This is a genomic window from Mesorhizobium sp. B2-4-12 (assembly GCF_006441575.1).
Classification (GTDB): domain Bacteria; phylum Pseudomonadota; class Alphaproteobacteria; order Rhizobiales; family Rhizobiaceae; genus Mesorhizobium.
Window position 1 is genome coordinate 1 of sequence record NZ_VFVC01000041.1, and the last position, 55,816, is coordinate 55,816.

The following is a 55,816-nucleotide window of genomic DNA, read 5'->3' on the forward strand; positions in this document are numbered from 1 at the left end:
CCCTTCAAGCCCCATCTGCCGCCCGGCCAATACGTCCCTTGACACCCCTCCGAAGCAGATGTGTGCGCACGCTAGCCCCTTGTGGGGAGGGTCGATCCGCGAAGCGGAGCGGGATGGGGGTCGGCGCTGCCCCACCCCGTCTCACGAGTTTTGCTTCGCAAAATCGTTCGCCGACCCTCCCCACAAGGGGGAGGGCAAGGCGCTCAATGCCTGAAATGCCGCACGCCCGTAAACACCATGGCGATGCCGTGTTCGTCGGCGGCGGCGATGACGTCATCATCGCGCATCGAGCCGCCGGGCTGGATGACGGCGGTGGCGCCGGCTTCGATCGCCGACAGCAAGCCGTCGGCGAAGGGGAAGAACGCGTCCGAAGCGACGACCGAGCCCCTGGTCAGCGGCTCCGAAAGACCAGCCGTTTCCGCCGCGTCGAGCGCCTTGCGGGCGGCGATGCGTGAAGAATCGACCCGGCTCATCTGGCCGGCGCCGATGCCGACGGTCGCGCCGTCCCTGGCATAGACAATGGCGTTCGACTTGACGTGCTTGGCGACGCGGAAGGCGAATTTGAGGTCGGCCATTTCGGCCGGGGTCGGCGCGCGCCTAGTCACCACCTTCAGCTCGAGGTCGTCGACCACGGCATTGTCGCGGCCCTGGACGAGCAGTCCGCCGGCTACGGATTTGACCATCGTGCCCGCCGTCCGCGGATCCGGCAGGCCGCCGGTGACCAGCAGGCGCAGGTTCTTCTTCGCCGCGACGATCGCCGCCGCCTCGTCGGTCGCATCGGGCGCTATGATCACCTCGGTGAAGGTTTTCACGATCTCCTCGGCGGCTTCGGCATTGAGGGTGCGATTCATGGCGACGATGCCGCCAAAGGCGGAGACCGGATCGCAGGCCAGCGCCTTGGCATAGGCTGCCCTCAGCGACGCGCTCTCCGCGACACCGCAGGGGTTGGCATGCTTGATGATCGCCACCGCGGCGGACCGTGCCGGGTCGAATTCGCCGGCCAGTTCGAAGGCCGCGTCGGTGTCGTTGATGTTGTTGTAGGAGAGCTGCTTGCCCTGCAGCTGGCGCGCCGTGGCGACGCCCGGCCGCTTGTCGCCATTGAGATAGAAGCCGGCGACCTGGTGCGGGTTCTCGCCGTAGCGCATCACCTCGGCCAGCCTGCCGCCGAAGGCGCGCCATGTCGGATGCTCGATGACCAGCGCCTCGGCGAACCAGCCGGAGATCGCCGCGTCATAGCTGGCGGTGCGGGCAAAGGCCTTGGCCGCCAGCTTCTTGCGGAAATCCAGCGACAGCGAGCCGATGTTCATCTCCAGCGCGTTCAGCACCGAGGCATAATCGCTGGGATCAGTGACGATAGCGACATAGGCGTGGTTCTTGGCCGAGGCGCGGATCATCGCCGGGCCGCCAATGTCGACGTTCTCGACGATCGCGGCATAGTCGGCACCCGAGCGGCGGACCTCCTCGAACGGATAGAGATTGGAGACGACGAGGTCGATCGGCTCGATGCCGTATTTGCGCATCGCCGCGGCATGTTCGGGATCGTCGCGCACGCCGAGCAGCGCGCCGTGCACGGAAGGATGCAGCGTCTTGACACGGCCGTCCATGATCTCGGGAAAGCCGGTGAGTTCGGAGACGTCGCGCACCGTCATGCCGGCCTCGGCGATCGCCTTGGCGGTGCCGCCGGTCGAGACCAGCTCGACACCGGCCGCCGCCAATGCCCTGGCGAAATCGATCAGGCCGGTCTTGTCGAAAACGGAGAGCAAAGCGCGCCGGACGGGAACGAGGTCCGGCGCGGGGATGTTCTTGGCGGCGATGGCCATGGGCGCGGCCTTTCACGGCTGGAGGGGCAAGCCCGCGCCGTAGCATATGACATCAGGAAATCAAGCGCCAAGCTCAGTGGCGGCCAGCCCGGTCAGTTGTTTTCGGCGTAGCCGGCGATGCGGGTGCGCGTCAGCTGCCAGTGGATCTCGGACACATCCGAGGCCTTGAAGGCGAGCACGATCTGCCGGCTTCGGCGCGGCCCGCCAAGGCCGGCGAAATAGATCGATTCCTCGACTTCGGGCACCACCTCGCTTGACGTGAACACCCAAGTGTCGGCCTGGTCGGCGGCCAGCACCAGGCGGTCGTGCTCGTCCTGCAGCAGGTTGATGTCGGGATGGACATGGAAGCGCACGGTGATGAAGTCACGGCCATTGTTGCGGATCGCGGCATTGCCGGGCCGCTGGAACCGATCCCTGCCAGACAGCACATCGCCGTTCGACGACAGCTTCAGCTCGCGCTCATGCAGGAAGCCGAAACGCTGGACATAGCCGTCATGGCGGGCGATGAAGCCATGAACGCCCTTCTGGTCGGTGCGCTTGCATTGCACAAGCTGCGGGCCGCCAATCAGCGGCGAACCGAGCAGGTCGTTCACCCGCAGCGAATGGCTGAAGCGAGCCGACGAGGTGTCGTTGATGGTGGCGGTGGAGTGCGCGGCGGTGGCGCGCGCCAAAGGCCGGAACTCGGCGGCGCCATAGGTATCGATGCCGGCATTGACGATGAAGTGCTGGCGGCCGGACGACAATTCGAAGGCAAGACAGCCGGCGTGTGCCGCGTTGGACACGTCGACCGGCGGCGGCAGGCCAGTGTCGGCAATGACGGTGGTGCCGCCCATCGACAGGCGCTCATAGCCCGAATGCGGTGCATGCAGCAGCGGCGCGCCGGCGGTGTCGTCGTGACGAAGGATGGTGGCGATGCGGTCGTGGATGGTGGCGCCCATGCCGTTGAAGCGGGCGAGGCTGCCATCCTGATGGCGGAAGAAGCGCAGCGCCGGCAGCATGCGGTCGATGGCACCGATCAGCGCCTGCGGCGGCGCTTCCGCCTGGTTGGCGTAGGTCTGGCGCAGCGGCAAGAGATCGGCGAGGATTTCCAGCACCGTCATCGGATTGCGTGAGATATGGCCGCCATCGGCGAGAATCTGACGGTTGAGTTCCTCGGCCAGGTTGCGGGTGGCGCCGCGCAGCGCCGAGGCCGGCGCCGGCAGCGAGAGTGCCGCGAAGGCCAATGCGATGCGGGCACGCAGCCGATCCTTGCCGTCGGGCATTTCGCGCGCCATCGACCTGAGATAGCGGATCTGCATGGCCAGCGATTTCAGGAAGGCGCGATAGAAGGGAAACTCGGCACCCTGCAGCACGACGGAAGAATGTTGCAGCCAGGCGATGATGCGCTTGGCCGCCGTCCCGGGCTCCCAGGCAACGCCGGCAATATGGCTGCCATGCATGGCGATCCAGTCGGAAACCAGGGCGCGGGCATTGGCGGCGGCAAGCTCGGTGCCGGCGGCCCGCATGTGGCGCAGCCAGCGAAAGCCATGCAAAGTCTTCTGCCAGCCGTGGTTGGGCACGTTGATCTGGAACGGCGACTTGCCGCCGGTCTCGACCAGATGCCCGGACAAGGGATAGCGGCCGTAATATATCTCGAGCGCGATCTGCGGGTCGGCGAGGCGCAGGTCCGGTGGCGCGATCAGAACACGTTCCGGCGTGCGGCCGGAATAGCGCCAGCGATAGACCGGCCCGGCGCGCAGGCGTCGACGCGTCTTGCGCCAGAACTCCTTCGCGACCAGCGTCCACAGACGCGTCGTGTTGCCGGCAGCAAGTGCCAAAAGCCCTCCTGGTCGTCCTCAACCCCAAGCACGAGTTTACATGATTGAACGAGACGTGCGAAGGCGAATTCCCGGGAACGGCTGCGGTTCACCCGGTTTTACCCAGGCTCTCCCTAAAAAGTCAGCAAAATGCATTAGCCGGCTCTACGCATGCGCGCGGCGAAGAAACCATCCAGGCCCGAGCGCTCCGGCGCGCCGAGGTCGAGATCGGCGGGCGTTGTGCGCAACGTGCCTTGCGCCGTCAGGAACGAATCGATGCCGGCGATCTCGCCCTGCCGCAGCGGATCGTCGACGACCGTCGGCGTCTCTCTGAGGAAAGCGCGATAGAGCTCTTCGCCTTCGAGCGGGTCGAGCGAACAGTTGGAAAAGACGATCCTGCCGCCCGGTTTCACCAAGGTGACGGCGCGGGCGAGCAGCCTGCGCTGCAGGTCGGCGAGCTTTTCGACGTCGGCCGTGGTTTTGGTCCAGGGCACGTCGGGATGCCGGCGTACCGTACCGGTCGAGGAGCATGGCGCGTCGAGCAGCACGGCGTCGAACAATTCCCTTGGCTCGTAGTTGAGCAGGTCAGCCTGGACAAGTTCCGCGGTGAGCCCGAGACGATCGAGATTCTGCGCCAGCCGCGCCAGCCGGTTCTTCGAGGTGTCGACAGCGGTGACCCTGGCGCCGGCCAGGATCAACTGCGCGGTCTTGCCGCCGGGCGCGGCGCAGAGGTCGGCGACGCTGAGGCCGGTGACATCACCGAACAGCCGCGCGGGCAGGCTGGCGGCGGCATCCTGAACCCACCATGCGCCTGCTTCAAAGCCGGGCAGTTCGGTGACGGATGCGCTGAGTTTTTCCACCCGCACCGTGCCGGTCGGCAGGACGATACCGCCGAGCTTTTCGGCCCAGGGTTCGGGCTCGGCCTTGACCGTGAAATCGACGGGCGCCTCGTAGCGGTGGGCCGCGAGGATCTGCCTGGCCTTGTCCACGCCATAGGCGGCCTTCAGACGGTCGGAAAACCATTTCGGTGCTTCGTCGGTGGCGGCGAGAGCGGCCGGCAATTCGGTTTCCTTGGCGCGCGCCAGGGTACGCAGAACGCCATTCACCAGGCCGGAAAAGCGCTGTGTGCGCGGATCGGACTTGGCGTGCGTCACCGCGAGGTCGACGGCTGCGCTGTCTGGAATATCGAGGAACAGGATCTGCGCCGCCGCTACATTCAAGATGTGCGACAGCGCGGTGGCGTTTGGCGGCAGCGGCTTCTCCAGGCGGCGCGCCAGCAGTCCGGCAATGGTCATACGATAGCGCAGCGCCGTGACAAGGATAGCGCGCACCAGGCCCCGGTCACGCAAATCGAGCGCCTTGTATTGCGGGTGGCCGTTCTCGTGATCGGTCAGCCCGTCTAGCGGCGTCCTGGCGTCGATGACGGCGGCAAGCAGCCGCGCCGCCGCCTTGCGCGCGGCGAGGCCGGCAACGAATTCGCCGCCGGCATTGTGTTCCTGATCGCCTGAAACGGTGCGTCGAGGTCTGCCCGCCACGCTCACGACCACCGGCCCTTGGGCCCGGTCGGATTGCGACCCCATGGATTGGGTTTCCCCGGGCTTGGCTCCGTAGCCGGTTCTGGGGTGGCCCGCTTGCCCCACGGTCCGGCTTGCTGCTGCTCGTCGGCCTGCGCCGGCGCCTGGCGCTGTGTGGCCTGGGATGCGCCGTCGCCCATTTCGCGCGCCATCGCCTGCAAGGCAGCGATGCGGTTCTCGGTGCTCGGATGGGTGGAGAACAGACTGTCCATGCGCTCGCCATGCAGGGGGTTGATGATGAAGAGATGCGCCATCGCCGGGTTGCGCTCGGCATCGGAGTTGGGAATGCGTTCGGCCCCGCGGGCAATCTTGTCAAGCGCTGAGGCCAGCCACAGCGGGTGTCCACAGATTTCGGCGCCGCGCCGGTCGGCTTCGTATTCGCGGGTGCGGCTGACCGCCATCTGCACGATCATGGCGGCGAAGGGCGCCACGATCATCGCTGCAAGGACGCCGACAAAGCCGAACGGGTTGTTGTTGTCGCGATTGCCGCCGAGGAAAAAGGCGAAATTGCCCAGCATCGAGATTGCACCGGCAAACGTCGCTACGATGGTCATGGTCAGCGTGTCACGATGCTGCACATGGGCGAGTTCGTGCGCCATCACGGCGGCGACCTCTTCATGCGTCAGCCGCTGCAGCAGGCCGGTCGAGGCGGCGACCGCCGCATTCTGTGGGTTGCGGCCGGTGGCAAACGCATTCGGCTGCGGGCTGTCGATCAGATAGGTCCTAGGCATCGGTAAGCCGGCTTGCTTGGCCAAGGCCTGGACAATGGCGTAATATTCCGGCGCGTTCTTCTCGTCGACCTCGACGGCATGGTTCATCGACAGCACCATCTTGTCGGCATTCCAATAGCTGAACAGATTGGTGCCGGCGGCGATCAGCAAAGCGATCATCATGCCGCCCGAACCGCCGATCAGGAAGCCGACGCCCATGAACAGGGCCGTCATGGCGGCCAGAAGCATCGCGGTGCGCAAAGTGTTCATCGTCTGCTCCTGTCAGGCTGGTGATGAAAGGGGGTCGATAGTCCTAGGCTCATCGCTATATGATGGGAAACGCCTGCCCCTGTTTCAATCCGCTTGGAAATATCCATGAACGACGAGACCAGTAAAACGCCCGCCGCCGGCTCGGATGACGGCGCGCTGCCAAAGGAGTTGACGCCCGCCGCCCGCCGCGCGCTGGCCGAAGCCGAGGCGCGGCGTCAGGATTATCGCAAGAAGGAAGCCGCCATGCCGAAGGAGATCGGCGGCCGCGGCGGCAAGGAACCTGGCCGCTACGGCGACTGGGAGGTCAAGGGCCTGACCAGCGACTTCTAGAAACCGGCCTAGGCGGCGCTGCGCTGCGCCTCAAGTGCGATCCAGCCGCGTTCGTCGATGGTGATGCCGATCGTGTCGTAGCCTGCGATCGACGCGTGCCGCGTTGCCATGGGATGCCGGTGCGTGGCGTTGATCACCATGACCGCGGCATCCGCAGCCTCGGCCGCCGCGATGCCGGCCGGAGCATCCTCGAACACAAGGCAGTCGCGCGCATCGACGCCGAGCCGTTCGGCACCCAGCAGGAAGCAGTCCGGCGCCGGCTTGCCACGCGAAACATTTTCCGCGGCGACGAGGATGGCGGGAACCGGAATGCCGGCGGCCTTCATCCGCAGCAGCGCCAGTTCGCGCGGCGCGGAGGTCACGATCGCCCAGCTTTCGCTCGGCAGCGAATTGAGGAACGCCACTGCGCCGGCGATCGGGACAATGCCGTCCAGATCGGCGGCCTCGGCCTTCAGCAGCAGATCCGCCTCATGCGCCGGATCAATGCCTGGGAGGGCAAGGCCGGTGATGGTCTCGATCGCCCGCACGCCATGGATCGTCGGCAGGAAGGCGGTGACGTCGAGGCCCTGTCGGCGCGCCCAATCGCTCCACACCCGCTCCGCCGACGCAATGGAATTGATGAGTGTGCCGTCCATGTCGAAGAGGAAGGCGGCGAATTTTCTGCCAGCAAACATGATTTTCCTTGAAATCCGGGGGGCGTCGAGGGAGGGCGCAACCGTAACGTCCAGGCGCGGACATGGAAAGGCGCACAGGCATATTTCGCGGCAATGCGGGGAACCACCGCCACCGTCCGACGTTGCAATCCCACATCCCCACCATGCGACCCAAGGGACGACGCCCATGCTGATCCGCCTCGGCTACGAGATCGCCATTGAATGCGCCGAGGCCACTCCCGTGATTTCATTGCTCGAGATCCACAAGGACAGGCAGGCCGACATCAAGCGGCAAACGCGCGTGCTGACCTCGCCCTCGGTGCCGACCAGGCTCTACCAGGATTTGCACGGCAATAACTGCCGCCGCTTCACCGCGCCTGCCGGTACTTTTCGCATCCTCTATGACGCCGTGATCGAGGACAACGGCGAGACGGACGAGGTCAACACGCTGGCCAGGGAAATGCCGGTGGCCGAATTGCCCGACGAGGTGCTCGGTTATCTCCTCGGCAGCCGCTACTGCGAGACCGATCATTTGAGCGATCTCGCCTGGCAACGGTTTGGCCATCTTCCATCCGGCTGGGCGCGGGTGCAGGCGATCGTCGACTATGTCCACAACCGTCTGTCGTTCGGCTATGGCTACGCGCGGTCGACCCGCACGGCGGCGCAGGCGCATGAGGAACGGGTCGGGGTGTGCCGCGACTTCGCCCATCTGGCGATCACGCTATGCCGCTGCATGAACATTCCGGCGCGCTATGTGAACGGCTATCTCGGCGATATCGGCGTGCCAGCCGATCCGGCGCCGATGGACTTCTCGGCCTGGATGGAAGTGTTCCTCGACGGCAAGTGGTACACGTTCGATCCGCGCCACAATCGGCCCAGGATCGGCCGCGTCGTCATCGCGCGCGGGCGCGACGCCACGGACGTGCCTCTGTTGCACAGCTTCGGCCCGCACCGGCTGACCCTGTTCAAGGTCTGGACCTATGAACAGGAAGGCAGGCTGTTCAATCCGCCCAATCACCGCATCGACAGGACGGTCAGCGCGCAGATGCTGGCCTAAGGGCCGTCGATATTCAGGTGATGCCGGCCTGCAAACGGCAGCTTCCTGCGCCTCCGGTGCTCACGTACTTAAGCACGCTCCGCTCCGGCGCGCTGACCAGATAGGACCAGGCGCGTCATCGAGACAGATGCCTGCGACAGGGCTCTTGCCATTAGAGTGTGCTGAACCGGGCAGCTTGCAACAGGCCCCAAAAGGAAAAGGCCGCCGCTTCGTGCGAAGCCGGCGGCCTTCCGTGTTTCCGTCCGTGGCGCGGCCTGTGGCGGCAACCCCTTCGGGTCACCCGCCGCGCATCTCGCGCCTTAACGGGAAGACTGCTTCCCGAAAGTGCAATCCGCTGAGGCCACGTTCTGGAAAACGAAATCACTCGACATCGGATCACCTCCTTTCGATTTGTTGAACACGCCCTAATGATGGGGTGCGTCGCAGCAAATGGCAAGGTGCCGCAACGGAATGGCCGAACCCCACCCGGGAAATCGTCTGGCGCGATGTTTTTGCGCAACAGATAGGGATTGCAGTCCGCGGACCGATTGGACGACAGTGCAATTCGGGATCAGGGCGATATTCGATGCATGGGAGGTGGAGATGGACGCTGCCGACAGAGCCGCACGGATCGTGCGAAGTGTCGTCGAGACGCTGAAGCCTGGTTTCGCGGTCAGGCTGTGGACCGGTGAGCGGATCGGCCCGGCGACGGGGCCCGTGCTTGCCATCAACGACCAGGATATCGTCTGGCAGATGGTCCGACGCCCCAGCTTTTCGACGCTGGTGGAGATGTGGATATCCAAGGCGGTCGACGTCGAGGATGGGTCGCTGTTCGACTTCTACTCCCTGCCTTCGCAAGGCAAGTTGAAGACAAGGCTCAGATCACTGCCGAAGCTGGCGATTCTGCGGGACCTGCCGGCCGTGCTGTTTTCGCGAAAGCAGATGACGGCGCGGACCGATTTGTCCGGCCGCAACCCTTATGTCAGCGGGTCGAACAAGGAGGCGATACAGCATCATTACGATATATCGAATGCTTTCTACCGGCTCTTCCTCGACGAGCGCATGGTCTACAGCTGCGGCTACTTCACGGATTTTGCCAACAGCATAGACCAGGCGCAGATCGACAAGCTCGATCATATCTGCCGCAAGCTGAGGCTAAAGCCGGGCGAAAGCCTGCTCGACATCGGTTGCGGCTGGGGGGCGATGCTGATCCACGCCGCAAAGCATTACGGCGTCATCGGCCATGGCGTGTCGCTGTCCGAAGAGCAGACGAAGCTGGCGCGCGAGCGCATCCGGGCCGAGGGGCTTGAGGACCGCATCACCATCGAGATCAAATCCTATGCCGAGCTTTCCGGCACCTTCGACAAGATATCGTCGATCGGCATGTTCGAGCATCTGGGACTCGCCAATCATGCCGCCTATTTCTCGACCGTCCACCGCTTGTTGAAGCCGGGCGGTATCTACCTGCACCACGCCATCACGCGGCGCAGCAAGGGCGATCCGAAGAAGACCCTGCGCAAAGGGCCGGAATACAAGGCGCTGATCAAGTACATCTTTCCGGGCGGCGAGCTCGACACGATCGGCATGACGCTCGGCAATCTCGAAGCGCATAGCTTCCTCGTCTACGACGTCGAAAATCTGCGTGAGCACTATGCCCGCACCTGCAGGCTGTGGGCCGAGCGCTTGCATGCGCGGTTCGACGAGGCCATTGCCGAGGTGGGCGAGGCCAGGGCAAGGCTTTGGCTGCTCTATCTCACCGGATGCTCCATCACCTTCGAGCGTGCCTCGGCGCAGATTTTCCAGACCGTCGCCACCAAGCGTGTACGCGGACCGAGCGGCCTGCCGCCGACGCGGGCGGATCTGTACCGATAACCTCCGACACGCTCGATCCCGATGCGGCTCAGGCGACGTCGAGATCTCGACAGAGTGCGGGCGCCGCCTGGGCGCTCGCCGCCGTCTCACTCGGCGATACCGAGCAAGGCGAGATAGGCCGCCGACGCCGGGATCTTGGACTTGTCCTTGATCTCGATGATGAGACGCGGATTGCCTTCGAGTTTGGCCAGCGCGGCGAAGACCGAACGCCACTGGATCGTGCCCTCACCGAGGCTCCAGTGACGATCGGCGTAGCCGTCGGCGTCCTGCAGATGGACATGCTGCAGGCGGTTGCCGGCGGCGTGCACATAGTAGTCGACCGGCGGAGCACCTGTCGAACCATGGGCATAATAGGCGTGGCCGGTGTCGATCGACACGGCGACGGCAGGGGACTTGAAGCTTTCGGCCAACGCCACGCGGATATGCGGGTCCCTGTCCTCGATGTTTTCGAGAACCATGGTGCAGCCGATGTCCTCGGCCCGCCTGACGGCTTCGCTCAGCGTCAGGTGGCAGTGCTCGACGATCTTTTCGCGCTCGCCGGGATTGTTGTCGAGATTGTTGTAGGACCATGTCGTGTAGGGGCTGTGGACGACCATCTGCGTCGCGCCGATTTGGGCGCAGACATCAAGACCTTGCATCAGACGTTTGCTGACCACGGCGCGAATATCGGGATCCTGCGAGGCGATGACGAAGCCCCAGAAAGGCCCGTGAATCCCGAGCCGTCCCTGGTGGCCGTCGAGGAGCTTTTTGGCGCGGGCGGCGAGCGGTGCCCAGTCGCCGTTGAGAACATCGGCGTTGGTGAAGCTCTGCAATTCCAGGTCGCGCTGCTTTTCGAGAAGCCAGGCGCGATGGATTTCGAGGTCGTCCAGGGTCATGGCGGCGCCAAGGATGGGCAGGGAAGTCATCGGTACTCCGATCGGTGGGATTTGAAATTGGCGAAAGCGACAAGGTGGGGTCGCGCCGGGCCCTGTATGGCGCCGTTTTCTGTCACGCGTATTACAGGCTGCGCGACGAGATTTTCGACGGCGCAACGCCTGCGGAGACCATGCCGCCAGCTAGACGAACCGCATCGTCGCGCCGATCTCGACGCTGGCCGGCTGGTCGACCGTGCAGTAGACGCCCAGATTGTGGGCGTTGTGGCGGACCAGGTTGCGCAGGATGCCGGGATCGTTGTCGAAGCCATCCTGGGCAATGATGGTGAAGCCGCAACGGCGGCAGGGCTCGGAGATGGTCAAGAGCAGATCGCCGATCGCAAGCTTGCGGCCGATCCACTCCGTCTCCGGAAATGAGCCTTCGACCGCCGCCATGTCGACGATGACGTTGGGGCGGAAGCGGCGCGCATCTGGCGTTCCCTCCGGATGCAGCGCCTTCAGGCGCGCCAGCGAAGCCGTGGTCAAAAGATGGATGGGCGCCTTGTTGTAGCGCGCTTGCGTGAGCGGACCGGCGTAGGCGGGCGGCGCGTTCTGCGGGCCGAACGGCCGGATCGAGGCCGCGAAGCCGAGATAGGCCGAAACGGCAGCATCGCTTTCCGTGCCCGGTGCCGCCAGCCAGTCGCCGCCGGGAATGGCGATCTCGAGCTTGCGGTCACCGGTCAGCCGGGCGCGGATGCGCGGCACCTTGTGCCATTTCGCCTCGCGGTCGGGCCGGGCGATCTCATTGTCGGCGGCATCGACCAGACCGAACATGCGGTCGCCGTCGATGCTGTCGGTGCCGACCGCGATCGCTTGCAGGCGTTCGCCGGCGAGCGAGCTCGCCGGATAGCGCCAGAGTTCGGCAACCCTGCCGATCGCGGCCATGGCTCGTCTCAGCCTTTCCTGTTCTGCCGGTTGGCGACGAGATCGTCGACGACGGCCGGATCGGCGAGCGTCGAGGTGTCGCCAAGGGCGGCAAAATCGTCCTCGGCGATCTTGCGCAGGATGCGGCGCATGATCTTACCCGAGCGTGTCTTGGGCAGGCCCGGCGCGAACTGGATCTTGTCGGGCGAGGCGATGGCGCCGATCTCCTTGCGGACATGGGCGATGAGATCCTTGCGCAACTCTTCGGTAGGCTCAATGCCCTTCATCAAGGTGACGTAGCTGTAGATGCCCTGGCCCTTGATGTCGTGCGGGTAGCCGACGACGGCGGCCTCCGAGACCTTCTCATGGCTGACCAGCGCCGATTCGACCTCGGCCGTGCCCATGCGGTGACCGGAGACGTTGATGACGTCGTCGACGCGGCCGGTGATCCAGTAATAGCCGTCGGCGTCGCGGCGACAGCCGTCACCGGTGAAGTATTTTCCCTTGTAGGTGGAAAAATAGGTCTGCACGAAGCGGTCGTGGTCGCCATAGACGGTGCGCATCTGGCCGGGCCAGGAATCGGTGATGCAGAGGTTGCCGTCGGCGGCTCCTTCCAGCACCTTGCCTTCGCCGTCGACCAGCTGCGGCTTGACGCCGAAGAAGGGCCGGGTCGCCGAGCCTGCCTTGAGGTCGGTGGCGCCGGGCAGCGGCGTGATCAGGATGCCGCCGGTCTCGGTCTGCCACCATGTATCGACGATCGGCACCTTGCCGTTGCCGACGACGTTGAAATACCACTCCCAGGCTTCCGGATTGATCGGCTCGCCGACCGAGCCAAGCACGCGCAGCGACTTGCGTGAGGTCTTCTTCACCGGATCGTCGCCGGCGCCCATCAACGCACGTAGCGCCGTCGGCGCGGTGTAGAAGATGTTGACCTTGTGCTTGTCGATGACCTCCCAGAAGCGGGACTGCGAGGGATAGTTGGGCACGCCCTCGAACATCAACGTGGTGGCGCCATTGGCGAGCGGTCCATAGACGATGTAGCTGTGGCCGGTGACCCAGCCGACATCGGCGGTGCACCAGTAGATGTCGCCGTCATGGTAATCGAAGACATATTGGTGCGTCATCGAGGCATACACGAGATAGCCGGCGGTGGTGTGCAGCACGCCCTTCGGCTTGCCGGTCGAGCCGGAGGTGTAGAGGATGAACAGCGGGTCCTCCGCCTTCATCTTTTCCGGCTTGCAGTCGGGCTTAACCGTCGCGATCTCGTCGTGGTACCAGCGGTCGCGGCCCGGCGCCCAGCCGATCTTGCCGCCGGTGCGGCGCACGACGATTACGTTGTTCACTGTCACATCGTGCTTGGCAGCGATGTCGATCGCCTTGTCGGTGTTCTCCTTCAACGGGATCGGCTTGCCGCCGCGCAGGCCCTCGTCGGCGGTGATGACGAAGGTCGATTCGCAGTCGACGATGCGGCCGGCCAGCGCGTCCGGCGAAAAGCCGCCGAAGACGATCGAATGGATGGCGCCCAGCCGGGTGCAGGCCAGCATCGCATAGGCCGCTTCCGGGATCATCGGCATGTAGATGGTGACGCGGTCGCCCTTCTTGACGCCGTGCTTCTTCATCACGTTGGCGAGCCGGCACACATGCTCGTAAAGCTCGTTGTAGGTGATCTTCTTGTCGTCGTAAGGGTTGTCGCCTTCCCAGATGATGGCGGTCTGATTGCCGCGCTTCTTCAGGTGGCGGTCGATGCAATTGTAGGAGACGTTGATCAACCCGTCCTCGAACCACTTGATCGAGACCTTGCCGTCGAAGGAGGTGTTCTTGACCTTGGTGAAGGGCTTGAACCAATCGATGCGCTTGCCGTGCTTGCCCCAGAACTTGTCCGGGTTCTTGACGCTGTCGGCATACCATTTGAGGTAGGTGTCGTTGTCGATCAGCGCGTTCTTCTTCCACGCCGGCTGCACGCGATGGATCTTTGCCTCGGACATGTCTTCGCTTTCCTCCCGAAACCAAACCGCTGGCTTGGCGGCCAGCGGGATCGCGGCGAAGCGGCCGCGAATTCGCGCGCATTATTAACAGTTCCGCGAAGACGGCAACATTAGACGTTGGATTCGCGTGGCGCGATGCCGCAGCGGCTGCGCAAAACGCTGTCAGCACTCCCGGAGCATCGCTGCTAAGCACATGCTTTCGTGGAGGAAAAGGCCGTCATGGTCTACGAAAATCAATAGACAGTTAAGCAACCACGCGCACAATTCAGCGTTGGGAGGAAGGAGAATCAACCTGAGGACCGCAATGCGCGACCATGGCGAAATGGACCTGATGCTCAAGGGCTACGGCCTGACCACGGCCAAGATTCTCTATCACTTCCCCGACCATCCGCATCTGTTGCAGAGCTTCATCTGGCAGGACTACGATATCGCTCCGCAGTTTCCGGTACTGATCAAGTTCATCGAGTTCTGGAAGGCGAGGCTCGACGGGCCGCTGCATTCGGTGGTCTACACGCACCAGAAGCTGATCGCGCCGAACGAGTGGCGCAAGGTGGATGGCGAGTTCGTGCTGCATTGAACGAGGTAATCTCCCCTCTTGAGGGGGAGATGCCCGGCAGGCCAGAGGGGGGTGCTGTCCCGCCAACATGCCATGAAGCCGCCCGCAGTTGGCGGTTCTGGTCATCGTCGCGTTTCTTCACACCCCCCTCTGGCCTGCCGGCCATCTCCCCCGCAAGGGGGGAGATTGGCAGTTCAGGCGCCGGCTTCACACCGCCGGCGGGTTGAGCCGGGCAAATCCTTCCTGACGCCGGTAAGGGAAATACGGATAGGGTGTGGTGACCTCGCTGGCCGCATCAAGCTTCTTCATCTGCTCCGGCGTCAGCGTCCAGCCGATGGCACCGAGGTTTTGGCGCAATTGCTCCTCGTTGCGGGCGCCGATGATGACGGATGACACGGTCGGGCGCTGCAGCAGCCAATTGATGGCGATCTGCGGCACGGTCTTGCCGGTCTCCGCGGCAACGGCATCGAGCGCGTCGACCACTTTATACAGATGTTCATCCTCGACAGGCGGGCCGAAGCTCGCCGTATCGTGCAGCCGGCTCTTTTCCGGCAGAGGTTGGCCACGGCGGATCTTGCCGGTCAGGCGGCCCCAGCCGAGCGGGCTCCACACCAGCGCACCGACGTCCTGGTCGAGTCCAAGCGGCATCAGCTCCCATTCATAGTCGCGGCCAAGCAGCGAATAATAGACCTGATGCGCGACGTAGCGCGGGTAGCCGTGCCTGTCGGCGAGCCCAAGCGACTTCATCACTTGCCAGCCGGAGAAATTGGAGACGCCGACATAGCGCAGTTTGCCGGCGCGCACGAGGTCGTCGAGCGTCGACAGCACCTCCTCGATCGGCGTGCCTGCATCGAAAGCGTGCAGTTGCAACAGGTCGATGTAGTCGGTGCCGAGGCGCTTCAGCGCGGCGTCGACCGATCTGACCAGCCGCGAGCGCGAGGAGCCATAATCGGCCGGGCCGTCGCCCGTCGGCAGCGAGGTCTTGGTTGAGATCAGCACCGCATCGCGGCGGCCCTTGATGGCTTCGCCGAGCACTTGCTCCGACGCGCCGTTCGAATAGACGTCGGCGCTGTCGAACAGGTTGACACCGGCGTCCAAGCAGATGTCGATAAGCCGCCGCGCTTCCCTGGCATCGCTGTTGCCCCAGGCGCCGAACAGTGGCCCGGAGCCGCCAAAAGTTCCCGCGCCGAACGAAAGCGCCGGCACCTTCAGGCCCGATGCGCCGAGACGTCGATAGTCCATTTTCTTGCTCCTTATGCTGTAGGGAGAGACGTCGAAAGCGAAATTAGGGTTGCCGGCTCACGGCCGGGCGGAAGCCGGCTCGCCGAGCGCCGGCGCGCGGTCGAGGCGCAGCGCCAATGCGGCCACGGCGAGGGCGCCAAGCGGCAGCAGCGCGGCCACCCAGGTGAGGGCACCGAGGCCAAGGCCGTGGGCGATGACCGCGCCGCCCAGCCAGGCGCCCAAGGCATTGCCGAGATTGAAGGCTGCGATGTTGAAGGAGGAGGCGAGGCTCTGGCCGGCGCCTTGCGCCTTCTCCAGCACCCACATTTGCAGCGGCGCCACGGTGGCGAAGGCGGCCGCACCCAGCAGGCCGACATAGATCACGGCCATGACCTGGCTGTGAATGGCGAAGCTCATTGTCGCCAGCACCAGCGCCAGCACCACAAGGCTGCCCAGGACCGCGGGCACGAGCCAACGGTCGGCGACCTTGCCCCCGGCGAGGTTGCCGGCGATGAGGCCGCCGCCGAAGACGAGCAGGATCGGCGACACCGCCGCTTCCTTGAAGCCGCTGATCTCGGTGAGCAGAGGGGCGATGTAGGTGAAGACGGCGAAGACACCGGCATAGCCGAGCACCGTGGTCGCGAGGCCGAGCAGCACGGGCGCGCGGCGCAGCACGGCGAGGTCGGCACTAAGCCCGCTCTTTTCAGGTGCCGCCTGGCTGCGCGGCACCAGAACCAAGATGACGGCGAAGGCGGCGAGGCCGACCGCGGTCACCGCCCAGAAGGTCGCACGCCAGCCAAAGGCCTGGCCGAGCCAGGTGCCGACGGGCACGCCGAGAATATTGGCGATGGTCAGGCCGGTGAACATCAGCGCGATCGCCGAGGCCTTCTTGTTGGGCGCGACGAGCCCGGTGGCGACCACCGAGCCGACGCCGAAGAAGGTGCCATGGGCAAAGGCGGTGATGATACGGGCGCCCATCAGCGTCCAGTAATCGGGCGCCAGCGCGCAGGCGAGATTGCCAAGCGTGAAGATGGCCATTAGCGCCAGGAGCACCGTCTTGCGGGGCCAGTTGCCGGTGGCGATGGTCAGCAAGGGCGCGCCGATGACGACGCCCAGCGCGTAGCCCGAAATGAGCTGGCCGGCGGCCGAGATCGAGACGCCAAGGTCTTTGCTGACGTCGATAAGCAGGCCCATGATGACGAATTCCGTGACGCCGATGCCGAAGGCACCGGCGGCGAGGGCGTAAAGAGCAAGAGGCATGGTGGTTTCCACTTCCAAGACGACGAGCGCCCTGTCCAATCCGCGCCCCTACCGGGAAGATCGTATCGGCCCGCACTGTGAACCAGACTTGCCCAAGGCATATTTTCTGTGAAATAGATTCACAGATGGCGAGACCCGATATCAACCGCTCCGGCGAGATCGAAGTATTTGTGCGCGTCGTCGAGGCCGGCAGCTTCTCGGCGGCCGCCCGCGCATTGCGCATGACGCCATCGGCGGTCAGTAAGCTGATCGCGCGGCTGGAGGCCCGGCTAGGGGCCAGACTGGTCAGCCGCTCGACGCGCAAGCTGCTGCTGACGCCGGAAGGAGCGGCCTTCCACGAAAGCGGGCAGCGCATCCTGGCCGACATGGCGGCGGCCGAGCGCGAAGCGGCGGCCGGTGCCGCGCCGCGCGGGCGGCTGCGCGTCAACACCTACGTGCCCTTCGGGGTGCACCGGCTGATCCCGCTGCTGCCGCGCTTCCTCGAACGCTATTCCGAGATCTCGGTCGATCTGGTGCTGACCGACAGCGTCATCGACCTGATGGCAGAGCGCGCCGACGTCGCCATCCGGGCCGGCCCGCTCGGCGAATCACGGCTGGTGGCGCGCAAGCTTGGGCAGAGCCCGGGGGTCGTCGTTGCGGCCCCATCCTATCTCGATGCGCACGGTACGCCGCTGACGCCGGTCGATCTCGACAGCCACAACCGCATGGGCTTCGGCTTCGTCAGGCATATCGATGGCTGGCCATTCCTCGACGCGGCCGGCAACGCAGTCATGATCCCGATCACCGGCAACACGCTGGTCAGCGACGGCGAGGCGATGCGGCTGATGACGCTGGCCGGGGCGGGCATCTCCAGGCTGGCACGCTGGCATGTGGCGGCCGATATCGCCGCCGGCCGGCTGGTGCCGCTGCTGGAGGATTTCAATCCCGGAGACCAGGAGGCCACCCACGCCGTCTATGTCGGTCAGGGCCGGCACCTGCCGGCACGGGTGCGGGCTTTTCTCGATTTTCTCGGAGAGAGCGTCAGGTTGACCTGAGGCGATCTCGGAAGCTGATCGGCTCCCGAGACGTCTGCCCCAACTGCTTCATGCTTTCGGCGTGAACGGCGCCGGACGGCGGCCGACGCCCTGGCGCTCGATCATCCAGCCGGGATATTCGGCGGGCAGCGCGCTGACTTCGTCAAGACGGGCGAGATCGTCGGCGTCAAGCTTCACCTCGGTCGCGGCAAGGTTTTGTTCGAGCTGGTCCATGCGGCTGGCGCCGATGATGACGCTCATCACGAACGGCTTGGCCAGGACATAACCGAGCGCCACCGTGGCGACGCTGACGGCATGCTTCCCAGCGATCTCGCGCATGGCGGCGACAGCCGCCCAGGCGCGGTCCTCGTTGACCGGTGGGAAATTGAACGAGGCGCGGCGACCCTCGCCATTGCCGGGCGCGCCGGGCCCGTATTTGCCGGAGAGCAGGCCACCGGCCAACGGCGACCATACCATCAGACCGAGCTTCTCCTCATTGATCAGCGGCACGATCTCGCGCTCGAGATCGCGGCCGGCGATCGAGTAGTAGGACTGGATGGTCTCGAAGCGGGCAAAGCCCTTGCGGTCGGCGATGCCCAGCGCCTTGGCGATGCGCCACGCTGCCCAGTTGGAGACGCCGACATAGCGAACCTTGCCGCTGGAGACGAGATCGTCCAGTGCCCGCAGCGTCTCGTCGATCGGCGTCACCGCGTCGGTGCCGTGCAACTGGTAGAGATCGATATGGTCGACCTGCAGCCGTTCGAGGCTGGCGTCGACCGAGTCCATGATGTGGCCGCGCGAGGAGCCGCGCTGGTTCGGGCCGTCGCCCATGGGGCCATGCACCTTGGTGGCGATGACCACGTTCTGCCTGGCGACGCCGAGATCGCGGAGGGACTGGCCGAACAATTTTTCGGACTCGCCGAAGGAATAGACGTCGGCCGTGTCGAAGAAGTTGACGCCGGCGGCGAGCGAGCGGCCGACGATCTCGTTGACGCCCTTTTGGTCGAGACTGGCGATCAGGCCCCATTGGGCATTCTGGCCGGCGGCGCCGAAGGTCATGGTGCCGAGGCAGAGTTCGGAGACGAATAGCCCGGTATTTCCAAGCTGATTGTAACGCATGGTGAAGGCTCCAGAGGAATCGAGGTGACACGGCTCAAATAGGAACGGTACGTTTCGTTTCCAGCGCTGGTGCAACGAACCTGCTGGTCTGGCCTAACTGCTATCTACTGCCGAAGATCGCCGAACCCACGCGGACGCTGGTGGCGCCGAAGGCGATCGCCGTCTCGTAGTCGCCTGACATGCCCATCGACAGTTTGGTAACGCCGGCTTCCTTACCGAGCTTTTCCAGCAAGGCAAAATGCGGGCCCGGGTTCTCGTCGGCCGGCGGGATGCACATCAGGCCTTCGATGGCGAGGCCGTGCACATCGCGGCAGCGGGTCACAAAGGCAACCGCCTCGCGCGGTTCGATACCGGCCTTCTGCGGCTCGGAGCCGGTGTTGACCTGGACATAGAGCCTTGGCGCGCGGCCTTGCCTGGCGATCTCCTTGGCAAGTTCGGCGGCGATCTTTTCGCGGTCGACCGTCTCGATGACGTCGAACAGGGCCACGGCTTCCTTGGCCTTATTCGACTGCAGCGGGCCGATCAGGTGCAGCTCGATATCCGGGAAAGCCTGCTTCAGATCAGGCCATTTGCCTTGCGCCTCCTGCACGCGGTTCTCACCGAAGACGCGCTGGCCGGCCTCGATAACGGGGCTTATATCGGCGGCGTCGAAGGTCTTGGAAACGGCCACCAGCGTCACCGCGCCGGCTTGGCGGCCGGCCTCCTGCTCGGCTGCGGCGATCTTCGCCTTGACCGCGAAAAACTGCTGAACGGTGTCGCCCATATGCAAATCCCGCTGTTTTGATCCGCGTTTTTGTCAGCCGCGATGCCCATATGGTTGACGGGTTTGCCAAACCATGGTGAACACCCGGACCACATTCCATGAACCGCCGGGCTTCGGCGGTCCGCATGCTTTTAAGTGAAAAACGTCCCATGGCAACCGAACGATACAATCCGCGCGCGTCAGAACCCAAATGGCAGAAGGCCTGGGCCGAAAAGAAGCTGTTCGAAGCGCACAATGACGATCCGCGCCCGAAATATTATGTGCTGGAGATGTTCCCCTATCCGTCAGGGCGTATCCATATCGGTCATACCCGCAACTATACGATGGGCGACGTGGTGGCGCGCTACAAGCGGGCCAAGGGTTTCAACGTGCTGCATCCGATGGGCTGGGACGCCTTCGGGATGCCGGCCGAGAACGCGGCGATGCAGAACAAGGTCCACCCAAAGGAATGGACCTACCAGAACATCGCCACCATGCGCGAGCAGCTCAAGGTCATGGGCCTGTCGCTGGACTGGGCGCGCGAGTTCGCCACCTGCGATGTCGACTATTACCACCGCCAGCAGATGCTGTTCCTCGACTTCGTCGAGAAGGGGCTGGTGACGCGCAAATCCTCCAAGGTCAACTGGGACCCGGAGGACATGACCGTGCTCGCCAACGAGCAGGTCATCGACGGGCGCGGCTGGCGTTCGGGCGCGCTGGTCGAGCAGCGCGAGCTGACGCAGTGGTTCTTCAAGATCACCGACTACGCACAGGATCTGCTGGATTCGCTCGACGGCCTCGACGAATGGCCCGAAAAAGTGAAGCTGATGCAGCAGAACTGGATCGGCCGTTCGGAAGGCCTGCTGATCCGCTGGCCGCTGGCCTCGGACGCTGCGGGCGAGCATGAGCTGGAAGTCTACACGACAAGGCCCGACACCATCTTCGGCGCCTCCTTCATGGCGATCGCCGCCGATCATCCGCTGGCCAGGAAGGCCGCCGAGACCAATCCGGCGCTGGCCAAGTTCATCGAGGAAGTGCGCCATATGGGCACTTCGGTGGCGGCGCTGGAGACGGCCGAGAAGAAGGGCTTCGACACCGGCATCCGCGTCGTTCATCCGTTCGACGACAGTTGGACGCTGCCCGTCTATGTCGCCAATTTCGTGCTGATGGAATATGGCACCGGCGCCATTTTCGGCTGCCCCGCGCATGATCAGCGCGATCTCGACTTCGCCAACAAATACGGGCTGCCGGTGGTGCCGGTGGTAATGCCTGACGGCGAGAACCCGTCCGCGTTCCAGGTTATCGATGTTGCCTATGTCGATGACGGCGCGATGATCAATTCACGCTTCCTCGATGGGATGAAGCCGAGCCAGGCCTTCGATGAGGTGGCGAAGCTCTTGGAGCATAAGACGATCGGCAACCGGCCGATGGCCGAGCGCAAGGTGAATTTCCGCCTGCGCGACTGGGGCATTTCGCGCCAGCGCTACTGGGGCTGCCCGATCCCGATGATCCATTGCGAGCATTGCGGCGTGGTGCCGGTGCCGAAGGCCGACCTGCCGGTCAAGCTGCCCGACGATGTCGATTTCGACCGGCCGGGCAATCCGCTCGACCGGCATCCGACATGGCGGCATGTGAAGTGCCCGCAATGCGGTGGGGATGCACGCCGCGAGACCGACACGATGGACACCTTCGTCGATTCATCCTGGTATTTCGCCCGTTTCACCGCGCCCTGGGCGCATGAGCCGACCGACCCCAGGGCGGCCAATGAATGGCTGCCGGTCGATCAATATATTGGCGGCATCGAGCACGCGATCCTGCATCTGCTCTATTCGCGCTTCTTCACGCGTGCCATGCGCGAGACCGGCCATGTCGACCTGGCCGAGCCGTTCAAGGGCCTGTTCACGCAAGGCATGGTGGTGCACGAAACCTATCGTGTCGGCACGGCATCGAATGGCCGCTGGCTGGCGCCGACCGAGGTGTGGCTGGAGGATGTCGACGGCAAACGCCGCGCCGTCGACATCGCCACCGGCGAGGCGGTGACCATCGGCCCGCTCGAAAAAATGTCGAAGTCGAAGAAGAACACGGTGAGCCCGGAAGACATCACCGACGGCTACGGCGCCGACACGGCGCGCTGGTTCATGCTGTCCGATTCGCCGCCCGAGCGCGATGTCGAGTGGACCGACGACGGCGCGGCCGGCGCGCATCGCTTCATGCAGCGCATCTGGCGCCTGGTGTCGACGGCGGCCGAGACGCTGGCAGGGGTCAAGCCTACCGCGGCTGCCGCCGGCGAGGCGGGAGCGGTCTCCAAGGCCACGCACAAGATCCTGAAGGCGGTCGGCGAGGACATCGAGAAGCTCGCCTTCAATCGTGCCATCGCCCGCATCTATGAGCTGGCCAATGCGCTGACCGCGCCGCTCAACGACGCGGCGGACGGCAAGGCCGATCCGTCGCTCAAGAGCGCCTGCCGCGAGGCCGTGGAGATCCTGGTGCATCTGATCGCGCCCGTCATGCCGCATCTGGCCGAGGAGTGCTGGGAGACGCTCGGCGGCACCGAACTGGTTGCCGAACGGCCGTGGCCGGTCTTCGATCCGGCGCTGGTCGTCGACAATGAAGTGACCTATCCGGTGCAGGTCAACGGCAAGAAGCGGGGGGATTTGACAATTGCCCGCGACGCGGACCAAGGTGCGGTCGAAAAAGCGGTATTGGCTCTCGACTTCGTGCAGAAAGCACTTGAGGGTAAGGCTCCGCGCAAGGTGATCATCGTGCCGCAGAGGATCGTCAATGTCGTTGCCTGATCGGGAGAAGACAGAGCTGAGCCGCTTGCTGCGCCGCGTCGCGCTGGCCGGTCTTGTCGGTTCGCTCGCGCTGGTTTCGGCCTGCACTGTGCGGCCGCTCTATTCCAGCGCGCCGCTGTCGACTGGCTCGACCGCCAATGCTGAAATGGCGTCGATCGCCATCAAGCCGGTCAGGACGCGTTATGCCCAGCAGGTGCGCAACAATCTGATCTTCGGATTCGGGCGCGGCGCCGGCGAACCGGCCTCGCCGCTTTATTCGCTCGATCTCGGCGTGACCGAAGCCGTCGAATCCTCGGCTCTCGTGCAGGTCGGAACCGATGAGGACGAGCCGACCGCCGGTTCGGTGACGCTCACCGCCGGCTATACGCTGACCGATGCGAGAACCGGCGCCGTGATCGCTGTCGGCAAGCGGGCGATTACCTCGTCCTTCGACAAGCCGCGCCAGGAATTTGCCTCCTACCGGGCGCAGATCGATGCCGAGAATCGCGCCGCGCGCGAACTGGCCGAAGCCCTGCAATTGTCGATCGCCCAGGATCTGGCCAGGCACGGCAAGGCAGCTGGCTAGAGCTCTCTGTCTTTACGCAATTCCGGACGGAAAGCCGTTACGCACTTTTCCTGGAATTGCTCTGGCGCCAGTCTTCGTTTTCGGAAAAATACCGTCTCAATCCTGGTGCTCGGACCGCTCGCGACGGCCAAGAGCCGAACCCTTCCGTTCACCTTTTTTTGCCGGCGCGTATGTGCGAGTGGGTGATCGTGGATGGCGATCATTCGCTCGAATCCGGATCGTTCGACATCGTCGCGAAAGATACGTTTCGGACGCTCCAACGGCGCTGACGGGAAGCAACTGTTAACCACTCGCTCCCTATTGCTCAGCAGACGTTTCAGAGTGAGTCTTGAGCATGGAATCCAAGCGTTTTCCTCGGGTCAATTTATCGAAGTCCGCTTCGCCCGATGATCCCGAGGGTGAGCGTTTCAACGGCATGAGCGACAAGGGGAACGGCCAGCGTTCCGGCGCGGCCAGGGTCGGTTCTCCGCCGCCGCCTGTTGATCTCGGCGGCAACGAAAGCCCGGCATGGCAGGAGTATTTCTTCCTGGCCCCCAATGTGCGCTTTACGCGCACGCCGGACTATGAGGCCAGTCCACGCCATCCGCGGCTCGACCAGGCTGCCACCGTGCAAAACGAACGGCTGGGGCAACCGGCGCCGCCAACCATGGCGCGATCCGCCTCGGCGCTCCAGGCAGCCTCATCCTTGTCATCGCCGATGAAAAACCGGAGCCCCGCTCCAGACGCTGCCCGGGCGCCCGCCGGCAACAGAGCCTTGATCCATGAAAGGCAGCCTGCCCCGCCCGTGGCATCCGTTTCACCAGGGCGTGCCGGCGATAGGGCGCGGGTTGTCGCACCGACGGGTCCGAGGACGGCCGCAATGGCACGTGCATCCGCACCAGCAGCTTCTGCTCCGGGAACGACGGCGGCATCGGTCAAGACAACAGGGCGCGCGACTGTCCGCTGGCCCTATCTGTCGGATCACGTCTTCTTCGAGCTCATGGCGCCTTACATGATCGAAGGCCCGGTGCCGGCGCCGCAGGCCGTCCCGGCTTCGCGCCCGCTAGCGCCGGCTGTCGCCGGCCGGGTGGGCATTCGCCGCGCGCCGACGGCCGATCCCACCGCCTTATTCCGCGTCATCGAATGCCTGCCGGGCCTGCAAGCTCCACCCGCCTTGCCGGATGTCCGTCCGGCCAATTCGAACGAAGCCGCGGTTCAGCCGGTGGCGAACAGCGCCCCGCAGGAGGTTCAAGCGGCGGGTGCAATTCCGGTCGCTGCCAGCAGGGCCGTTCCGGCGCAGGTCGGGCAAGGGGCGGAGGAGGCCGTCTCGGCTCCAGCCATGCGCGGCTCTTCGCCGCTGCCCATGGTCGGCAAGATTGTGCCGGCCACCACTGGCGAAGCATACGAACTTCCCTCGGAAGAGCTGCTGCAGCAGCCACCGGAAGGGCAGGGCTTCTACATGTCGCAGGAGCGGCTCGAGCAGAATGCCGATCTTCTGGAAAGCGTGCTCGAGGATTTCGGCGTGCGCGGCGAGATCATCCATGTCCGCCCCGGTCCGGTCGTCACCCTCTACGAGTTCGAGCCAGCGCCGGGCGTCAAATCCTCCCGCGTCATCGGTCTCGCCGATGATATCGCCCGTTCCATGTCGGCTGTTTCGGCGCGCGTCGCCGTCGTGCCCGGCCGCAACGTCATCGGCATCGAGCTTCCGAACGAGACGCGCGAAACCGTCTATTTCCGCGAGCTGATAGGATCGCAGGGCTTCCGCAAGACCAGCTGCAAGCTGGCGCTATGCCTGGGCAAGACCATCGGCGGCGAGCCGGTCATCGCCGAGCTGGCAAAGATGCCGCATTTGCTGGTCGCCGGCACCACCGGCTCGGGCAAATCGGTCGCCATCAACACCATGATCCTGTCACTGCTCTACCGGCTGAAGCCGGAAGAATGCCGGTTGATCATGGTCGATCCCAAGATGCTGGAGCTCTCCGTCTATGACGGCATCCCGCATCTTCTGACGCCCGTCGTCACCGATCCCAAGAAGGCCGTCACCGCGCTCAAATGGGCGGTGCGCGAGATGGAGGACCGCTATCGCAAGATGGCGCGGCTCGGCGTGCGCAACATCGATGGCTACAATGAGCGCGCCGCCGCTGCCCGCGACAAGGGCGAGACGGTCGTCATGACGATCCAGACGGGTTTCGAGAAGGGCACCGGAGAGCCGCTTTTCGAGCAGCAGGAAATCGACCTCGCACCGATGCCCTATATCGTCGTCATCGTCGACGAGATGGCCGACCTCATGATGGTCGCCGGCAAGGAGATCGAAGGCGCCATCCAGCGCCTGGCGCAGATGGCGCGTGCGGCCGGTATTCACCTGATCATGGCGACGCAGCGCCCGTCCGTCGATGTCATCACCGGCACCATCAAGGCCAACTTCCCGACCCGCATTTCCTTCCAGGTGACATCCAAGATCGACAGCCGCACGATCCTGGGCGAGCAGGGCGCCGAGCAGCTGCTCGGCCAGGGCGACATGCTGCACATGATGGGCGGTGGGCGTATTTCGCGCGTGCATGGCCCCTTTGTTTCCGACGCGGAAGTCGAACATGTCGTGACGCATCTGAAGGCGCAGGGCCGCCCCGAATATCTGGAAACCGTGACAGCCGACGAGGATGAAGAGGAAGACGAAGTCGACCAGGGAGCGGTCGTCGACAAGGGATCCGTTGCCGCCGAGGACGGCGATTCCAGCTATGACGAGGCGGTCAAGGTGGTGTTGCGCGACAAGAAGTGCTCGACGTCCTACATCCAGCGTCGGCTTGGCATCGGTTACAACCGCGCCGCTTCCTTGGTCGAGCGCATGGAGAAGGAAGGATTGGTCGGCGCGCCCAATCATGTCGGCAAGCGCGAGATCATCATGGGGCGGCGTCCGCCGGTGGCCGCGCCTGACGATGACGGCGCGGAGTGATCGGCAGGCTCGCCTTGATCCGCGGTTCATGAAAAAGGCCGGTTGCCCGGCCTTTTTCATGAAATCGAATGGCTTTGGAGCAGTTCACCGTTTCCCGGAAACGGGTAGCCGCTCTCACTCTTTGTTTTGACGCAATTTCCAAGGGAAAGCGCTATGCGCTTTTCCCGGGAAAACCGTTTCACACTTTCTGGAATTGCTCAGCCGATCTTCTGGCCGGTCTTGGCCCAGTCGGCGAGGAAGGCGGCGAGGCCCTTGTCGGTCAGCGGATGGTTGACCAGCGCCTTCAGCGTCGCCGGCGGAGCGGTGATGACGTCGGCGCCGATGAGCGCGGCCTGCTTGACGTGGTTCACCGTGCGCACCGATGCGGTCAGGATCTCGGTCTGGAAATCGTAATTGTCGTAGATCTGCCGGATCTCCTGGATCAGTTCCATGCCGTCCGAGCCGGTGTCATCGATGCGGCCGACGAAGGGCGAGATGAACGAGGCGCCGGCCTTGGCGGCGAGCAGTGCCTGATTGGCCGAGAAGCACAGCGTGACGTTGACCATGCGGTTCATCTCGGTGCGGATCGTCTTGCAGGCCTTAAGGCCGTCGAGCGTCAACGGCACCTTGATGGCGATATTGGGTGCGATCTTGGCCAGGACCTCGGCCTCGGCCATCATGTCCTTGTACACGGTCGCCACGACCTCGGCTGAAACCGGACCTTCGACGATGTCGCAGATCTGCTTGGTGACTTCGACGATCTTGCCACCCGATTTCAGGATCAGCGAGGGGTTGGTGGTGACGCCATCAAGCAGCCCCAGATCGTTCAGCTCACGGATTTCCTTGATGTCGGCTGTGTCGGCAAAAAATTTCATGGCGGGTCTCCTGACGATTTCGTCGTGCTTGGGAAGGCACGTTCAGCGTTGCTCTTTGATCTAGACCAAAGTCGGGGCAAGGTCACGCCTCATGAGTGAAGATTCGCCCTTTGTCGCGGCCGCACCGGTGCTGGTGCCGATGCCGGCCGAACGCCCCTACACCTATGCCGTACCGGCCGGCATGCGTGTCGTGCCGGGCTCGATCGTGCGCGTGCCGCTTGGGCCGCGCCAGGTCGCCGGCATCGTCTGGGACGGTGCGGTCGAGAAGGTCGATGCGAAAAAGCTGCGCCCGATCGAACAGGTCTTCGACTGCCCGCCGATCGACCGTGCCATGCGCCGTTTCGTCGACTGGGTGGCGCAATACACGCTGTCGGCGCCCGGCATGGTGGCGCGCATGCTGCTCAGGGCGCCGGAGGCTTTCGATCCCGAACCCTGGATCGAGGGGCTGCAGCGAACCACGGCCGTTCCCGACCGGATGACGGATGCGCGGTCGCGCGTGCTGGAGACGGCGGAGGGCGGCCTTGCCTGGACGCGTTCCGGCCTCGCCCATGCCGCCGGCGTGTCCTCGACGGTGATCGAGGGGCTCAAGGCGCAAGGCGTGTTCGAGACGGTGATGATCCCGCCGCGCCCGGTCGTGGCCGCGCCTGATCCGAACTATGCCGTGCCGGAGCTGATGCCGGACCAGAATGATGCCGCCTCGATGCTGCGCACCAATGTCGCGGCCGGTGCTTTCAATGTGGCGCTGCTCGACGGCGTCACCGGTTCGGGCAAGACGGAGGTTTATTTCGAGGCGGTGGCGGCGGCCCTCGACCAGGGCAAACAGGTGCTGATCCTGCTGCCGGAAATCGCGCTGACCCACGCGTTTCTGGAGCGCTTCCAGCGCCGCTTCGGCGCCAAGCCGGCCGAATGGCATTCGGACCTGCCCCCCAGGATGCGCGAAAAAGTCTGGCGGCAGGTGGCGGAAGGCCGCGTGCGCGTCGTTGCCGGCGCGCGCTCGGCGCTGTTCCTGCCGTTCAAGGAGCTTGGCCTGATCGTCGTCGACGAGGAGCACGACCCCGCCTACAAGCAGGAAGACCGCGTCTTCTACAATGCGCGCGACATGGCCGTCGTGCGCGGCCATATTGGCGGCTTTCCCGTGGTGCTGGCATCGGCGACGCCGTCGGTCGAAAGCCGGGTCAATGCCAGCCAAGGCCGGTACGCCAGGGCCGTCCTTTCCGCCCGCTTCGCCGAGGCGGCACTTCCCGATCTCAAATCGGTCGACATGCGGCGCGCGCCGCCGGCGCGTGGCGGCTTCCTGTCGCCGGTGCTGATCGACCATATGCGCCGGACGCTGGAGAAGAAGGAACAGTCGCTGCTGTTCCTCAACCGGCGCGGCTATGCGCCGCTGACGCTGTGCCGGGTCTGCGGCCACCGCTTCGGCTGTCCGGTCTGCTCGGCCTGGCTGGTCGAGCATCGCTTTCGCGGCCAGCTGGTCTGCCACCATTGCGGGCATAATGAGCGCCGCCCCGAGGCATGTCCTGAATGCGGCACGCTCGATCATCTTGTCGCCTGCGGGCCGGGCGTCGAGCGCATCGCCGAGGAGGTCGTCACGCATTTCCCCGACGCGCGCACCGTCGTCCTGTCGTCGGATCTGATGGGCGGCGTGCGGCGGCTGCGGTTGGAACTGGAGGCGATCGCCGATGGCGAAGCCGATATCGTCATCGGCACGCAACTGGTTGCCAAGGGGCACAACTTCCCCAACATGACGTTGGTCGGCGTCGTCGATGCGGATCTCGGTCTCGCCAATGGCGATCCGCGCGCCGCCGAGCGCACCTTCCAGCTGCTCAGCCAGGTAACCGGCCGTGCCGGCCGCACCGGCAAGAAGAGCCTCGGCCTGCTGCAGACCTTCCAGCCCGATCATCCTGTGATGCGGGCGATCGTGTCCGGCGATGCGGAAGCCTTTTACGAGCGCGAGATCGCCGAGCGCGAGCGGGCGGCCTTGCCACCCTTCGGACGGCTCGCCGGCGTCATCGTCAGCGCGGTGACGCGGGCGGAAGCTGAGGGTCACGCCCGTGGCCTGCGCCGCGCGGCGCCTGAAGCGTCGGACCTGTTCGTGCTCGGGCCGGCCGAAGCGCCGTTGTCCCTGCTCGGCGGCCGCCATCGCTTCCGCCTGCTGATCCAGGGCGAACGCCGCGCCGACATGCAGGGGTTCATCCGGACGATGCTGGCCAATGGACCGAAACAGCGCGGCTCGGTCCGGGTGCAGGTCGATATCGATCCGCAGAGCTTTTTGTGAGAATGGATCAGTCGGGGCCTGGCGGATCTTGCAGTATATTCCAGCACCCAACATCAAGCGCTTCAAAGTGCCTGACGTTTGCCGTAAGCACGGTAAGCTCATTGGCTGCCGCCGTAGCAGCGATCAGTATGTCCGCCAAGCCCGGGTTCTTGCCTTTCGCAGAGACCGCTTCCTCCATTCGGCCCGCTCTTCGCGCTATGTCGGCATTGATCCCCAGAATTTGAACCGCGAATTCTTCGATGGTGTCGTTGACCCAGGCAGCGAGGTTCTCCGCGCGCTTTGATGCCCCGGCACGATCGAGCTTGCGTATGCCTTTCTCGATTTCGGTGATAGCAATAACCGGTATGAAGAGCGTTTGCTGTTCACCTTGCGATACGATCCAATTGGCGACGTCTTTCGCAAGTGGCAGCCGGCCAGGCGCGAACGCCGATAAGATGGACGTGTCGAGAAGATAGCCGCTCAAAGATCGATATCCCGCGACGGGGACTCATTCCTTTCCAACTCGATCCCTCCTGGGTAGGTCAGAAGAAACTCCCCGAAATTTCGACGCTTGGCTGGATAAAGCTTTTGCAAGTCCTTGACCGAAACGACAGCCGCTGCTGGCTTACCGTGCTTTGTGATAATGGTGGGCTCGCCGCTCTCCGCGGCCTCGACGAGCGCCGAGAACCCTGCCTTGGCTTCCCGAACCTGCATTGTTTTCACGGTAAATCTCCTTGTGGTCTCTTGTGGTCATAATATAGGAATTGCACGGTAAAGGAACAGCCCGTCATGAAAACCCTTGGCCTGCTCGGCGGCATGAGCTGGGAATCGACCGCCATATATTACCGCCAGCTCAACGAGATCGTGCGCGAGCGCCTTGGCGGGCTGCATTCGGCGAGATTGCTGCTCTGGTCGTTCGATTTCGCCGAGATCGCGGAGCGGCAGCACCATGGCGATTGGGATGGCGCCGGCGTGCTCCTTGTCGAAGCGGCGCGCAAGCTGGAGGCGGGCGGCGCCGAGGGCCTGCTTCTGTGCACCAACACCATGCACAAACTGGCAGACCAGGTGCAGGCGTCGGTATCGATCCCGCTGATCCACATCGCCGATGCCACCGCGGTCGCGATCAAGCGCGCCGGCTTGCAGCGGCCGGCATTGCTGGCGACACGCTTCACCATGGAGAAGGATTTCTACAAGCGCCGGCTCATCGACAAATATGGCTTGCAGCCGGTGGTGCCCGACGCGGCCGGTCGCGACATGGTGCATCGTGTCATCTATGACGAGCTCTGCCAGGGCATCGTCACCGACGTTTCGAAGGCGGCCTATATCGCCGAGGTCGAGCGTCTGCGTCGGGAAAAGGCCGTCGACAGCCTCATCATGGGCTGCACCGAGATCACCATGCTGATTGGCCAGCGGGATTTCGACATTCCTGTCTTCGACACGACGCGCATCCATGCCGAGGCGGCAGTGCAATTCGCGCTCGGTTGATGCGCTTGGCCTAAAGTGCTTGGAGCCATCTGGCGCGGCGCTTTACCTCAGCTAGAATGCCAAAAATTTCAAAGCAGGCGTTTCGAGGGACAAGATGGATTTTGCGTTTCCATGGCCGACGAGCCAGGGCGAGTGGCTGGCCTGGTCGAGCGCCGTCGTCACAGTGCTGCTGGGCTTGCTGTTTTTCCTGGCGCCGGGCGTTGCCTTCCGCATCCTGCGCCTGCAGGCGAGGCCGGAGAAGGCAGCGGCAATCGCCGAGGGGCGCGGCAGGATGTCGGGCTTTTATCTCGGCGTCGGCCTGTGCTGCGTCCTGCTCGCGCAGCCATTGGTTTACATGGCACTCGGCTTCTCCTGGCTGTTCACCGCCTTTGGCCGGCTGCTGTCGATGATGTCGGATGGCGCCAACACACCTTTCAATTGGGTTTCCATTGTGGTGGAATTGGCCCTGGCGGCATTGCCGCTCGCCTTTGCCTTCGGCTTTGTGCCCTGAATCCAGGGGTATCGCGGTGTCAAAGGTGCCGATCTTTCGCCGGATGCGACAATAGTGCCTGAAAACCATGCGGAACGACGCATTGCGGTCTTAAAATGCCTGTGCTAGACGGCAATCGACTTTCGACCGGGGATAGCGGAAGCCGCGCCTCCGTGCTTGAAAAAATGCAGTAAGGTCAAAGATTTAGCCAGAGTTTTTGCTCGCGCCAACAATCTGCGGCCTGTCAGACAAGAGAAAGACGGTCCGTGGCTCAATTGTCATCGCCAATCTCAGATGTCGCAGAACGCTATGCCGGTTCGCTGTTCGAACTCGCATCGCAGGCAAATTCCGTCGCCAAGGTCGAAGCCGACCTCAACAGTTTCGAGGCGATGCTCGCCGGCAGTGCCGACCTCACCCGGCTGATCAACAGCCCGGTGTTTTCCAGTGAAGAACAGGCCAAGGCCATCGCGGCGATCGCCGACAAGGCGGAGATTACCGGGCTGACCGGCAATTTCCTGCGCGTCGTCGCCAAGAACCGCCGCCTGTTCGCGGTGCCGGGCATGATCAAGGCGTTCCGCCAGATCGCCGCCGAGCATCGTGGCGAGGCCGCCACCGAGGTGACGTCGGCTCACGAGCTGAACGCTGCCCAGGAAACCGAACTCAAGGCGGCGTTGAAAAGCGTTGCCGGCAAGGACGTGGCCATCTCCGTCACTGTCGATCCGTCGCTGCTCGGCGGGCTGGTGGTCAAGATGGGCTCGCGCCAGATCGATACGTCGCTCAAAACCAAACTCAATTCGCTCAAGCTTGCACTGAAAGAGGTCGGCTGATGGACATCCGCGCCGCGGAAATTTCCGCAATTCTGAAAGACCAGATCAAGAATTTCGGCAAGGAGGCCGAGGTCTCCGAAGTTGGACAGGTGCTGTCCGTCGGTGACGGTATCGCCCGCGTCTACGGCCTCGACAATGTCCAGGCCGGCGAGATGGTCGAATTCCCCGGCGGCATCCGCGGCATGGCGCTCAACCTCGAAGCCGACAATGTCGGCGTCGTCATCTTCGGCGCTGACCGCGACATCAAGGAAGGCGACACCGTCAAGCGCACCGGCGCCATTGTCGACGCGCCTGTCGGCCCCGGCCTGCTCGGCCGCGTCGTTGACGCGCTTGGCAACCCGATCGACGGCAAGGGCCCGATCAAGGCGACCGAGCGCAGGCGTGTCGACGTCAAGGCGCCCGGCATCATCCCGCGCAAGTCGGTGAACGAGCCGATGTCGACCGGCCTCAAGGCCATCGACGCGCTGATCCCGGTCGGTCGCGGCCAGCGCGAGCTGGTCATCGGCGACCGCCAGACCGGCAAGACCGCGATCATCCTCGACACGATGCTCAACCAGAAGTCGGTGCACGACAACGGCCCCGATAAGGAAAAGCTCTACTGCGTCTACGTCGCCGTCGGCCAGAAGCGCTCGACCGTCGCGCAGTTCGTCAAGGTGCTGGAAGAGCGCGGCGCGCTTGAATATTCGATCATCGTCGCCGCCACCGCTTCCGATCCGGCGCCGATGCAGTTCCTGGCGCCGTTCACGGCCTGCACCATGGGCGAATTTTTCCGCGACAACGGCATGCATGCGCTGATCAGCTATGACGATCTGTCGAAGCAGGCCGTCGCCTACCGCCAGATGTCGCTGCTGCTGCGCCGCCCGCCGGGCCGCGAAGCCTATCCGGGCGACGTCTTCTACCTGCACTCGCGCCTGCTCGAGCGCGCCGCCAAGCTCAATGACGATCTCGGCGGTGGCTCGCTGACGGCCCTGCCGGTCATCGAGACGCAGGCCAACGACGTGTCGGCCTACATCCCGACCAACGTGATCTCGATCACCGACGGCCAGATCTTCCTCGAAACCAACCTGTTCTTCCAGGGCATCCGTCCGGCCGTCAACGTCGGCCTGTCGGTGTCGCGCGTCGGCTCCTCGGCGCAGATCAAGGCGATGAAGCAGGTCGCCGGCTCGATCAAGGGCGAGCTCGCGCAGTACCGCGAAATGGCGGCCTTCGCGCAGTTCGGCTCGGATCTCGACGCCGCCACGCAGCGCCTGCTCAACCGCGGATCGCGCCTGACCGAGCTCCTGAAGCAGCCGCAGTTCTCGCCGCTGAAGACGGAAGAACAGGTCGCGGTGATCTTCGCTGGCGTCAACGGCTATCTCGACAAGCTGCCGGTCAACCAGGTCGGCAAGTTCGAGCATGGCCTGCTCAGCCACATGCGCTCGGCCGGCAAGGACGTTCTCGACGCCATCCGCAACGAAAAGGCGCTGTCGGACGATCTGCGCGCCAAGCTCAAGGCCGAAATCGACGCTTTCGCCAAGACCTTCGCCTGAGCGAAGCGCCAATCCGGATGAGACAAGACGGGATCAGGTTTGAAGCATGCCTTCATTAAAAGACCTTCGTAACCGTATCGCCTCGGTCAAGGCGACGCAGAAGATCACCAAGGCGATGCAGATGGTCGCCGCGGCGAAGCTGCGCCGCGCGCAAGAGGCCGCGGAAGCGGCGCGCCCCTATTCGGAGCGCATGGGTTCCGTGCTGGCCAACATCACCCAGGCGGTCGGCGGCGGTGGCGATGCTCCGGCGCTGATGACCGGCACCGGCAAGGATGATGTGCATCTGCTCATCGTCTGCACGGCCGAGCGCGGCCTTTGCGGCGGCTTCAATTCGCAGATCGCCCGTCATGCCCGCGACCACATCCGCCGGCTGCTGGCCGACGGCAAGCAGGTCAAGATCATCTGCGTCGGCAAGAAGGGTTTCGACATACTGCGCCGCGACTATGCGTCGATGATTCTCGAGCGTGTCGATCTGCGCGAGGTCAAGACGCTCGGCTTCGTCAATGCCGACGCGATAGCCCGCAAGGTCATCAATCTCTTCAACGAGGGCGCCTTCGACGTCTGCACCCTGTTCTACTCGCAGTTCAAGTCGGTGATCAGCCAGGTTCCGACCGCGCAGCAGATCATTCCGGCCGCCGCCGTATCTTCGGCGCAGGCCGAGGCGACGGATGGCGCCAGTGCCGTCTATGAATATGAGCCGGAGCCGGGCGAAATCCTGTCCGACCTCATCCCGCGCAACATCGCGGTGCAGATCTTCCGCGCGCTGCTCGAAAACGCGGCCGGCGAAATGGGCGCCAAGATGAGCGCCATGGACAATGCGACGCGCAACGCCGGCGAGATGATCAACAAACTGTCGATCACCTACAACCGCCAGCGGCAGGCGCAGATCACCAAGGAACTGATTGAAATCATTTCGGGCGCCGAGGCGCTCTAGGCGCGGTTCGCGGGTCATCGGCCCGCGATTGGACCGCGTGAAAAACAAAGGACGAAAAAGGGTAAAGACGATGGCGAAAGCAGCGACCCCCAAGACGGCGGCCCCGAAGGCCGCGGTTCCCGCCAAGGCGGCAAAGGTTCCGGCAGCAGCGAAGGCGGCTCCTGCCGGCACGGCGGCAGCACCGGCCATGGCAGGGACGGCCGGGACTTCGGCAGTGGCGACCAAGGCCACGGGCGTAGTCGGCAAGGTCCGCCAGGTCATCGGCGCCGTCGTCGACGTTCAGTTCGGCGAGCATCTGCCGCCGATCCTGAACGCGCTGGAGACGACCAATGTCGGCAACCGGCTCGTGCTCGAAGTTGCCCAGCATCTTGGCGAGAACACCGTGCGCTGCATCGCCATGGACTCCACCGAAGGCCTGGTGCGCGGCCAGGAAGTGCGTGACACCGGCGGCCCGATCGCGGTTCCGGTCGGCCCCGGCATGCTCGGCCGCATCATCAACGTCATCGGCGAGCCGGTCGACGAAGCCGGCCCGGTCGACGCGGTCGAACTGCGTTCGATCCATCAGCCGGCTCCGGCCTATATCGACCAGTCGACGGAAGCGCAGATCCTGATCACCGGCATCAAGGTGCTCGACCTGCTCGCGCCTTACGCCAAGGGCGGCAAGATCGGCCTGTTCGGCGGCGCCGGCGTCGGCAAGACCGTGCTGATCCAGGAACTGATCAACAACATCGCCAAGGCCCATGGCGGCTATTCGGTGTTCGCCGGCGTCGGCGAGCGCACCCGCGAAGGCAACGACCTCTATCACGAGTTCATCGAGTCCGGCGTCAACAAGAAGGGCGGCGGCGAAGGCTCCAAGGCCGCACTGGTGTACGGCCAGATGAACGAGCCGCCGGGCGCGCGCGCCCGCGTCGGCCTGACCGGCCTGACGGTTGCCGAGTATTTCCGCGACCAGGGCCAGGACGTGCTGTTCTTCGTCGACAACATCTTCCGCTTCACGCAGGCGGGTTCGGAAGTGTCCGCGCTTCTGGGCCGTATCCCGTCGGCCGTGGGCTATCAGCCGACGCTCGCCACCGACATGGGCGCGCTGCAGGAACGCATCACCACCACCACCAAGGGCTCGATCACATCAGTGCAGGCGATCTACGTGCCGGCCGACGACTTGACCGATCCGGCGCCGGCGACCTCGTTCGCGCACCTTGACGCGACGACGACGCTCAACCGCGCCATCGCCGAAAAGGGCATCTACCCGGCGGTCGATCCGCTCGACTCGACCTCGCGCATGCTCGATCCGCTGGTCGTCGGCGACGAGCACTATGGCGTTGCCCGCCAGGTGCAGTCGATCCTCCAGCGCTACAAGTCGCTGCAGGACATCATCGCCATCCTGGGCATGGACGAGCTTTCCGAAGAGGACAAGCAGACGGTGGCGCGCGCCCGCAAGATCGAGCGCTTCCTGTCGCAGCCCTTCTTCGTCGCCGAAGTGTTCACCGGCGCGCCGGGCAAGCTGGTCGATCTCGCCGACACCATCAAGGGCTTCAAGGGTCTCTGCAACGGCGACTACGACCATCTTCCGGAAGCCGCCTTCTACATGGTCGGTGGCATCGAGGAAGCGGTCGAGAAGGCACAGCGCCTGGCGGCTGAAGCGGCGTAATCAAAGCAATAGGGAGTAGTCGGTAGTCGATAGTGAATAGCAGCTGGGCTAGGGGGGCAGTTGCCCTCTTCCCTACTTCCTACTCACCAGTCCCTACTCACTAAATTGACATGGCTGAAGCTTTCAAGTTCGAACTGGTCTCACCGGAGCGCCTGCTGGTTTCCGCCGAGGTCGAGTCGGTCGTCATTCCGGGCGCCGAGGGCGAGATGACCGTGATGGCGCATCACGCGCCGGTCATGACCACGATCAAGCCGGGTGTCGTCACGGTGAAGGCCACGTCCGGCGGCGAAGAGCGGTATGTCGTGTTCGGCGGCTTCGCCGACATCGTCCCGGCCGGCTGCACGCTGCTGGCGGAATCGGCGGTCGCGGTGAAGGATGTCGACCGCGCCGATCTCGCGCGCCGCATCCAGGAAGCCAAGGAAGATGCCGTGGACGCCAAGGACGACCAGGCGCGCAGCAAGGCGGAACAGTTCCTTAGCCAGCTCACCACGCTGGAAGGCGCCATTCTGCCGGCCTGAGGCGACTTTCGACAGGATTGAAGGAAAGCGGGGCTTGCCCCGCTTTTTTGTTTGATGGACAGTTCGGCTGCCTTGGCAAGGGGGGATAGCCGATGACGGAGAAAGCACCGCAGCGACAGACAGTTTCGCGATCCAGATGGTCGACCGCTCTGGTGTCGGCCTTTGGCGGTCCGTTCGGTGGATTTCTCTGGATCGGCGCCGGCCGACCAGCGGTCATAAGCCTGGTGATTGTCAGCGCGATTAGTTTCGCTGTTATCTACTTGGGATTTCCGGTGCTGCCGGGCGCCGATCTTACGTGGCTCGGCAACCTGTCGGGTATCGGCGCGATGGTCTTGTGGGTAGCGCTTGTTGTGCCGTTCGCGCACCGCTTCAAACCAACCAAGTGGTATTCGCACGGGCTTTCTGTCCTGTTGTTGGTTTGTTTGACGTCGTTCGCGGCGGCGATGGTAATCCGATCGTTCCTATTCCAGCCCTTTTCGATCCCTTCCGGCAGCATGACGCCAACCCTGCAGGGTGGCGATTATCTGTTCGTCTCGAAATTCGCGTACGGCTATAGCCGGTACAGCGTCCCGTTCGGGTTATTGCCGATCGAGGGCCGCATGTTCGGCGCGGAGCCCAAGCGAGGCGATGTCGTGGTCTTCAAATTTCCACCGGACCCGGAAGTCGACTACATCCAGAGGATCGTCGGTCTTCCCGGCGAAAAGATCCAGATGGTCAATGGCGTGCTTCACATCAATGACGTCACGGTCGGCCTCGAGGACGCCGGCACTTTCCCGTATGAGGATGCCGCGCAGCCAGTCAAGCTTCAGCGGGAGACCTTGCCGGGAGGGGTCAGCCATCTTGTTCTCGACCTGGGGAACTCAATCGGGGACGATACGCGTCCCTTCACCGTGCCTGAAGGCCACTATTTCGTGCTTGGCGATAACCGGGACAATGCCTCCGACAGCCGGTTCAGCGTCGGCTTCGTTCCCTATGAGAACCTGGTTGGCAGGGCGGTGCGACTATACTGGAATTCCAAGGGCGCCGACTATTCGTCCAGGCAGATTGTAAACGGGTCCGCGGGCAAATAGGCGCAAGCGCGCCGCATGTTGGAGAATTCGAGCTTAGTCTGCGTCAATGCTCCGTCTTGCGCCGTCTATGCCCAGCGCGGCGAAGGCCAGAGTCGTGCCGTCCCGTCGCAGGTGGACCAGATGCACGGCCACGAGCTCAATCAAAGTCTGGCGTTCGGCGTGAATCTCGGCGAATCCGGCGAGGTCGAAGACCGCTGTCACGGTTTCATTGGCCGGCAGTTGCTGGTTCAAAAGCGCCGTCAGGGCTGCGTCAAGCGGATCGGTGAAATGGCCTTCCGGCAAGGTCTTGCCGCGCGCCGCGCAAGCTGCAATCCAGGCGGCCACCACCAGCGTAAGGTGGATGAATTCGGTGCCGGCTTCCAGGCACTCCAAGGCTGATGCAATAATGCGCTGCGGCAGCTTCTGGCTGCCGTCATTGGCGATCTGCGCCGTGCGGTGGGCGAGTGCGGTGTTGGAGAAGCGCTCGGCGAGTTCCGCCGTATAGGCGGATGTGTCGAGCCCGGCGTCCGCCGGCAATGTCGGGATGGCCTCGGCCCACAGCGCATCGACAAAGCTTCTTATCGCCGGATCGGCAAAGGCGCGGTCGACGGTGGCGTGACCACTGAGCAGGCCGAGATAGGCGATGGCCGAATGCGCACCGTTGAGCAGCCTCAGCTTCATGTCCTCGAAGGGCCTGACATCATCGACCATGGTGACGCCGAATTTTTCCCAGGCAGGGCGGCCCGCCGGAAACTTGTCTTCGACCACCCATTGGCGGAAGGGCTCGGTCATCACGGGCCAGGTATCCTCGACACCGAGTTCGCCTGATATCCTTGCCCGGTCGGCATTGGTGGTCGCCGGCACGATGCGGTCGACCATGCTCGACGGAAACGCGACCTGGTCGGCGATGTGGCTGAAGAGGCCGGCATCGCCGGCTGAGCCGAGCGCGGCTTCGCGCAACATTGCGAATTCGGTCAGCAGCCGGTGCAGCGTGGCGCCGTTGGCCGGCAGGTTGTCGCAGCAGAGCACGGTGAAGGGCGGTGTGCCTGCAGCCAGCCTGCGGGTGAGCGCTTCGGCCAGAAAACCATGCGCGGTTTTGGGCGTTTGTGGGTTGGCGAGATCGTGGACGATGTCGGGATGCGCCGCGTCCAGTCCGCCGCCGGCCGCCCGCAGATAGGCCTTCTCGGTGATGGTCAGCGTCACGATGCGGGTGCGCGGATCGGTCAGCGCCGCCAGCACCGAGGTAGCGTTTTCCGGGGCCACCAGCATCGAACCGATGGAGCCGATGACATGCAGTTTCTCGCCGCCGCTGTCGCGCACCGCCAAGGTGTACAACCCGTCTTGCGGCGCCAGCGCGTCGCGCGTATCGGCGCTGCGTAGCGAAACACCCGTTATACCCCAGCCCGTCTCGCCGGCCGCCAGGCATTCGTCGATATAGGCGGCCTGGTGGGCGCGGTGAAACGCGCCGACGCCGAGATGCACGATGCCCGGTTCAACCGTGCTGCGATCATAGCGGGGGGCGGCGACCTCGGCGGGCAATGCGTGAGCCGTGCGGTTGGAAAGGCGATCCGTCATCGGTCGGGGTGCTCGTCTGCTGGAAAACGGCTTGGTGATCTTCGGGCGCGTCGTAAGCGGCGTAACACCGGCGGCGCTTACCGACAATGCTCAGCTTGGCCCAAAAGTCATCATACAACAATCCAATTTTTGTATGTTGACATTATTTCCGGCCAACCCTACCGATAGAGGACCGGGAGGATGGCCGTGGCACTGACCAATGCGGATTTGCTGTTTCCGGCCGAGGCCCATCCGCGTTCGATCGCCCGGGGCCTTTATGCCGGGATCAAGGACCTGCCGATCGTCAGCCCGCACGGCCACACCGATCCGCGCTGGTATGCGCTCAACGAGCCATTCCCGGATCCGGCGCAATTGCTCATCGTGCCCGACCATTACATTTTCCGCATGCTGTTCAGCCAGGGCGTGCGGCTGGAGGATCTCGGCGTGCCGACCGTGGACGGCGCGCCGGTCGAGACCGACGGCAGGACGATCTGGCGGCGCTTCGCCGAGCACTATCATCTGTTCCGGGGCACGCCGACGCGGCTGTGGTTCGACCATGTGCTGGAGCATCTGTTCGGTATCGACGAGCCGCTGAGTGCCGCGACGGCCGACCGTCACTACGACATGATCGCGACCCTGCTTCAGTGGGAGAATTTCCGCCCCCGCGCCCTGTTCGAGCGCTTCAACATCGAGGTCATCGCGACGACCGAAGGTGCGCTGGACGATCTCAAATGGCACAGGATGATCCGCGACAGTGGCTGGGATGGCCGCGTCGTCACCGCCTACCGGCCGGACGCGGTTGTCGATCCCGATTTCGAAGGATTCCCGGCCAATCTCGATCGGCTCGGCGAAATCACCGGCCGCGACACCGGCACATGGGCCGGCTATCTCGACGCGCATCGCCAGCGCCGCGCCTTCTTCAAGGAGTTTGGCGCAACCTCGTCCGATCACGGCCATCCGACCGCCGAGACGGCCAACCTTTCCGATGCGGCGGCGCAAGAGCTGTTCAACCGCATCCGCGGCGGCTCGGATGACGAACGCGAGCGGAAACTGTTCCGCGCCCAGATGCTGACCGAGATGGCCAAGATGAGCCGGGACGACGGGCTGGTGCTGCAAATCCACCCCGGCTCTTGGCGCAACCATTCGCCTGGCATCTTCCACAAGTTCGGCCGCGACAAGGGCTTCGATATCCCGACGCGGACCGATTATGTGACGGCGCTGAAACCACTGCTCGATTGCGTCGGGCTGGAACGCGACCTGACCGTCATCGTCTTCACGCTGGACGAAAGCAGCTATGCGCGCGAACTGGCGCCGCTTGCCGGCGTCTATCCGGCACTGAAGCTCGGGCCAGCCTGGTGGTTCCATGACAGTCCGGAAGGTATGCGCCGTTTCCGCGAGATGACGACGGAAACAGCGGGCTTCTACAACACCGTCGGTTTCAACGACGACACCCGTGCCTTTCCCTCGATCCCGGCTCGTCATGACGTGGCCCGGCGGGTCGACTGTGCGTTCCTCGCGCGCCTCGTCGCCGCGCACCGGCTGCGCGAGGACGAGGCGCATGAACTGGCCAGAGAGCTTGCCTACACGCTTGCCAAGAAGGCGTACCGGCTGTGAGCCGGGCGTTTTGATTTCAAAGGGAGGAAGTCATGTTGTTTTTATCGAAAGTGACGGCGGCCACATTCGCCTTCGGCTCGCTGCTGATCGGCATTGCCAACGCTGAAACCGTACTGCGATCGTCGGATACCCATCCGGACGGCTATCCGACGGTCGAGGCGGTGAAATACATGGGTGACCTGATCAAACAGCGCAGCAATGGCCGCTATTCGATCGAGGTCTATCATTCCGCGCAGCTTGGCGAGGAAAAGGACACGATCGAACAGACCCAGGCCGGCGTCATCGATCTCGACCGCGTCTCGATGGGTCCATTCAACGGCATCGTACCGGAAACCGCGGTGCCGTCGCTGCCCTACATGTTCCGCTCGGTCGAGCATATGCGCCATGTCATGGACGGTCCGATCGGCGATCAGATCCTGAAGGCCTTCGAGGCGCATGACCTCATCGGCCTGGCCTTCTACGATTCGGGCGCGCGTTCCTTCTACAACACCAAGAAGGACATCACCTCGATGGTCGACATGCAGGGCATGAAGTTCCGCGTCATCCAGTCGGACGTGTTCGTCGACATGGTCAATGCGCTCGGCGCCAATGCCACGCCAATGGCCTATGGCGAGGTGTATTCGGCACTGCAGACAGGCGTTATCGACGGTGCCGAGAACAACTGGCCGAGCTTCGAATCCGCCAAGCATTACGAAGTTGCCAAGCACTATACGATGGACGAACACCAGATCGTCCCGGAAGTGCTGGTGATGTCCAAGGCCAGCTGGGGCAAGCTGTCGCCGGAAGACCAGGCGATCGTGCGGCAAGCAGCCAAGGACAGCGTCGTCAAGATGCGCGAACTCTGGGACGCGCAGGAGAAGAAGTCGCGCGGCATAGTCGAGGCCGCCGGCGTGAAGGTTAGCGACATCGACAAGCAGCCGCTGATCGATGCGATGAAGCCTGTCTACGACAAGTATTTGTCGACGCCCGAGCTGAAAGACCTGGCCGCTCGGATACAGGCCGAGAAATGACGATGACGGGCAGCACGCCGGGCAGCGCGGAGACCCCCGCGCTGCCTTCCGGCCGGTCGGGCCAGACTGGGTTCTGGCTGCGGGCGGAGCGCCTTCTTTCCGGGCTTGCCCGGCTGGCCCTATGGGTCAGCGGAGCGGGATTGACGCTGATGACGATTATCATCTTCTGGCAGGTGTTCTCGCGCTACGTGCTCAACCGGTCGCCAAGCTGGACCGAATCCTTCTCGGTGCTTTTGATGGGATGGTTCATCTTCCTGGGCGCCGCGGTCGGTGTGCGCGAACGCACGCATCTTGGTTTCGATGTGCTGCTCTATGTGTTGCCCGCCTCGGCGAAGGCGGTGCTGCGCAGTATTTCCGACCTTGTCGTTCTGGCCTTCGGCGCCGGCATGATCATCTACGGCATACAACTGGCAAGGCTGACCTGGAATACCGTGATGCCCTCGCTCGCCCTGCCGGGCGGGGTCAGCTTCCTGCCGGTTATTCTGGGCGGTGCGCTGGTTTGCCTGTTTTCGCTGGAGCGCCTGGCCGGGCGTTTTGCCGGATTGCCGGTCGACGCCGACATTTATGCGACCGGCGAGGAGCCCTGAACCATGGCGCTGATCGTCCTGTTCGGAACCTTTGTGTTCCTGCTCGTTATCGGCACGCCGATCGCCTTCTGCCTCGGCGTTGCCAGCTTCGCGACGATCCTCATACTGGGCCTGCCGCCGGTGGTGGTGTTCCAGCGGCTCAATTCCGGGGTCAGCGTGTTCTCGCTGATGGCCATTCCCTTCTTCATCTTCGCCGGCGATCTGATGGTGCGCGGCGGGATCGCGGCGCGCCTGGTGGCGCTGGCCGGATCGCTGGTCGGCCATCTGCGCGGCGGCCTGGGCCAGGTGAACATCGCCGCCTCGACCATGTTCGGCGGCATTTCCGGATCGGCGGTGGCGGACGCCTCGGCGGTCGGCGGGCTGATGATCCCGCAGATGAAGGCGTGCGGCTACGGCGTCGACTATGCCGTCAACATCACCTCGGTCGGCGCCATCATCGCCTTGCTGATCCCGCCGTCGCACAACATGATCATCTATTCGATCTCGGCTGGCGGCCGCATCTCGATCGCCGACCTGTTCACGGCGGGCGTCATACCAGGCCTGCTCTTGGCGCTTTCGCTGATGATCACGGCCTATTGGGTCGCCAGCCGGCGCGGCTATCCCACCGAGCCCTTCGCCGGCTTCGGTCGCGCGATGCAACTTCTTGTCGCCGCTATTCCTGGCCTCGTGCTGATCGGCATCATCTTCGGCGGCGTCAGGTCGGGCGTCTTCACGGCGACGGAAAGCTCGTGCATCGCCATCGTCTACGCCTTCCTGGTGACGCTTGTCATCTACCGTTCGATGAGCTGGGGCGACTTCGTCGCCGCGACCACGGCGGCGGTGCGCACGACGGCGATGGTGCTGATGATCATCGGCTGCGCCGCCGCCTTTGGCTGGCTGCTCGCCTATCTCAGGGTTCCCGCCGCGCTGGTCGCCTTTCTACAGTCGGTATCCGACAACAAGCTGGTCATCCTGCTGTTGATCAACATCGTCCTGCTCATCCTCGGCACATTCATGGACATGTCGCCGCTGATCATCATCACCACGCCGATCTTCCTGCCCGTGGTCATGGCCTATGGCGTCGATCCCGTGCATTTCGGCGTCATCCTGATCCTCAATCTCGGCATCGGCCTGTGCACGCCGCCGGTGGGCGCCGTGCTCTTCGTCAGCTGCGCCATCGGCCGCATTCCGATCTGGACGGCGATGCGCTCGATCTGGCCGTTCTATGGCGCGGCCTTCGCCGTGTTGATGCTTGTCACCTACATACCGGAAATCTCATTGTGGCTGCCGAGCCTGTTCCACTAGAGCGGGCCAGCGACGGATAGAATCGCTGGCCCGCTCCAACTTTTTGTCTTTACGCAATTCCGGACGGAAGACGGCTACGCACTTTTCCTGGAATTGCTTTAGGAGGTTCACCACGTGTCCGAAACAGTTGCCGACCTCCGGGTCGAGAGAAAACCCAAACTCTCGGAGACCGTCGTGGCGGCGATCCGCAAGCAGTTGCAGGCGGGCGAGATCCTACCCGGCCACAAACTGCCGACCGAAGGCCAGCTGACCGAAACCTTCGGCGTCAGCCGCACCGTCATCCGCGAGGCCTTGGCCAAGCTTGCCGCCGACGGCCTGGTCGAGCCTCGCCAGGGGGCGGGCGTCTTCGTCATCGAGCACATCTCGACGATGTTCGGCGCGCTGGCCGCCGACATGGGCACCAAGGATTCCATCGCGCTCAACGTGTTGGAGGTACGCCTGGCGATCGAGATCGAATCCGCCGGGCTCGCCGCCATCCGCCGCAATGCCGCGCAGGAAGCGGCGATCCAGGAAGCCTTCTTCGAGTTCGAACGGCTGCTGCTCAACAGCGAGCCGACCGGGCCGGCCGATCTCGCCTTCCACCGCGCCATCGCCAGCGCCACCAACAATCCGTTCTATGTCGAAATGCTCGACGTGCTCGGCCGGCGCGCCATACCGTGCGACGTGACCTCGCCCTGGTCGACGGAACTGGTGCAATCCGACAGCTACCAACGCGGGCTGCAGGGGGAGCATCTGGTGATCCTCAACGCGATCACGTCCGGCGATGCAGAAGCCGCGCGCGAGGCGATGCGCGCGCACCTCACCGCCAGCCAGCAGCGCTACCGCGAACGCCTCCACGCCAGGCAGGTCTTCTATACCAGTTCGGTCAAGGCGGCCGCCGGCGAGTGATTATTGGAAGTCAGGACAGAGATGAGCCAGAGCCGTACCGACTACACATCGCGTTTCGCCATCGACCCCGTCGCCGCGGCGGCCATGGGCGCCGACGAACTGCGCCATAACTTCCATATCGAAGACCTGTTTCAGCTCGACCGCATCCGCCTGACCTACACCCACTACGACCGGATGATCGTCGGCGGCGCCGTGCCGGCCGGCAGCCCGCTTCGGCTGGAAGCGATCAAGCCAACAGGAACAAAGGGCTTTCTCGATCGCCGCGAGCTGATCGCCGTCAACATCGGCGGTGCGGGCACGATCGAAGCCGGTGGCCAGCTGTTCACGCTCCTGGCGCGCGACATGCTCTATCTCGGCATGGGCACCAGCGACGTATTGTTCGCGTCGGCGAATTCCGATGAGCCGGCTAAGTTCTACCTGTTGAGCGCGCCGGCGCATCAAGCTCATCCCAATCGGCTGATCCGCATCGGCGACGCCAGGCGCGTCGATCTCGGCAGCAAGGACGCCTGCAACGAGCGCTCGATCTTGCAGTTCATCCACGCCGATGGCGCGAAAACCTGCCAGCTCGTCGTCGGCATGACGCAGCTCGCACCCGGCTCTGTCTGGAACACCATGCCATGCCATGTGCATGACCGGCGCATGGAGGCCTATCTCTATTTCGATCTGGCGGACACGGCGCGGGTCTTCCATTTCATGGGCGAACCCGACGAGACGCGCCATATCGTGATGCGCAACGAGGAGGCTGTGCTGTCCCCCGGCTGGTCGATCCATTCGGGTGCCGGTACGTCGAACTACGCCTTCATCTGGGCAATGGCCGGCGACAATGTCGACTACACCGATGTCGATCCGGTGGCGATGGAAGAACTGCGGTGAGCGACCTCTCCGCTTTCAGCCTGGCCGGCAAATGCATCCTCGTTACCGGCGCCAACACCGGAATCGGCCAAGGCATAGCGGTGTCGATCGCGCTGGCCGGCGGCACGGTCGTGGGCGCCGGCCGCTCATCGATGAACGAGACGGCGGCAAGGATCGCCGAGGTGGGCGGGCAGTTCGAAGCTGTAACCGCCGACCTTGCCGACACGGCGGTGGCCGGACCGATGCTGGACCGCGTCTGGGAAGAAAGCGGACCGCTCGACGGGCTGGTCAACAGTGCCGGCATCATCCGGCGCGCCGATGCCGTCGATCTGAGCGAGGCCGATTGGAACGACGTGCTCGACGTCAACCTGAAGACGGTCTTCCTGCTCTGCCAGGCCTTCGCCAGGCGCGTCCTGGCCGATGGGCGCAAGGGCAAGATCGTCAACATCGCCTCGGTGCTGAGCTTCCAGGGCGGCATCCGCGTCGCGTCCTACACCGCCTCCAAGCATGGCGTGCTTGGCATCACCCGGCTGCTCGCCTGCGAATGGGCGGCGAAAGGCATCAACGTCAACGGCATCGCGCCGGGCTATATCGAAACCAACAATACGCAGGCGCTGCGTGCCGATCCTGACAGAAGCGCTGCCATCCTGGCGCGCATTCCGGCGGGCCGATGGGGCGAGCCGGGAGACATTGGCGATGCCGCTGTTTTCTTGCTGGCTCAGGCATCGAACTACATGCATGGCGCGGTGATGCCGGTGGATGGCGGCTGGCTGGCGCGGTGAGGAGGTGACGATGACGAAACCGAAGATGTTCGCGCGGGCCGGCGAGGGTGCCTGGACGCCGACGCCGGACGGCAACAGGCGGCGCGTTCTGCTGCATACGGACGAATTGATGATGGTCGAGTTCGGTTTCGACAAGGGCGGCATCGGTGCATTGCACTCGCACCCGCATGTCCAGGCAAGCTACGTCGCCGAGGGCCGCTTCGAGGTGACCATCGATTGCCGGACCGAGATCCTTGGGGCCGGCGGAAGCTTCATCGTGCCGTCCGGTCTGGAGCATGGCGTCAAGGCGCTGGAAGCGGGGCGGCTGGTCGACAGTTTCACGCCGCGCCGGGCTGATTTTTTGGTCTGACGGGCGTCTTCTGCTTGCCCAGCGCAAATCAAAACCCGCGCCTCCGAAGAGGCGCGGGCGTTGCCTGGGCGCTTGTGGCGCCGCGGTACTCAAAACATCACCGCAGGATTGGAAACCTGCCGGATCATGGTGAATATAAGCTTAACTTAATAGACTAAATCCGCGTGGTCACGGCGACCGGCGGCGAGCAAGCGACGCGTGGCCTCGAGAATGGCCTCGACCGGCGTGTCGGCGACATTGGCTGTTCTGCCGCGCCTCGGCGCCGTCACCACTTCGACCCGGTTCGACAGCGGCCGCCACCGCTCGAGATTGGCGCCATTGTTGACGATCACCCGTCGGCGTCATGACGGTGGCGAACAGGTGCCCCAGCCCGCCTTCCATGCCCACATAGGCGGCAGTCATCTCGCCAAGCGCCAGCAGGAGGTCGCCGAACGGCTCGACTCCGAGCCCGAGTTCCGGACTGATCACCGAAAGACGGCTCTCCCTGGCGAGAAGGGCCTGCGGCGTCGGTCCGTCGCCGGGGGTCACCAGATACAGGACCTGATAGCCGGCATCGATGAGATTGCCGGCCATGGCGGCGACCTGGGCCTCGCTCATGAACTTGTTGCCCCTGGCATTGCCGCCAAGCAGGATCAGCGGCCGGTCGCCGGTTCCGCGAAGCCGGCGCGCCAGAGCCCGGGCCGGCTGTGGGACATCGAGCCGATGGTCGAATGGCAAGTGCCGGCCGGCGAGGCGCTCGATCAGCCGGTGGTAGCGCCAGGCATTGTGTTCGGGCCGCAAGGTCCATCTTGTTCCCCACCGCAGCGACAGGAGATGACCGGCAAAATTGGGCTCGTAGCGGACGCCGCGGCCGACAAGCTGCAATGCTGTCACCATCAGCCCGGGCACGCCCGCCCGGAAGTCGACGACCGTCGTTTGTCCGCCGGGCCGGGCGAACTCAGCCAGAATGGCGGAAAGCGGCATAATCGTCCTGAAGTCGTCGACGAGGGGGCGGCATGCTTGTGCAATATGCCCGTAAGCGAGGACTTGCCCTGGCTGCCATAGACGATATGGCTTCGCGGGAAGGCCGTTCTTGCCGCCCGCAACGCCGGTATCCTCAGCAACCCGTCGCCGAGGGCGTCGTTGCGGACGTAGAAGATAAGCAGCGGCGCGGGCAGATCCATGGCCAGGCGGATCCGTTAGCTATGAGATCGGGAATAAGTCGGAAAAGATCGTGCAAAAAGACAGCAAATTCCGGCCGAATCCAGAGGGAATATGTGCCAAACGCAATAATAGGGGGCGGTATCAACCGCTATCATCGCCGGTGCGCTGGTCATTCCGGCACTAAAACGCCCGGCGTTGGTCAGCTGATATGCCTGAGCAGGCTGAAAAGCCGCTCGAACGTCTTGCCGTAGGGCGGGCGTAGAAGTCCTCCCGCACTCAGTCTGGACTGCAGGAAAACCGGCTTGTCCTTGCTGAAGGTGCGGAACCCCCATTCGCCGTGATAGGCGCCCATGCCGCTGGCGCCGACACCGCCGAAAGGCTGGTTCTCCTGTACCAGATGCAGCATGCAGTCGTTGATCGTGACGCCGCCGGCGAGGGTCTCATGCAGGATGCGTTGGCGGTTGCGGCTGTCGTGGCCGAACCAGTAGAGCGCCAGCGGCCGGTCGGCCCGGTTCACATGGTCGATCGCATCGTCGACGGTGTCATATTCGACGATCGGCAGCACCGGGCCGAAAATCTCTTCGCGCATCAGCCGCAGGTCCGGACCGGCATTCCTGACCAAGGTCGGCGGCAGCTTTCGGTTCGCAGTGCCGAGCTCTTCGCCGGCCGGATTGATTTCGACGACATCGGCGCCGGCGTGGCGGGCTTCCGCGATCATGGCGCGCAGGCGCTGGTAATGCCGGTCGCTGATGATGGCGGTGTAGTCGGGGTTGTCGCGCAGGGTGGGGTAGAGCCGCGCCACCGCCGTGGCGAGCTTCGCGGCGACCGTGCCTGCCTGTCCCCTGGGCACCAGCAGATAATCCGGCGCGATGCAGGTCTGCCCGGCATTGAGCAGCTTGCCATAAGCAACGCTGGATGTAGCCGCATCGAGATCGCATGAGGGATCGAGGATCGCCGGCGACTTGCCGCCGAGTTCGAGCGTGACCGGGGTCAGATTGGCGGCAGCGGCGATAGCGACCTGGCGGCCGACCGCGGTCGAGCCGGTGAACAGGAGATGATCAAAGGGCATCGATACGAAGGCCTTGCCCATTTCGGCGTCGCCGGTGATCACGCTCAACTCGTCGGGGGCAAAGTGCTCGCTGGCCAGTCTGGCGAGCAACGCCGAGAAAGCAGGCGTCAGTTCGGAAGGCTTGACCAGCACGCGGTTACCGGCGGCCAGGGCTGCCGTGACCGGTGCGATGGCGAGCTGGAAGGGGTAGTTCCAGGGCGAGACGATGCCGACGACGCCAAGCGGCTGCGGCAGCAGGCGATTTCGGCCGGGCAGGAACGGCAAGGTGGTGGCGACACGACGCTTCCGCATCCAGCCGCGAAGATGGGAAAGCGTGTGGCGGATGCCGGCGCGCACGACGAACAGTTCGGCAAGGCGGGTCTCATGCGCCGAGCGGCCGCCGAAGTCGGCGTCGATCGCCGCGCAGATTTCCGCCTCATGCTTTTCGGTGAGCGCCAGCAGGCGTTTCAGGCGCTCCTTTCGTACGCCAAGGTCCGGAAAGGGCTGTGCCTGGAAGGCCGCACGCTGCCGTTTGAACCGGTCGCCGAGCGTGTCCTGTCTGACCTGCAGCATCGCGTCCTCCCCCTGTCGTAGGGGCTGAGCTTACATCCCGGTCCCTGCAGGAATCCAGTCGGCCCGCGGCTCCCGCAAGGAAAGGTGCCAAGCCAGTGCGGCGCAGCCAGCCCTTCAGGTGCTCCCGTTTCGGGTCCGATTCTTAAAGTGTGGGAGCCAACCTATACACCCTATGCGGGAATCTGCAGACCGACGCGGCCTTAGATGAATTGCTAGCTCGGACTTTACGAATGAGTTCCCGGTGGCATTCCCGCGCGCTTCGCTTTAGGACCATGGTTCGGCCAAAGAGGAACCATCTCTCCATGCACGGATCGGCGGACAAGCCGGATGCCAAGCGGCGCGTCCTGAAGGACGTGTTCGGCTTCGATGACTTCCGCCCCGGCCAGGCCGACGTCATGGACGCGCTGCTAAGCGGACGACACGTGCTGGCCGTGATGCCGACGGGCGCCGGCAAGTCGCTCTGCTACCAGGTTCCGGCGTTGGTCCTGGGCGGGCTCACTATCGTCGTCTCGCCGCTGGTCGCGCTGATGCAGGATCAGGTCGCCGCCTTGCGCCTTGCCGGCGTGGCGGCCGACACGATCAACTCCTCGCTCGACCGCGAGGCCAATGTCGCGGCCTGGCGCCGTATCGCTTCCGGCCAGACGCGGCTGCTCTATCTGGCGCCGGAGCGGCTGATGACCGAGCGCATGCTCGAGGCGCTTTCGCGGCTCGACGTCAGCCTGATCGCCATCGACGAGGCGCATTGCATCTCGCAATGGGGGCCGGCGTTCCGGCCTGAGTATGAGGACTTGTCGCGGCTGCGCGGCATCTTCCCCAACGTGCCGATCATCGCGGTGACGGCAACGGCGGACGAGAGCACACGCACCGACATCGAATCCCGGCTGTTCGCCGAGCGGGTCGAAACCCTGGTGCTGGGTTTCGACCGGCCAAACATCAAGCTGGCGATCGAATCCAAGCAGGACAGCAAGCGGCAATTGCTGCGTTTCATCGAGCGCCACGCCGGCAAGAGCGGCATCGTCTACTGCCTGTCACGCAAGAAGACCGAGGAGATGGCAGCCTTCCTCGAGAAGAACGGCGTCACCGCGCTCGCCTATCATGCCGGGATGAGCAAGGAGACGCGTGAGGCCAATCAAAACGCCTTCATGACGCTCTCCGGCGTCGTCATGGTGGCGACCATCGCCTTCGGCATGGGCATCGACAAGCCCGATGTCGCCTATGTCTTCCATACCGACATGCCGGGCAGCCTGGAGGCCTATTATCAGGAGATCGGCCGCGCCGGCCGCGATGGGCGCAAGGCCGAGGCGCATATGCTTTACGGCCTTGGCGATATCCGCATGCGCCGGCTGTTCATCGACGACGAGGACGCGTCCACCGAGCACAAGCGGAGGGCGCATCGCCGGCTCGACACGCTGATCGGCTATTGCGAGACGGCGCAGTGCCGCCGCCAGGTGTTGCTCGGCTATTTCGGCGAGGAGGCGCAGCCTTGCGGCAATTGCGACAACTGCCTCGACCAGGTGCCGCGCGCGGACGGCGTCGCCGAGGCACGTGTCATCCTGGCGGCGGTGGCGCAGAGTGGCGAGCGCTTCGGCGCCACCCATGTCATCGACATCCTGCTCGGCCACGAGACCGAGAAGGTCCTGGCCAGGGGCCATGAGCGGCTGGCGAGCTTCGGCAGCGGCGTGGCGCACAAGAAGGATTTCTTCATATCGTTGATCCGGCAGCTCGTCGCCGGAGGCTTCCTGGAGCCGGACCCGAGCGGCCATGGCGGCCTTGCCATTGCCGACAAAGGCCATGCGCTTGGCCGGGGCGAGGTGCCGTTCCACTACCGCGTCGAGATGCGCGGCCGCGCCATGCGCAAGATGTGGGTGGCCGAGGGCGCCGCGAACGTCGAAGGCGTGGATGCATCGCTGCTCGCCACGCTCAAATCGCTGCGGCTGCGTCTTGCCAGGGAGCGTCAGGTGCCGGCCTATGTCGTGTTCTCCGATCGCACGCTGATCGACATGGCCGAACGCCGCCCGCGCGATCTCGACGCCTTCGCCGAGGTGAATGGCGTGGGCGGGGCGAAGCTCAAGGAGTTCGGCCAGGTTTTTCTCGCCGCGATCGCCGCGCACCAGGCGGGCGGATCGGCCTGAGGAGGCGATCCGGCGCTGTCCGTGGGGTCCGGCGGCCAAGTGCCGGTTGGGGCGATCTGCTTCACCGCGCCAATGGCGTGCATTCGCTGGCGCTTGCCGGCGGCGTCGCGCTGCACACGATCAATGTCGACCGCCATCCTGCCTTCGACAAGGAGAGGGGACCGACAGGTTTGGCCGGCTTTTGCCCTGCCTGTTAGAGCGTTCCTTCGCGGAAATGCAGAACCGCCCTATCTCTTTGCTTTTAGGCGACGCCGTCATGTTCAAAGGGCGCAGGCAAGTCGGCATCATTGTCGGCAAAATCCTCGGAGTCCATTTTCCGGGATGCGCGCCCAATGACCAGCATCATCACGGCGACGAAATACCCAATCTGCAAAACTATCGCGGCGACCGCGGTCCAGGCAAGCGCATGCCATAAGGAACCCGTTGCCGCAAAGATCCAGACAGCCACGAAGCCCAGCGTGCCGAACATACCTACCAGAAACTGCGGAAAATACATTTTTGCCAGAACGTTCTAACTGTCACCAGTCTCGAAACGTCTCCCTAACTGGAACGCCACATCCCGGTTTGAAGGTTTTTCATTATTTTAGCAATTGCGCAAGTACCGGCAGGTGAAGAAACCGGCCGGCTTCGCGGCTGGTCAGCTGCGGCTAGGCGTGAAGATGCGACAAGTCGAAACCGCCGTCCGGTCGAGGCGCCGACAAGCGCTCTGCCGCAGACCGGAACATGTCCTCGAACTCCAGTTCCTGCTCAAACACCACACCTCCGAGTTTCACGGCCAGGACTTCTTCGCCTCCTTGGGGCGCGAAATAGACTTGCGAGACGCCGGCACGAATACGCTCGCCAATCTTTCTGGCGTCGGCTTCGCTTGCTCCGGGCAGAAACACTCCGAACATCGAAGCGCCGATGCGGCCAATCACATCCTCCGAGCGAACGGAGGATCGGATGGCCGAGGCTATGAGGCGCAGGGCTTCATCGCCCCAGCCAAGGCCGAAGCGCAGGTTGATGGCGCGCAGATGCTCGGGGTGAATCACCAGGAAGGCGCCCGATCGCGAGCCCGGCGCCGAGGGTTTTACCGCTCTGCGTTCGACGAGTGATGCGAAAACGGTCCCGTTCAGGCAGCCGGTCAAACCGTCATAGCTTGCCGCCTTGTTGAGTTCCCGTCGATAGTGGCGGATATCGGCCAACTTCAGACCTATGAACACAAACAGTGGCAGGCAAATCACCAGAGGCAGGACCGCTGCGGTGATCACGCCACGGCCGAACGGGGTCAAGGCATCGATGAACAGAAGCAGATAATTCAAGCCAAAGGAAACGCACAGGCTGGCGATGGTTCCCAAGAGGGCTAAACGCATGACATCCTGCCATGCGTTGGTCCCCGTCGATGCTTTCGTCACGGCCAATCTCCTGTTTGGTCGGCAAGCATATGGCCGGCAAGTTACGATTTTAGTCTCCAGGAACAATACAATTTGACGGATCGAGGTTGATAATCTTGCGCAGCCGCCCTTAGAGCGGTTCAGCGTTTGATGGTATCGTTGGCCGAAGCGCCTACACAGGTGGGCCGAAGATTCCCATTTCCGCGGCTCTGGCTGTCGCCTCGGCCTTGCCATAGATGCTATCAGGCAAAGCCAGGGCCCAGCCGTTGGATACGAGCCAGGCGCCGACATCCTGCTGTCCCAGCCGGCACGGCGCGGCGATCGGGAAACGGTCAATTTCCGGTGGCACGAAACATTTCAACGCCCGTCCGCGAAGCCAGCGGTTGAAAGCAGCGCGTGCCCTTCGCCCGCAAGGCCAGGAGATATCGCCAAACAGGCAAGTCCTGTCTATCTCGACGCCCTGCACGCCGCTGATCGTCACTTTTCGGCCCATGGATTCGAAGCCGGCTGACGACGTGGCCTGCGGGCCGTACAGCAGCATCTCCCGCCAATCCTGCGGCATCGGTGTTTTCGGAGGGGACGCGAGGCCGAGTTCGCCGAGCGGCGAACGTGGCTCCGCTCGCTCGATGCCCGTCGCGTCGATCTGCGGCGGTGCGATGAGGTCCTGAGCGATCGTGCGTGCCGAACTGGAAAGGAAGCGAACCGGGCGCCAACGGTCCTTGTGCCCGGCTTCGGGGGCCGAGGCGACAATTGGCGGATCGACCCGGAACAGGTGCGCTGCCCGGACAATCAACAAAATTCCGATCAAGAGCTCAAGGCTTCCGATCGCGATCATGATGCGGACCCGTTGTGCTTTGCCCATCGGGTCTACGCCCAGTCAGAAACCCGACGTCGATTTGGCAACCAGTTTGAGCGCCCCTTTTTCAATTCGATAGAAAGGCATCGACCGTTCGCTGGATCCGTCGGCGCGAAACCGGAACAAACCGGTCGACCCGCGAAACCCGCTCGGATTCTCGAAGACTTTTCTGCTGAAACTGGCAGGTCCAAGTGCGCTTGCGATCCCGGCTGTCAGGGCGACTGTATCATAAGCATAAGCGACATTGACGTCGGGCTCGTATTTGAAGGTCGTCTTGAAACGATCCGCGATGGGACCCGTCTCGCGTGGATCGAGCGTTGCGATATAAGCGCCTTCGAAAAGCGGATCGATCGGGCGATCCAGCCAGCGATTTGTGCCGACCACGGAGGTCGACTTTCCCGGAATGCCTTTTGCTTTCAGAGCGATGAGGATCGGCGACGGGCTGCCGTCACCGCTGGCAACGACGACGGCATCGGGCATCTCCACAAGCGAACCCATATCGGCGACCGCCTTGGCGCCGTTGTCGGCGGCCGAATAGGGTATGGTGACCGCAAGTGTGGCTCCGTATACGCTGAGGCTGTTGGCAACCCGCTTCTCGACTATGCCGGCATTCGACCCTGCCGGGACAAGCAGGACGAATTTCTTGCCGCCCTTGGCCGCGATGGCGCCGGCACCCGCCGCGGCGCTGTCTGCTTCAGTGAGGCACACGGCGTAGACGCCCGGACCGCCGGCGAAATTGTCGGCAAGAGCCAGAACCGGCGGCCGGTTCGACCCCGACAGTTGAGCGACATGCTGTGCCGCGGGCAGTTCGGTCGGGCCGATGACAATTTTCGCCCCCGACGTTATGGCCTTGATCGCCAATTGCTGGGAATAACCCACGTCGCCTCGCGTGTCCTCGACGGTCACCGTAAGCAGCGGATTGCCAAGATCGGTCATCGCGAGTTTTGCGGCGTCGAGCATCTTCCTGCCACTTTCCCCCGCCGTTCCCGGCGCGGAGAGGGGCAGCAGCATGGCAACCTTCGTGGGGCCAGTGCCGAGAGACTGCGTTGCCTGGCTTGCGTTGGCGACAGCGACAACAGCCGGTTGATTGCCGGCCTGGATGGCGGCCGGATCGAGCGCGTCGGACACGCTGCCTTTCGACTGACAACCCAGCAACGATCCCGCCAGCACGGAGGCCGCCGCCAACGTCTGCAGACGGTGTACCTGTCGGCCAAATCCCATGCTTGCTCCCGCCCGATACGCCGCCAGATTGTGCGACCTTGCCCTTCCCGGTCTCATCGTCAAAATATGTTACGGCGGATTTGCGCCGTTCTCGCCGAGGTCCTCGGCTGCGGAAGGGCTGCGTTCTTCTGCTTGGTCACCTCCAGCCCTTGACCTGGCGCAGGCTGGCAATGGCGGATGGAACTGGAAGCTCGCTCGCGGGCCTGCTCCCTCGAACCGGCCGGCGTGACCCACGGCAAGAGGCCGACCAATGCGGTCGCTCCCGTGATCGCAGCGAGCGACATGGGATCGCCAATCATCGGCCCGACGTTCCCGCCTGCCTGGTCAGTTCATGTACTCGACCATGCGCTCGTGAAAACACTCGCATTTGTCGAGTGTATCCTCGTCGCGATAATTCGTCTTCAGGTAGCCGTAAGCCATGCCGCAGGCGACCTTGGCTTCCGACGCCCAGACGAAAACCGGCCTGGATGAATTGATCCATTCCGGGCTGTTGGCGACGACGACCGACTCGTCCATCAGCTTCACCACCTGGCTCTTCAGATCGACGATGTTGTCGGTCCGCACCAGGTCCGAGTTGCCGGCGACACGGCAATAATCGGTCGTCGAGCCGCCGATGATGTCGGCGGCGTAGCCCGCCGATCCGGCCGTCAACAACAGGGCCGCCGCCGAAACCAGCAGCTTTGCAACAGTCTTCATGATGAGCTCCCCTCTATTCCCTAATTCAATGGTTCGCTAATGCATAACATGGGAGCGCGGCAATGTACTGTGCTACTTGGGCCACAGTCGCTGTCGTAAAGGACGGTGCTCGCATCTGCCTGGGTCGCCTGTCCCATCGTCTACTCTAGCCAAACGTCCTGGAAATGAGAAAGGCAGTTTCGGCCTCCTCACACTAGAGCATAATCTGACCTGACGGAATCGCGAGGGATTCCCATCGGCGAGAATATCTGATTCATCATGTCTGC

The 55,816-nt window shown here is 63.9% G+C and carries 49 protein-coding genes; 26 read left to right on the forward strand and 23 right to left on the reverse strand.

Annotated features, from left to right (window positions below):
• Window positions 1–203 precede the first annotated feature (203 nt).
• From purH to htpX, 4 genes are all read right to left on the reverse strand, one after another.
• Window positions 204–1,820 (reverse strand): bifunctional phosphoribosylaminoimidazolecarboxamide formyltransferase/IMP cyclohydrolase, encoded by a 1,617-nt coding sequence (gene purH, locus FJ934_RS21460; RefSeq protein ID WP_140612180.1) that lies wholly within the window; start codon window positions 1,818–1,820, stop codon window positions 204–206.
• 92 nt (window positions 1,821–1,912) lie between these two features.
• Entirely contained in the window at window positions 1,913–3,637 is a 1,725-nt protein-coding gene (locus FJ934_RS21465; RefSeq protein WP_140612182.1) for a heparinase II/III family protein, read from the reverse strand.
• A 134-nt stretch (window positions 3,638–3,771) separates the two neighbouring features.
• The gene (locus FJ934_RS21470) at window positions 3,772–5,196 is read right to left on the reverse strand and encodes an RsmB/NOP family class I SAM-dependent RNA methyltransferase (RefSeq protein ID WP_140612184.1); all 1,425 of its coding nucleotides are present in this window, start codon (window positions 5,194–5,196) and stop codon (window positions 3,772–3,774) included.
• Complete coding sequence (gene htpX, locus FJ934_RS21475) at window positions 5,154–6,170, reverse strand: zinc metalloprotease HtpX (RefSeq protein WP_140612186.1); 1,017 nt, start codon at window positions 6,168–6,170, stop codon at window positions 5,154–5,156. Before htpX ends, FJ934_RS21470 begins: the two co-directional genes overlap by 43 nt.
• A gap of 105 nt (window positions 6,171–6,275) precedes the next feature.
• Between htpX and FJ934_RS21480 the strand changes: the two genes are divergently transcribed.
• The gene (locus tag FJ934_RS21480) at window positions 6,276–6,500 is read left to right on the forward strand and encodes a DUF1674 domain-containing protein (RefSeq protein WP_140612188.1); all 225 of its coding nucleotides are present in this window, start codon (window positions 6,276–6,278) and stop codon (window positions 6,498–6,500) included.
• An 8-nt stretch (window positions 6,501–6,508) separates the two neighbouring features.
• Here FJ934_RS21480 and FJ934_RS21485 read toward each other — a convergent pair whose 3' ends face one another.
• A complete protein-coding gene (locus FJ934_RS21485; RefSeq protein ID WP_140612190.1) occupies window positions 6,509–7,174 on the reverse strand; it encodes an HAD-IA family hydrolase in 666 nt (221 codons plus the stop codon).
• A 166-nt stretch (window positions 7,175–7,340) separates the two neighbouring features.
• Between FJ934_RS21485 and FJ934_RS21490 the strand changes: the two genes are divergently transcribed.
• Entirely contained in the window at window positions 7,341–8,210 is an 870-nt protein-coding gene (locus tag FJ934_RS21490) for a transglutaminase family protein (protein ID WP_140612192.1), read from the forward strand.
• A 582-nt stretch (window positions 8,211–8,792) separates the two neighbouring features.
• Window positions 8,793–10,061 (forward strand): cyclopropane-fatty-acyl-phospholipid synthase family protein, encoded by a 1,269-nt coding sequence (locus FJ934_RS21495; RefSeq protein ID WP_140612194.1) that lies wholly within the window; start codon window positions 8,793–8,795, stop codon window positions 10,059–10,061.
• Window positions 10,062–10,147: 86 nt separating this feature from the next.
• Here FJ934_RS21495 and FJ934_RS21500 read toward each other — a convergent pair whose 3' ends face one another.
• From FJ934_RS21500 to acs, 3 genes are all read right to left on the reverse strand, one after another.
• Window positions 10,148–10,966 carry a sugar phosphate isomerase/epimerase family protein gene (locus FJ934_RS21500; RefSeq protein WP_140612196.1) on the reverse strand — a complete coding sequence of 273 codons (819 nt, stop codon included), beginning with the start codon at window positions 10,964–10,966 and terminating at the stop codon, window positions 10,148–10,150.
• Window positions 10,967–11,116: 150 nt separating this feature from the next.
• Window positions 11,117–11,857, reverse strand: a complete 741-nt coding sequence (locus FJ934_RS21505) for an MOSC domain-containing protein (protein WP_140612198.1) — start codon at window positions 11,855–11,857, stop codon at window positions 11,117–11,119.
• Between the two features lie 8 nt (window positions 11,858–11,865).
• Window positions 11,866–13,821 (reverse strand): acetate--CoA ligase, encoded by a 1,956-nt coding sequence (gene acs / locus FJ934_RS21510; RefSeq protein WP_140612200.1) that lies wholly within the window; start codon window positions 13,819–13,821, stop codon window positions 11,866–11,868.
• A 304-nt stretch (window positions 13,822–14,125) separates the two neighbouring features.
• On the opposite strand from acs, the gene FJ934_RS21515 reads away from it, so the two are divergent.
• Window positions 14,126–14,398 (forward strand): usg protein, encoded by a 273-nt coding sequence (locus FJ934_RS21515; protein ID WP_140612202.1) that lies wholly within the window; start codon window positions 14,126–14,128, stop codon window positions 14,396–14,398.
• A 186-nt stretch (window positions 14,399–14,584) separates the two neighbouring features.
• Here FJ934_RS21515 and FJ934_RS21525 read toward each other — a convergent pair whose 3' ends face one another.
• Together FJ934_RS21525 and FJ934_RS21530 are read right to left on the reverse strand one after the other, a co-directional pair.
• Entirely contained in the window at window positions 14,585–15,619 is a 1,035-nt protein-coding gene (locus FJ934_RS21525; protein WP_140612206.1) for an aldo/keto reductase, read from the reverse strand.
• A 57-nt stretch (window positions 15,620–15,676) separates the two neighbouring features.
• Window positions 15,677–16,858: an MFS transporter gene (locus tag FJ934_RS21530; RefSeq protein WP_140612208.1), complete on the reverse strand. Its 1,182-nt coding sequence runs from the start codon at window positions 16,856–16,858 to the stop codon at window positions 15,677–15,679.
• 125 nt (window positions 16,859–16,983) lie between these two features.
• Here FJ934_RS21530 and FJ934_RS21535 point away from each other — a divergent pair, with 125 nt between their 5' ends.
• On the forward strand, window positions 16,984–17,892 hold the full coding sequence (locus tag FJ934_RS21535; protein WP_140612210.1) for a LysR family transcriptional regulator: 909 nt from the start codon (window positions 16,984–16,986) through the stop codon (window positions 17,890–17,892).
• Window positions 17,893–17,940: 48 nt separating this feature from the next.
• On the opposite strand, the gene FJ934_RS21540 is transcribed toward FJ934_RS21535, so the two are convergent.
• Window positions 17,941–18,990, reverse strand: a complete 1,050-nt coding sequence (locus tag FJ934_RS21540) for an aldo/keto reductase (RefSeq protein ID WP_140612212.1) — start codon at window positions 18,988–18,990, stop codon at window positions 17,941–17,943.
• A 100-nt stretch (window positions 18,991–19,090) separates the two neighbouring features.
• Complete coding sequence (locus FJ934_RS21545) at window positions 19,091–19,753, reverse strand: YggS family pyridoxal phosphate-dependent enzyme (RefSeq protein ID WP_140612214.1); 663 nt, start codon at window positions 19,751–19,753, stop codon at window positions 19,091–19,093.
• Between the two features lie 149 nt (window positions 19,754–19,902).
• Between FJ934_RS21545 and leuS the strand changes: the two genes are divergently transcribed.
• The 3 genes from leuS to FJ934_RS21560 all read left to right on the forward strand — a co-directional run bounded on the left by leuS (window position 19,903) and on the right by FJ934_RS21560 (window position 26,021).
• Entirely contained in the window at window positions 19,903–22,527 is a 2,625-nt protein-coding gene (leuS, locus tag FJ934_RS21550; RefSeq protein WP_140612216.1) for a leucine--tRNA ligase, read from the forward strand.
• A complete protein-coding gene (lptE, locus tag FJ934_RS21555) occupies window positions 22,514–23,092 on the forward strand; it encodes an LPS assembly lipoprotein LptE (RefSeq protein WP_140612218.1) in 579 nt (192 codons plus the stop codon). The genes leuS and lptE overlap by 14 nt, the downstream gene beginning before the upstream one ends.
• A 334-nt stretch (window positions 23,093–23,426) precedes the next feature.
• Window positions 23,427–26,021, forward strand: coding sequence for a DNA translocase FtsK (locus FJ934_RS21560; RefSeq protein WP_140612220.1), 2,595 nt, complete (start codon window positions 23,427–23,429; stop codon window positions 26,019–26,021).
• Between the two features lie 197 nt (window positions 26,022–26,218).
• Here FJ934_RS21560 and fsa read toward each other — a convergent pair whose 3' ends face one another.
• Window positions 26,219–26,875 (reverse strand): fructose-6-phosphate aldolase, encoded by a 657-nt coding sequence (gene fsa, locus FJ934_RS21565; protein WP_140612222.1) that lies wholly within the window; start codon window positions 26,873–26,875, stop codon window positions 26,219–26,221.
• A gap of 91 nt (window positions 26,876–26,966) precedes the next feature.
• On the opposite strand from fsa, the gene FJ934_RS21570 reads away from it, so the two are divergent.
• Window positions 26,967–29,150: a primosomal protein N' gene (locus FJ934_RS21570; RefSeq protein ID WP_140612224.1), complete on the forward strand. Its 2,184-nt coding sequence runs from the start codon at window positions 26,967–26,969 to the stop codon at window positions 29,148–29,150.
• 7 nt (window positions 29,151–29,157) lie between these two features.
• Here FJ934_RS21570 and FJ934_RS21575 read toward each other — a convergent pair whose 3' ends face one another.
• Both FJ934_RS21575 and FJ934_RS21580 read right to left on the reverse strand, forming a co-directional pair.
• A complete protein-coding gene (locus FJ934_RS21575) occupies window positions 29,158–29,613 on the reverse strand; it encodes a type II toxin-antitoxin system VapC family toxin (protein ID WP_140612226.1) in 456 nt (151 codons plus the stop codon).
• Entirely contained in the window at window positions 29,610–29,852 is a 243-nt protein-coding gene (locus tag FJ934_RS21580) for a type II toxin-antitoxin system Phd/YefM family antitoxin (RefSeq protein WP_140612228.1), read from the reverse strand. The genes FJ934_RS21575 and FJ934_RS21580 overlap by 4 nt, the downstream gene beginning before the upstream one ends.
• Window positions 29,853–29,918: 66 nt before the next feature.
• On the opposite strand from FJ934_RS21580, the gene FJ934_RS21585 reads away from it, so the two are divergent.
• The 8 genes from FJ934_RS21585 to lepB all read left to right on the forward strand — a co-directional run bounded on the left by FJ934_RS21585 (window position 29,919) and on the right by lepB (window position 37,609).
• Complete coding sequence (locus tag FJ934_RS21585) at window positions 29,919–30,614, forward strand: aspartate/glutamate racemase family protein (protein WP_140612230.1); 696 nt, start codon at window positions 29,919–29,921, stop codon at window positions 30,612–30,614.
• A 94-nt stretch (window positions 30,615–30,708) separates the two neighbouring features.
• Window positions 30,709–31,104, forward strand: coding sequence for a DUF4345 family protein (locus tag FJ934_RS21590; protein ID WP_140612232.1), 396 nt, complete (start codon window positions 30,709–30,711; stop codon window positions 31,102–31,104).
• 245 nt (window positions 31,105–31,349) lie between these two features.
• The gene (locus tag FJ934_RS21595; RefSeq protein WP_140612233.1) at window positions 31,350–31,910 is read left to right on the forward strand and encodes a F0F1 ATP synthase subunit delta; all 561 of its coding nucleotides are present in this window, start codon (window positions 31,350–31,352) and stop codon (window positions 31,908–31,910) included.
• Window positions 31,910–33,439: a F0F1 ATP synthase subunit alpha gene (gene atpA / locus FJ934_RS21600; RefSeq protein ID WP_140612235.1), complete on the forward strand. Its 1,530-nt coding sequence runs from the start codon at window positions 31,910–31,912 to the stop codon at window positions 33,437–33,439. Before FJ934_RS21595 ends, atpA begins: the two co-directional genes overlap by 1 nt.
• Window positions 33,440–33,485: 46 nt before the next feature.
• Complete coding sequence (locus tag FJ934_RS21605; RefSeq protein ID WP_140612237.1) at window positions 33,486–34,373, forward strand: F0F1 ATP synthase subunit gamma; 888 nt, start codon at window positions 33,486–33,488, stop codon at window positions 34,371–34,373.
• Window positions 34,374–34,443: 70 nt separating this feature from the next.
• Window positions 34,444–36,021, forward strand: coding sequence for a F0F1 ATP synthase subunit beta (gene atpD / locus FJ934_RS21610; RefSeq protein WP_181165711.1), 1,578 nt, complete (start codon window positions 34,444–34,446; stop codon window positions 36,019–36,021).
• 110 nt (window positions 36,022–36,131) lie between these two features.
• Complete coding sequence (locus FJ934_RS21615; RefSeq protein WP_140612239.1) at window positions 36,132–36,539, forward strand: F0F1 ATP synthase subunit epsilon; 408 nt, start codon at window positions 36,132–36,134, stop codon at window positions 36,537–36,539.
• Window positions 36,540–36,847: 308 nt separating this feature from the next.
• The gene (lepB, locus tag FJ934_RS21620; RefSeq protein ID WP_246671591.1) at window positions 36,848–37,609 is read left to right on the forward strand and encodes a signal peptidase I; all 762 of its coding nucleotides are present in this window, start codon (window positions 36,848–36,850) and stop codon (window positions 37,607–37,609) included.
• A 33-nt stretch (window positions 37,610–37,642) separates the two neighbouring features.
• On the opposite strand, the gene FJ934_RS21625 is transcribed toward lepB, so the two are convergent.
• Window positions 37,643–39,163, reverse strand: a complete 1,521-nt coding sequence (locus FJ934_RS21625; protein ID WP_140612241.1) for a mannitol dehydrogenase family protein — start codon at window positions 39,161–39,163, stop codon at window positions 37,643–37,645.
• 180 nt (window positions 39,164–39,343) lie between these two features.
• Between FJ934_RS21625 and uxaC the strand changes: the two genes are divergently transcribed.
• The 8 genes from uxaC to FJ934_RS21665 all read left to right on the forward strand — a co-directional run bounded on the left by uxaC (window position 39,344) and on the right by FJ934_RS21665 (window position 46,508).
• A complete protein-coding gene (gene uxaC / locus FJ934_RS21630) occupies window positions 39,344–40,756 on the forward strand; it encodes a glucuronate isomerase (RefSeq protein ID WP_140612243.1) in 1,413 nt (470 codons plus the stop codon).
• Between the two features lie 32 nt (window positions 40,757–40,788).
• Complete coding sequence (locus tag FJ934_RS21635) at window positions 40,789–41,766, forward strand: TRAP transporter substrate-binding protein (protein ID WP_140612245.1); 978 nt, start codon at window positions 40,789–40,791, stop codon at window positions 41,764–41,766.
• Between the two features lie 2 nt (window positions 41,767–41,768).
• Window positions 41,769–42,353: a TRAP transporter small permease gene (locus tag FJ934_RS21640; RefSeq protein ID WP_181165712.1), complete on the forward strand. Its 585-nt coding sequence runs from the start codon at window positions 41,769–41,771 to the stop codon at window positions 42,351–42,353.
• Window positions 42,354–42,356: 3 nt separating this feature from the next.
• Window positions 42,357–43,637: a TRAP transporter large permease gene (locus FJ934_RS21645; protein ID WP_140612247.1), complete on the forward strand. Its 1,281-nt coding sequence runs from the start codon at window positions 42,357–42,359 to the stop codon at window positions 43,635–43,637.
• Between the two features lie 114 nt (window positions 43,638–43,751).
• A complete protein-coding gene (locus FJ934_RS21650; RefSeq protein ID WP_140612249.1) occupies window positions 43,752–44,525 on the forward strand; it encodes a FadR/GntR family transcriptional regulator in 774 nt (257 codons plus the stop codon).
• Window positions 44,526–44,546: 21 nt separating this feature from the next.
• Window positions 44,547–45,398 carry a 5-dehydro-4-deoxy-D-glucuronate isomerase gene (gene kduI, locus FJ934_RS21655; protein ID WP_140612251.1) on the forward strand — a complete coding sequence of 284 codons (852 nt, stop codon included), beginning with the start codon at window positions 44,547–44,549 and terminating at the stop codon, window positions 45,396–45,398.
• A complete protein-coding gene (gene kduD / locus FJ934_RS21660) occupies window positions 45,395–46,159 on the forward strand; it encodes a 2-dehydro-3-deoxy-D-gluconate 5-dehydrogenase KduD (RefSeq protein ID WP_140612253.1) in 765 nt (254 codons plus the stop codon). Before kduI ends, kduD begins: the two co-directional genes overlap by 4 nt.
• Before the next feature lie 10 nt (window positions 46,160–46,169).
• Window positions 46,170–46,508 carry a cupin domain-containing protein gene (locus FJ934_RS21665; protein WP_140612255.1) on the forward strand — a complete coding sequence of 113 codons (339 nt, stop codon included), beginning with the start codon at window positions 46,170–46,172 and terminating at the stop codon, window positions 46,506–46,508.
• A gap of 168 nt (window positions 46,509–46,676) precedes the next feature.
• On the opposite strand, the gene FJ934_RS21670 is transcribed toward FJ934_RS21665, so the two are convergent.
• Together FJ934_RS21670 and FJ934_RS21675 are read right to left on the reverse strand one after the other, a co-directional pair.
• Window positions 46,677–47,471 (reverse strand): hypothetical protein, encoded by a 795-nt coding sequence (locus FJ934_RS21670; protein WP_140612257.1) that lies wholly within the window; start codon window positions 47,469–47,471, stop codon window positions 46,677–46,679.
• A gap of 379 nt (window positions 47,472–47,850) precedes the next feature.
• Window positions 47,851–49,272 (reverse strand): coniferyl aldehyde dehydrogenase, encoded by a 1,422-nt coding sequence (locus tag FJ934_RS21675; protein WP_140612259.1) that lies wholly within the window; start codon window positions 49,270–49,272, stop codon window positions 47,851–47,853.
• A gap of 302 nt (window positions 49,273–49,574) precedes the next feature.
• On the opposite strand from FJ934_RS21675, the gene recQ reads away from it, so the two are divergent.
• Window positions 49,575–51,404: a DNA helicase RecQ gene (gene recQ, locus FJ934_RS21680; protein ID WP_140612261.1), complete on the forward strand. Its 1,830-nt coding sequence runs from the start codon at window positions 49,575–49,577 to the stop codon at window positions 51,402–51,404.
• Between the two features lie 241 nt (window positions 51,405–51,645).
• On the opposite strand, the gene FJ934_RS21685 is transcribed toward recQ, so the two are convergent.
• From FJ934_RS21685 to FJ934_RS21705, 5 genes are all read right to left on the reverse strand, one after another.
• Entirely contained in the window at window positions 51,646–51,900 is a 255-nt protein-coding gene (locus FJ934_RS21685; RefSeq protein WP_140612263.1) for an exopolysaccharide production repressor protein, read from the reverse strand.
• Window positions 51,901–52,051: 151 nt separating this feature from the next.
• Window positions 52,052–52,798, reverse strand: a complete 747-nt coding sequence (locus FJ934_RS21690; protein ID WP_226890437.1) for a GGDEF domain-containing protein — start codon at window positions 52,796–52,798, stop codon at window positions 52,052–52,054.
• A 151-nt stretch (window positions 52,799–52,949) separates the two neighbouring features.
• Window positions 52,950–53,639 (reverse strand): thermonuclease family protein, encoded by a 690-nt coding sequence (locus FJ934_RS21695; RefSeq protein WP_140612265.1) that lies wholly within the window; start codon window positions 53,637–53,639, stop codon window positions 52,950–52,952.
• A 15-nt stretch (window positions 53,640–53,654) separates the two neighbouring features.
• On the reverse strand, window positions 53,655–54,854 hold the full coding sequence (locus FJ934_RS21700) for an ABC transporter substrate-binding protein (protein ID WP_140612267.1): 1,200 nt from the start codon (window positions 54,852–54,854) through the stop codon (window positions 53,655–53,657).
• A 324-nt stretch (window positions 54,855–55,178) separates the two neighbouring features.
• Window positions 55,179–55,550 (reverse strand): hypothetical protein, encoded by a 372-nt coding sequence (locus tag FJ934_RS21705; protein ID WP_140612269.1) that lies wholly within the window; start codon window positions 55,548–55,550, stop codon window positions 55,179–55,181.
• Window positions 55,551–55,816: the final 266 nt, after the last annotated feature.

Excerpts from the sequence above, each read along its gene's own strand:
- FJ934_RS21700 (WP_140612267.1), bottom strand. The coding sequence starts at position 54,854 with ATGGGATTTGGCCGACAGGTACACCGTCTGCAGACGTTGGCGGCGGCC.
- FJ934_RS21645 (WP_140612247.1), top strand. The coding sequence starts at position 42,357 with ATGGCGCTGATCGTCCTGTTCGGAACCTTTGTGTTCCTGCTCGTTATC.
- FJ934_RS21635 (WP_140612245.1), top strand. The coding sequence starts at position 40,789 with ATGTTGTTTTTATCGAAAGTGACGGCGGCCACATTCGCCTTCGGCTCG.
- FJ934_RS21480 (WP_140612188.1), top strand. The coding sequence starts at position 6,276 with ATGAACGACGAGACCAGTAAAACGCCCGCCGCCGGCTCGGATGACGGC.
- FJ934_RS21505 (WP_140612198.1), bottom strand. The coding sequence starts at position 11,857 with ATGGCCGCGATCGGCAGGGTTGCCGAACTCTGGCGCTATCCGGCGAGC.
- kduI (WP_140612251.1), top strand. The coding sequence starts at position 44,547 with ATGAGCCAGAGCCGTACCGACTACACATCGCGTTTCGCCATCGACCCC.
- FJ934_RS21485 (WP_140612190.1), bottom strand. The coding sequence starts at position 7,174 with ATGTTTGCTGGCAGAAAATTCGCCGCCTTCCTCTTCGACATGGACGGC.
- FJ934_RS21695 (WP_140612265.1), bottom strand. The coding sequence starts at position 53,639 with ATGGGCAAAGCACAACGGGTCCGCATCATGATCGCGATCGGAAGCCTT.
- FJ934_RS21470 (WP_140612184.1), bottom strand. The coding sequence starts at position 5,196 with ATGGGGTCGCAATCCGACCGGGCCCAAGGGCCGGTGGTCGTGAGCGTG.
- FJ934_RS21675 (WP_140612259.1), bottom strand. The coding sequence starts at position 49,272 with ATGCTGCAGGTCAGACAGGACACGCTCGGCGACCGGTTCAAACGGCAG.
- FJ934_RS21535 (WP_140612210.1), top strand. The coding sequence starts at position 16,984 with ATGGCGAGACCCGATATCAACCGCTCCGGCGAGATCGAAGTATTTGTG.
- atpA (WP_140612235.1), top strand. The coding sequence starts at position 31,910 with ATGGACATCCGCGCCGCGGAAATTTCCGCAATTCTGAAAGACCAGATC.
- FJ934_RS21705 (WP_140612269.1), bottom strand. The coding sequence starts at position 55,550 with ATGAAGACTGTTGCAAAGCTGCTGGTTTCGGCGGCGGCCCTGTTGTTG.
- FJ934_RS21585 (WP_140612230.1), top strand. The coding sequence starts at position 29,919 with ATGAAAACCCTTGGCCTGCTCGGCGGCATGAGCTGGGAATCGACCGCC.
- FJ934_RS21540 (WP_140612212.1), bottom strand. The coding sequence starts at position 18,990 with ATGCGTTACAATCAGCTTGGAAATACCGGGCTATTCGTCTCCGAACTC.
- FJ934_RS21685 (WP_140612263.1), bottom strand. The coding sequence starts at position 51,900 with ATGTATTTTCCGCAGTTTCTGGTAGGTATGTTCGGCACGCTGGGCTTC.
- FJ934_RS21615 (WP_140612239.1), top strand. The coding sequence starts at position 36,132 with ATGGCTGAAGCTTTCAAGTTCGAACTGGTCTCACCGGAGCGCCTGCTG.
- FJ934_RS21590 (WP_140612232.1), top strand. The coding sequence starts at position 30,709 with ATGGATTTTGCGTTTCCATGGCCGACGAGCCAGGGCGAGTGGCTGGCC.
- FJ934_RS21605 (WP_140612237.1), top strand. The coding sequence starts at position 33,486 with ATGCCTTCATTAAAAGACCTTCGTAACCGTATCGCCTCGGTCAAGGCG.
- fsa (WP_140612222.1), bottom strand. The coding sequence starts at position 26,875 with ATGAAATTTTTTGCCGACACAGCCGACATCAAGGAAATCCGTGAGCTG.
- htpX (WP_140612186.1), bottom strand. The coding sequence starts at position 6,170 with ATGAACACTTTGCGCACCGCGATGCTTCTGGCCGCCATGACGGCCCTG.
- FJ934_RS21625 (WP_140612241.1), bottom strand. The coding sequence starts at position 39,163 with ATGACGGATCGCCTTTCCAACCGCACGGCTCACGCATTGCCCGCCGAG.
- FJ934_RS21490 (WP_140612192.1), top strand. The coding sequence starts at position 7,341 with ATGCTGATCCGCCTCGGCTACGAGATCGCCATTGAATGCGCCGAGGCC.
- leuS (WP_140612216.1), top strand. The coding sequence starts at position 19,903 with ATGGCAACCGAACGATACAATCCGCGCGCGTCAGAACCCAAATGGCAG.
- FJ934_RS21665 (WP_140612255.1), top strand. The coding sequence starts at position 46,170 with ATGACGAAACCGAAGATGTTCGCGCGGGCCGGCGAGGGTGCCTGGACG.
- FJ934_RS21560 (WP_140612220.1), top strand. The coding sequence starts at position 23,427 with ATGGAATCCAAGCGTTTTCCTCGGGTCAATTTATCGAAGTCCGCTTCG.
- FJ934_RS21670 (WP_140612257.1), bottom strand. The coding sequence starts at position 47,471 with ATGCCGCTTTCCGCCATTCTGGCTGAGTTCGCCCGGCCCGGCGGACAA.
- FJ934_RS21570 (WP_140612224.1), top strand. The coding sequence starts at position 26,967 with ATGAGTGAAGATTCGCCCTTTGTCGCGGCCGCACCGGTGCTGGTGCCG.
- recQ (WP_140612261.1), top strand. The coding sequence starts at position 49,575 with ATGCACGGATCGGCGGACAAGCCGGATGCCAAGCGGCGCGTCCTGAAG.
- FJ934_RS21640 (WP_181165712.1), top strand. The coding sequence starts at position 41,769 with ATGACGGGCAGCACGCCGGGCAGCGCGGAGACCCCCGCGCTGCCTTCC.
- atpD (WP_181165711.1), top strand. The coding sequence starts at position 34,444 with ATGGCGAAAGCAGCGACCCCCAAGACGGCGGCCCCGAAGGCCGCGGTT.
- lptE (WP_140612218.1), top strand. The coding sequence starts at position 22,514 with ATGTCGTTGCCTGATCGGGAGAAGACAGAGCTGAGCCGCTTGCTGCGC.
- FJ934_RS21545 (WP_140612214.1), bottom strand. The coding sequence starts at position 19,753 with ATGGGCGACACCGTTCAGCAGTTTTTCGCGGTCAAGGCGAAGATCGCC.
- FJ934_RS21530 (WP_140612208.1), bottom strand. The coding sequence starts at position 16,858 with ATGCCTCTTGCTCTTTACGCCCTCGCCGCCGGTGCCTTCGGCATCGGC.
- FJ934_RS21500 (WP_140612196.1), bottom strand. The coding sequence starts at position 10,966 with ATGACTTCCCTGCCCATCCTTGGCGCCGCCATGACCCTGGACGACCTC.
- uxaC (WP_140612243.1), top strand. The coding sequence starts at position 39,344 with ATGGCCGTGGCACTGACCAATGCGGATTTGCTGTTTCCGGCCGAGGCC.
- FJ934_RS21515 (WP_140612202.1), top strand. The coding sequence starts at position 14,126 with ATGCGCGACCATGGCGAAATGGACCTGATGCTCAAGGGCTACGGCCTG.
- acs (WP_140612200.1), bottom strand. The coding sequence starts at position 13,821 with ATGTCCGAGGCAAAGATCCATCGCGTGCAGCCGGCGTGGAAGAAGAAC.
- FJ934_RS21495 (WP_140612194.1), top strand. The coding sequence starts at position 8,793 with ATGGACGCTGCCGACAGAGCCGCACGGATCGTGCGAAGTGTCGTCGAG.
- FJ934_RS21525 (WP_140612206.1), bottom strand. The coding sequence starts at position 15,619 with ATGGACTATCGACGTCTCGGCGCATCGGGCCTGAAGGTGCCGGCGCTT.
- purH (WP_140612180.1), bottom strand. The coding sequence starts at position 1,820 with ATGGCCATCGCCGCCAAGAACATCCCCGCGCCGGACCTCGTTCCCGTC.